The sequence below is a fragment of the Methylobacterium sp. J-043 genome, assembly GCF_022829505.1.
GTDB classification, from domain to species: domain Bacteria; phylum Pseudomonadota; class Alphaproteobacteria; order Rhizobiales; family Beijerinckiaceae; genus Methylobacterium; species Methylobacterium extorquens_A.
Genome location: NZ_JAKSYB010000032.1, coordinates 1 through 56552, shown reverse-complemented (window position 1 = coordinate 56552; position 56552 = coordinate 1). Strand labels below are relative to the sequence as shown.

Annotated in this window: 50 protein-coding genes and 1 pseudogene (1 of these 51 running past the window's edge); 18 read left to right on the top strand and 33 right to left on the bottom strand. The window is 69.5% G+C overall.

Features of this window, described 5'->3' with window-relative positions; all coding sequences use genetic code 11:
- The 3 genes in view from rfbG to MKK50_RS05785 are tightly spaced (at most 31 nt apart) and all read right to left on the bottom strand, a layout consistent with a single transcriptional unit that may run on beyond the window.
- Positions 1–146, bottom strand: partial view of a CDP-glucose 4,6-dehydratase gene (rfbG, locus tag MKK50_RS05795; RefSeq protein WP_499021039.1) — the beginning only. Its footprint begins 949 nt before the window's first position; 146 of the gene's 1095 nt are visible here — the first part of the coding sequence; its start codon is at positions 144–146; the stop codon falls past the left edge of the window.
- Positions 146–913 carry a glucose-1-phosphate cytidylyltransferase gene (rfbF, locus tag MKK50_RS05790; protein WP_499021037.1) on the bottom strand — a complete coding sequence of 256 codons (768 nt, stop codon included), beginning with the start codon at positions 911–913 and terminating at the stop codon, positions 146–148. Before rfbF ends, rfbG begins: the two co-directional genes overlap by 1 nt.
- Before the next feature lie 31 nt (positions 914–944).
- Positions 945–3122, bottom strand: a complete 2178-nt coding sequence (locus MKK50_RS05785) for a glycosyltransferase family 2 protein (protein ID WP_499021036.1) — start codon at positions 3120–3122, stop codon at positions 945–947.
- Between the two features lie 246 nt (positions 3123–3368).
- On the opposite strand from MKK50_RS05785, the gene MKK50_RS05780 reads away from it, so the two are divergent.
- The gene (locus MKK50_RS05780; RefSeq protein ID WP_499021035.1) at positions 3369–4028 is read left to right on the top strand and encodes a MarR family winged helix-turn-helix transcriptional regulator; all 660 of its coding nucleotides are present in this window, start codon (positions 3369–3371) and stop codon (positions 4026–4028) included.
- 121 nt (positions 4029–4149) lie between these two features.
- On the opposite strand, the gene MKK50_RS05775 is transcribed toward MKK50_RS05780, so the two are convergent.
- From MKK50_RS05775 to MKK50_RS05765, 3 genes and pseudogenes are all read right to left on the bottom strand, one after another.
- Complete coding sequence (locus tag MKK50_RS05775; RefSeq protein WP_253367268.1) at positions 4150–4476, bottom strand: hypothetical protein; 327 nt, start codon at positions 4474–4476, stop codon at positions 4150–4152.
- Positions 4473–4760 carry a hypothetical protein gene (locus MKK50_RS05770; protein ID WP_499021033.1) on the bottom strand — a complete coding sequence of 96 codons (288 nt, stop codon included), beginning with the start codon at positions 4758–4760 and terminating at the stop codon, positions 4473–4475. Before MKK50_RS05770 ends, MKK50_RS05775 begins: the two co-directional genes overlap by 4 nt.
- A gap of 221 nt (positions 4761–4981) precedes the next feature.
- Positions 4982–5509: pseudogene (locus MKK50_RS05765) on the bottom strand (M15 family metallopeptidase); the annotation flags it as partial.
- A gap of 259 nt (positions 5510–5768) precedes the next feature.
- On the opposite strand from MKK50_RS05765, the gene MKK50_RS05760 reads away from it, so the two are divergent.
- Entirely contained in the window at positions 5769–6638 is an 870-nt protein-coding gene (locus tag MKK50_RS05760) for an NAD-dependent epimerase/dehydratase family protein (RefSeq protein ID WP_499021031.1), read from the top strand.
- A 78-nt stretch (positions 6639–6716) separates the two neighbouring features.
- Here MKK50_RS05760 and crcB read toward each other — a convergent pair whose 3' ends face one another.
- The 4 genes from crcB to MKK50_RS05740 all read right to left on the bottom strand — a co-directional run bounded on the left by crcB (position 6717) and on the right by MKK50_RS05740 (position 11859).
- A complete protein-coding gene (crcB, locus tag MKK50_RS05755; protein WP_499021029.1) occupies positions 6717–7085 on the bottom strand; it encodes a fluoride efflux transporter CrcB in 369 nt (122 codons plus the stop codon).
- A gap of 965 nt (positions 7086–8050) precedes the next feature.
- Positions 8051–10312 (bottom strand): xanthine dehydrogenase family protein molybdopterin-binding subunit, encoded by a 2262-nt coding sequence (locus MKK50_RS05750; RefSeq protein ID WP_499021027.1) that lies wholly within the window; start codon positions 10310–10312, stop codon positions 8051–8053.
- A gap of 9 nt (positions 10313–10321) precedes the next feature.
- Entirely contained in the window at positions 10322–11338 is a 1017-nt protein-coding gene (locus MKK50_RS05745) for an FAD binding domain-containing protein (RefSeq protein WP_499021026.1), read from the bottom strand.
- A complete protein-coding gene (locus tag MKK50_RS05740) occupies positions 11335–11859 on the bottom strand; it encodes a (2Fe-2S)-binding protein (protein ID WP_003599579.1) in 525 nt (174 codons plus the stop codon). Before MKK50_RS05740 ends, MKK50_RS05745 begins: the two co-directional genes overlap by 4 nt.
- Before the next feature lie 390 nt (positions 11860–12249).
- On the opposite strand from MKK50_RS05740, the gene MKK50_RS05735 reads away from it, so the two are divergent.
- From MKK50_RS05735 to MKK50_RS05715, 5 genes are all read left to right on the top strand, one after another.
- Positions 12250–13635, top strand: a complete 1386-nt coding sequence (locus tag MKK50_RS05735) for a dipeptidase (RefSeq protein WP_499021025.1) — start codon at positions 12250–12252, stop codon at positions 13633–13635.
- A gap of 185 nt (positions 13636–13820) precedes the next feature.
- Positions 13821–14507 carry a hypothetical protein gene (locus tag MKK50_RS05730; protein WP_499021024.1) on the top strand — a complete coding sequence of 229 codons (687 nt, stop codon included), beginning with the start codon at positions 13821–13823 and terminating at the stop codon, positions 14505–14507.
- Positions 14507–16534, top strand: a complete 2028-nt coding sequence (locus tag MKK50_RS05725; protein WP_499021022.1) for a glycosyltransferase family 4 protein — start codon at positions 14507–14509, stop codon at positions 16532–16534. Before MKK50_RS05730 ends, MKK50_RS05725 begins: the two co-directional genes overlap by 1 nt.
- 3 nt (positions 16535–16537) lie before the next feature.
- Positions 16538–18613, top strand: a complete 2076-nt coding sequence (locus MKK50_RS05720) for a glycosyltransferase (RefSeq protein WP_499021020.1) — start codon at positions 16538–16540, stop codon at positions 18611–18613.
- On the top strand, positions 18610–19494 hold the full coding sequence (locus tag MKK50_RS05715; protein WP_499021018.1) for a hypothetical protein: 885 nt from the start codon (positions 18610–18612) through the stop codon (positions 19492–19494). The genes MKK50_RS05720 and MKK50_RS05715 overlap by 4 nt, the downstream gene beginning before the upstream one ends.
- A 115-nt stretch (positions 19495–19609) precedes the next feature.
- Here the strand turns inward: MKK50_RS05715 and MKK50_RS05710 are convergent, their stop codons facing one another.
- Both MKK50_RS05710 and MKK50_RS05705 read right to left on the bottom strand, forming a co-directional pair.
- A complete protein-coding gene (locus tag MKK50_RS05710) occupies positions 19610–21049 on the bottom strand; it encodes an acetamidase/formamidase family protein (RefSeq protein ID WP_499021017.1) in 1440 nt (479 codons plus the stop codon).
- A gap of 63 nt (positions 21050–21112) precedes the next feature.
- Complete coding sequence (locus MKK50_RS05705; protein ID WP_253367291.1) at positions 21113–23446, bottom strand: NADP-dependent malic enzyme; 2334 nt, start codon at positions 23444–23446, stop codon at positions 21113–21115.
- Between the two features lie 75 nt (positions 23447–23521).
- Between MKK50_RS05705 and MKK50_RS05700 the strand changes: the two genes are divergently transcribed.
- From MKK50_RS05700 to MKK50_RS05690, 3 genes are read left to right on the top strand one after another with little or no spacing between them, the layout of a single operon-like run.
- Positions 23522–24148, top strand: a complete 627-nt coding sequence (locus MKK50_RS05700; protein WP_499021240.1) for a CatB-related O-acetyltransferase — start codon at positions 23522–23524, stop codon at positions 24146–24148.
- A 33-nt stretch (positions 24149–24181) separates the two neighbouring features.
- Positions 24182–24433: a DUF3297 family protein gene (locus MKK50_RS05695; RefSeq protein WP_253367295.1), complete on the top strand. Its 252-nt coding sequence runs from the start codon at positions 24182–24184 to the stop codon at positions 24431–24433.
- 38 nt (positions 24434–24471) lie between these two features.
- Positions 24472–24753 (top strand): hypothetical protein, encoded by a 282-nt coding sequence (locus MKK50_RS05690; protein WP_499021016.1) that lies wholly within the window; start codon positions 24472–24474, stop codon positions 24751–24753.
- Between the two features lie 53 nt (positions 24754–24806).
- Here the strand turns inward: MKK50_RS05690 and ctrA are convergent, their stop codons facing one another.
- Positions 24807–25508, bottom strand: a complete 702-nt coding sequence (gene ctrA, locus MKK50_RS05685) for a response regulator transcription factor CtrA (RefSeq protein ID WP_003599593.1) — start codon at positions 25506–25508, stop codon at positions 24807–24809.
- A 438-nt stretch (positions 25509–25946) separates the two neighbouring features.
- On the opposite strand from ctrA, the gene fliI reads away from it, so the two are divergent.
- The 5 genes from fliI (at position 25947) to MKK50_RS05660 (ending at position 30393) form a co-directional block, all read left to right on the top strand.
- A complete protein-coding gene (fliI, locus tag MKK50_RS05680) occupies positions 25947–27302 on the top strand; it encodes a flagellar protein export ATPase FliI (protein ID WP_253367302.1) in 1356 nt (451 codons plus the stop codon).
- A 95-nt stretch (positions 27303–27397) separates the two neighbouring features.
- A complete protein-coding gene (gene fliJ / locus MKK50_RS05675) occupies positions 27398–27802 on the top strand; it encodes a flagellar export protein FliJ (RefSeq protein ID WP_003599595.1) in 405 nt (134 codons plus the stop codon).
- A gap of 346 nt (positions 27803–28148) precedes the next feature.
- The gene (locus MKK50_RS05670) at positions 28149–28685 is read left to right on the top strand and encodes a hypothetical protein (RefSeq protein ID WP_499021015.1); all 537 of its coding nucleotides are present in this window, start codon (positions 28149–28151) and stop codon (positions 28683–28685) included.
- A gap of 280 nt (positions 28686–28965) precedes the next feature.
- On the top strand, positions 28966–30021 hold the full coding sequence (locus MKK50_RS05665; RefSeq protein ID WP_253367304.1) for a lysylphosphatidylglycerol synthase domain-containing protein: 1056 nt from the start codon (positions 28966–28968) through the stop codon (positions 30019–30021).
- Positions 30022–30252: 231 nt separating this feature from the next.
- Positions 30253–30393, top strand: a complete 141-nt coding sequence (locus MKK50_RS05660; RefSeq protein ID WP_253367307.1) for a hypothetical protein — start codon at positions 30253–30255, stop codon at positions 30391–30393.
- A 253-nt stretch (positions 30394–30646) separates the two neighbouring features.
- Here MKK50_RS05660 and MKK50_RS05655 read toward each other — a convergent pair whose 3' ends face one another.
- Entirely contained in the window at positions 30647–32323 is a 1677-nt protein-coding gene (locus MKK50_RS05655) for a methyl-accepting chemotaxis protein (protein ID WP_499021013.1), read from the bottom strand.
- 140 nt (positions 32324–32463) lie between these two features.
- Positions 32464–34605 (bottom strand): flagellar biosynthesis protein FlhA, encoded by a 2142-nt coding sequence (gene flhA / locus MKK50_RS05650; RefSeq protein ID WP_499021012.1) that lies wholly within the window; start codon positions 34603–34605, stop codon positions 32464–32466.
- A 201-nt stretch (positions 34606–34806) separates the two neighbouring features.
- On the opposite strand from flhA, the gene MKK50_RS05645 reads away from it, so the two are divergent.
- The gene (locus MKK50_RS05645) at positions 34807–35112 is read left to right on the top strand and encodes a hypothetical protein (protein ID WP_499021010.1); all 306 of its coding nucleotides are present in this window, start codon (positions 34807–34809) and stop codon (positions 35110–35112) included.
- Positions 35113–35148: 36 nt separating this feature from the next.
- Entirely contained in the window at positions 35149–35865 is a 717-nt protein-coding gene (locus tag MKK50_RS05640; RefSeq protein ID WP_499021008.1) for a hypothetical protein, read from the top strand.
- A gap of 10 nt (positions 35866–35875) precedes the next feature.
- Here the strand turns inward: MKK50_RS05640 and MKK50_RS05635 are convergent, their stop codons facing one another.
- Together MKK50_RS05635 and MKK50_RS05630 are read right to left on the bottom strand one after the other, a co-directional pair.
- Positions 35876–37120 (bottom strand): KpsE/RkpR family capsule polysaccharide export protein, encoded by a 1245-nt coding sequence (locus tag MKK50_RS05635; protein ID WP_499021007.1) that lies wholly within the window; start codon positions 37118–37120, stop codon positions 35876–35878.
- Between the two features lie 142 nt (positions 37121–37262).
- Complete coding sequence (locus MKK50_RS05630) at positions 37263–37916, bottom strand: ABC transporter ATP-binding protein (RefSeq protein ID WP_253367319.1); 654 nt, start codon at positions 37914–37916, stop codon at positions 37263–37265.
- Positions 37917–38344: 428 nt separating this feature from the next.
- On the opposite strand from MKK50_RS05630, the gene MKK50_RS05625 reads away from it, so the two are divergent.
- Complete coding sequence (locus tag MKK50_RS05625) at positions 38345–38653, top strand: hypothetical protein (RefSeq protein WP_499021005.1); 309 nt, start codon at positions 38345–38347, stop codon at positions 38651–38653.
- On the opposite strand, the gene MKK50_RS05620 is transcribed toward MKK50_RS05625, so the two are convergent.
- The 16 genes from MKK50_RS05620 to MKK50_RS05545 all read right to left on the bottom strand — a co-directional run bounded on the left by MKK50_RS05620 (position 38640) and on the right by MKK50_RS05545 (position 55992).
- Entirely contained in the window at positions 38640–40955 is a 2316-nt protein-coding gene (locus MKK50_RS05620) for a Tex family protein (protein ID WP_499021004.1), read from the bottom strand. The two genes, MKK50_RS05625 and MKK50_RS05620, sit on opposite strands and share 14 nt — an antisense overlap.
- A gap of 389 nt (positions 40956–41344) precedes the next feature.
- Complete coding sequence (locus MKK50_RS05615; protein ID WP_499021002.1) at positions 41345–41770, bottom strand: hypothetical protein; 426 nt, start codon at positions 41768–41770, stop codon at positions 41345–41347.
- Positions 41771–41845: 75 nt separating this feature from the next.
- Positions 41846–42613 carry a hypothetical protein gene (locus tag MKK50_RS05610; protein WP_499021000.1) on the bottom strand — a complete coding sequence of 256 codons (768 nt, stop codon included), beginning with the start codon at positions 42611–42613 and terminating at the stop codon, positions 41846–41848.
- A gap of 137 nt (positions 42614–42750) precedes the next feature.
- A complete protein-coding gene (locus MKK50_RS05605; protein WP_499020998.1) occupies positions 42751–43752 on the bottom strand; it encodes a hypothetical protein in 1002 nt (333 codons plus the stop codon).
- Between the two features lie 281 nt (positions 43753–44033).
- The gene (locus tag MKK50_RS05600; protein WP_499020997.1) at positions 44034–44993 is read right to left on the bottom strand and encodes a hypothetical protein; all 960 of its coding nucleotides are present in this window, start codon (positions 44991–44993) and stop codon (positions 44034–44036) included.
- Between the two features lie 50 nt (positions 44994–45043).
- Positions 45044–45862: an OmpA family protein gene (locus tag MKK50_RS05595; RefSeq protein WP_499020995.1), complete on the bottom strand. Its 819-nt coding sequence runs from the start codon at positions 45860–45862 to the stop codon at positions 45044–45046.
- Positions 45863–46026: 164 nt separating this feature from the next.
- On the bottom strand, positions 46027–47016 hold the full coding sequence (locus MKK50_RS05590; RefSeq protein ID WP_499020994.1) for a trypsin-like serine peptidase: 990 nt from the start codon (positions 47014–47016) through the stop codon (positions 46027–46029).
- Positions 47017–47133: 117 nt separating this feature from the next.
- Entirely contained in the window at positions 47134–48309 is a 1176-nt protein-coding gene (locus tag MKK50_RS05585) for a hypothetical protein (protein WP_499020992.1), read from the bottom strand.
- Positions 48310–48343: 34 nt separating this feature from the next.
- On the bottom strand, positions 48344–48847 hold the full coding sequence (locus MKK50_RS05580) for a hypothetical protein (protein WP_499020991.1): 504 nt from the start codon (positions 48845–48847) through the stop codon (positions 48344–48346).
- Positions 48844–50235, bottom strand: coding sequence for a hypothetical protein (locus MKK50_RS05575; RefSeq protein WP_499020990.1), 1392 nt, complete (start codon positions 50233–50235; stop codon positions 48844–48846). Before MKK50_RS05575 ends, MKK50_RS05580 begins: the two co-directional genes overlap by 4 nt.
- A 208-nt stretch (positions 50236–50443) precedes the next feature.
- Positions 50444–50572, bottom strand: a complete 129-nt coding sequence (locus tag MKK50_RS05570; RefSeq protein WP_499020989.1) for a hypothetical protein — start codon at positions 50570–50572, stop codon at positions 50444–50446.
- Positions 50573–50593: 21 nt separating this feature from the next.
- Positions 50594–50746 carry a hypothetical protein gene (locus MKK50_RS05565; RefSeq protein WP_499020987.1) on the bottom strand — a complete coding sequence of 51 codons (153 nt, stop codon included), beginning with the start codon at positions 50744–50746 and terminating at the stop codon, positions 50594–50596.
- A 36-nt stretch (positions 50747–50782) separates the two neighbouring features.
- Positions 50783–51838: a DMP19 family protein gene (locus MKK50_RS05560; protein WP_499020985.1), complete on the bottom strand. Its 1056-nt coding sequence runs from the start codon at positions 51836–51838 to the stop codon at positions 50783–50785.
- A gap of 138 nt (positions 51839–51976) precedes the next feature.
- Complete coding sequence (locus tag MKK50_RS05555; protein ID WP_499020983.1) at positions 51977–53308, bottom strand: hypothetical protein; 1332 nt, start codon at positions 53306–53308, stop codon at positions 51977–51979.
- A complete protein-coding gene (locus tag MKK50_RS05550; protein ID WP_499020981.1) occupies positions 53305–55440 on the bottom strand; it encodes a caspase family protein in 2136 nt (711 codons plus the stop codon). Before MKK50_RS05550 ends, MKK50_RS05555 begins: the two co-directional genes overlap by 4 nt.
- A 291-nt stretch (positions 55441–55731) precedes the next feature.
- Positions 55732–55992 carry an acid shock protein gene (locus MKK50_RS05545; RefSeq protein WP_499020979.1) on the bottom strand — a complete coding sequence of 87 codons (261 nt, stop codon included), beginning with the start codon at positions 55990–55992 and terminating at the stop codon, positions 55732–55734.
- Between the last annotated feature and the right edge of the window lie 560 nt (positions 55993–56552).

Genomic DNA, 56552 nt, shown 5'->3' with positions numbered 1-56552 from the left:
GTCTCCGGCGCCAGGGCGAAGCCGGTGACGTGGGCGCCGAGGCGGGCGAGCCACAGGCTCAGCCACGCGCCCTTGAAGCCGGTATGCCCGGTGAGCAGCACGCGCTTGCCCGCCCAGAAGGTGGGATCGGGGTTGAGCGCCCCCATCACCACACCTTCCAGGGCGCGTCGCCGCGGGCCCAGAGTTCTTCGAGGTGCTTCTTGTCGCGCAGGGTGTCCATCGCCTGCCAGAAGCCGTGATGGTGGTAGGCGTGGAGCTGGCCGTCGCGGGCGAGGCTTTCCAGGGGGCCGCTCTCCCACACGGTGGCGTCGCCCTCGATCCGGTCGAGAACCTTCGGAGACAGCACGAAGAAGCCGCCGTTGATGGTCGCCCCGTCGCCCGCCGGCTTCTCGCGGAAGCTGCGGACCGCGTCGCCCGCGAGGTCGAGCGCGCCGAAGCGGCCGGGCGGCACCACCGCCGTCAGCGTCGCGAGGCGCCCATGCGCCCGGTGGAAGGCGGCCAATGCGGTGAGGTCGATATCGGCGACGCCGTCGCCGTAGGTCATGAAGAAATCGTCGTCGCCGAGATAGTCGCGCACCCGCTTGAGCCGCCCGCCGGTCATGGTGGCGTCGCCCGTCTCGATCAGCGAGACCTTCCAGTCCTCGGCGGCCGAGCGGTGGAACTGCACGTCGCCCCGGCCGAGATCGAGCGTCACGTCACTCAGGTGCAAGCGGTAGTTCAGGAAGAATTCCTTGATGACGTAGCCCTTGTAACCGAGGCAGATCACGAACTCGCTCACGCCGTGGGCGGCGAAAATCTGCATGATGTGCCAGAGGATCGGCCGTCCGCCGATCTCCAGCATCGGCTTGGGGCGCACCACGGTCTCCTCCGAGAGCCGCGTGCCGAGCCCGCCCGCGAGGATCACGGCCTTCACGGTTGGCCTCCGAGTGTCTGCGTCGTCGCCATCATCGCCACGCCTCTACCATGCGCTGCCATGCTGCTGGAAACCGCTCGGCGTCGAGTTCGAAAACGGGCGGGCGGATGCCGAACGGCTCCGGGTAGTGCGGATCGCGGGCGAGCGATCCGCCCCAGCGCTTGCGGAAGCGCGCCTGCTCGGCGGGATCGACGGTGGGGATGCGGTTGCGGCTCTCGTAGTGGTGCAGGCTCGCCTCAGCACAGTAGACCGTTCGCAGGCCCCGCTCGCGCAGGCGCAGGCAGAGGTCGATGTCGTTGTAGTTGATGGCGTAACCCTCGTCGAAGCCGCGAATCGCCTCGAAATCGGCTTGGGCCACCATCACGCAGGCGCCGGTCACGGCGAGAACATTGCGGTTGGCCAGAGTAGAGCCGTGATACCCGGCGTCGTCGCCGGGATATCCGCGGCGGACATGGTCCGGCAGGCCCTCGCCGAAGACCACTCCGGCATGCTGAAGGCTCCCATCCTCGAACAGGAGCTTGGGGCCGACCGCGCCGATGCCGGGGATGGCACGCAGCGCCAGCATCGCCTCGATCCAGTCCGGCGTGATGACGCTGATGTCGTCGTTGAGGAAGACCAGAACCTCGCCGCTCGCCGCCCCCGCGCCGAGATTCATCTTGGCGGCGACGTTGAAGACCGGCTTGTCCCAGGTCACGGTGCGCGCGCCGAACCGCTCGATCGCCGCGCGCGTCTGCGGGCGCAGGTCGCCGTTATCGACCGCCACGATCTCGATGGTTTCGTAGGTGCTCGTCTCGCGGATGCTGGCGAGGCAGGCGGCGAGCAGATCGATGCTGCGCCCGCCGATGAGGCTGTCGCGCCCGGCGGTCGGGATGATGACGGAGACGAGCGGGCGCGTCGCGAGGGTGCGCCGCAGGGCGAAACGCTCAGGGCCGAGCGCGCGAACGGTCTCGAGCCCGCCGGTGCGCCGGGCGCGCCCGGCGAGCGCGCGGGCGGCGGCCTCCGAGCCGGGCGTGGCGACGCGGCGATGGCAGAGCACCTGGGCGACGTGGCCGATGCGCTCGCTCCGCTCGGTCACGCGGAGCGCGAGATCGTAGTCGTGCGCGCCCTCGCTGTCCGCTGGAAAGCCGCCGACCGCCCGCACCAGGGCGGTGCGATAGAGGGCGAGACCGCCGATGTAGAAGCTGCTCTCCAGAGTCTCCGGCGACCAGTCCGGCTTGAAGTACGGATCGCAGCGGGCGCCGTCCGGCCCGATCCGGTCTTCGTCGGTGTAGAGCAGGTCGAGATCGGGCTCGCGGCCGAGCCGCCGGACGAGGGCGAGGAGGGCGTGCGGCGCGAGCCGGGTGCCGGGCTCCAACGTCGCGAGAGTGGGGCCGCGCGCCTGCGCCAGCGCCGCGTCGAGGGAGGCTGCTTTGCCGTCGGAAGGTGGGAACAGACGGATGCGGTCGTCCTCCGCCGCCAGCGCGTCGAGCGCAGCCGATGGCGCCGCCGCGAGGCACAATTCCCAATCCGGGTAGATCTGCGCCCGCAGGCTCGCGACCGTTTCCCCAAGCTGTATCGGATCGCCGCCGCCCGCCATGAGGAGGGAGATCAATGGACGCTCCGGCAGGGCTCCGAGCTGCGCGCGCATCGTCTCAATCGAGGGCAGAGCCTTGGCTTCCACCGCCTGAATCCAGGCGGCGTAGCTGGCGGGCGGACGGTGGGTCTCGGCGGCGCGTGTGAGGCGGCGCCAGATTTCGCCGGGCGGCACGCTGCGCAGGAGGCCCACGGCGCGGCGCAGGAGGCGCAGCGGCCGACGCTCCTGCGGCGGCAACCGTTCGATGATCTTTTGGGCGGACAGGAGCGCCGCCTCGATCCGGCCCGCCGGCGCGATCCGCACCGCATCGAGGCGGAAGCGTGGGCCTGCCTCGGCGGCTTCCAGGCGCAGCGCGCGTGTGCCGGGCGGCAGGCGGATCAGGTCGTCGGTGCCGTCCGCCCGCACCGTGAGCCGGTAGCGGCGCGGCTCGGCCTCGCCCCGCGCCTCGACCGCGAGCACCGGCCGCACCGAATCCGGCCGGCAGCGGACGCGGATGCGCTGGCCCGACAGGGCCGACACCGCGTCTGCGGGGCCGAGCGCGAAGACCGGATCGGGGCCGGTCGCGTTCCAAGCGTCGTCCGCACAACGGCGCAGGTCGCGTAGGGGATAGAGGCCGAGCGCCTCGCGGCGCTTCATGCGAACAGCCCGTCGTCTCGGTTCCGGTCGAAGCTCATGCGGCGCGGGAATCCACGAAATCGGCCGCGCCGTGAAGCGGTTTCTCGCAAAAGCGGTGTGTTGTCGGCCCCGTGGCGGCAAAGCGAAGGGTTTCTGTCATCGAAGTTTCATCGCCAATCGGCAGATGCTTGCCCTGCGGGCCGCCCGGAGGGCACTCTTTTCGGGCAGCGTTCAGGAGCCCGCACGTCCGTGAAGGGAAACCGGAGCATGTCGGCGGCAAACGAAGTGGTCGCCGTGGCGGCACACGATGAAGCCCCCGCTCAGCCGGGCGGTCGAAGCGCACCGAAGGACAAGGCGGGCAAGACCGTCAACAAGACCGTCAAGCGGCTGCGCCCCCCGGCGGCCAAGAGTGTCGGCTGGGCGCTCGTCCAGGCAGCGCGGCTGCACCGCGCCCGGATCGGCGACCGGCTCGCCGAACTCGACCTGTTCGCCGGCCAGGAGCAGGTGGTGCAGGCGCTGGCAGCGGCCGGCAGCATGACCATGGGTGACCTTGCCGCGACCCTGCGGGTGCGCCCGCCGACCGCCTCCAAGACGATCTCGCGGCTTGCCGCCCTCGGCTTCGTCGAGCGCCGGGCCGAGGCCGGCGACGGGCGCATCGTTCGCGTGCGCCTCACCGAGACGGGCTTTGCCAAAGCCGCCGCGATCGAGCGGATCTGGGACGAGGTCGAGGCCGAACTGCTCGAAGACTTCGACAACAAGGAGCGCCGCCGCCTGCGCAAGCTCCTGCGCCGCGTCGCTCGCAGCCTCGCGGAAGCCGCGGGCGTCACCGGCCACGAGGAGGCCGATGCCGAGATCGACGGCGAGGCCGAGGACGAGGATGAAGCTTTGCTGGAGTCGGGCACGACGAGCGTGGTGGTCCGGTCCTAAAGCGAAGCCGGCGGCGCGCGGCACCTATGGAGAGTGGCCGCCTCGCCGCTTCACAGTACGACCAGCCGCCTCCGAAACTCGACGGCCGGTTCTCGAAGCGACGTCCCCCTTGCCTGATGGTTCACGCCCGCCCGGCGGGCACCATGTCGGCGAGATCCCGATGGGCCGGGTGGGAGAGGGCGGCGGCCAGCATTGCTTCCAGCACGATGAGGTCGGTTTCCGGGTCGGGCTCCCAGCCGCAGGGGCAGTGCCCATCGGGGCCGTGCGCGGCAGCGACCTGCCGGTAGAGCGTGCCGACAGTGCGCGCCGCGGCTTCGAGCGCGGCCATGACGTGCATCGGCTCGCGCTGAAGCGCCTGCCAGAACGCGGTCGTGAGCGCCCGCTCCAACGACCCTTGCGCGTGCCGCTCGCCCGCGTCGGGCGGGGCCGTGACGAGACCGGCGCTCATGCCTGCACCTTTCCCCGAGCCCTTGCCCGAGCTTCGATCGGCACCAACCGCGGCGGTGTCGCGTCGCCCGGCTCCAGCCCGACCAAGGATTCGAGCCCGCCCCGGCTCAAGCCGAGGGAGGAGCCGTCCCACCACGCGAGGCGCACGGATTCGAGCAGTGCGTCGAGGGCCGCGAGCAAACCGGCCAAGCCGTCGGAGCCCTCGCGGACCGAGGACAGCGTATCGGCCCGCGAGGGCCACGCGCTGACGTGTGAAGCGTTCGGAAATGTCAGAAGGTGTGCCATGCGTTCATCATGGCTCTATCTGTCGATATTACGCAAGTGATCTTCAAAACATTGGAAATGCTTTAATTGAGTTCTGTTTTTGCGGCCGACACTATCGATTTAGAACAATTCAACCCGCTCCAAAAAATCGCGGCGGTATCTCGGCTTGGTGCGGGCGATCAGCGAACGGGGTGGTCGAAGGCTGTATCGGGGTAGGGCTCGCCCTTGAGGGTGAAGTGCCACTATTCCTGCGCGTAGGGAGCGAAGCCGGCGCGAATCATCGCGTCGCGCAGGCGGTGGCGGTTGTGCGCCTGGACGGGACTGACGCCGGGAAAATCCGTCGCCGAGGCCGGATCGAACAGGTCGAACGGCGTGCCCATGTCGAGTTCGGTGCCGCCGCCGAGGCGTATCAGCGTCAGGTCTACGGTCGAGCCGCGGGAATGGGAGGAGCGCTCGGCGATGTAGCCGAGGCGGAACAGATCCGCCTTGTCGGTCCGCGGGTAGTAGGCCGCCTTCATGCGCGTGTCGGCGGGGTCGCGCGCCCAGGCGGCGAAGTCGGCCACCGCCTGACGCGGGCGGTAGCAGTCGAACACCTTGAGGCCGAGTCCGTCCGGTGCGAGCGAGGCCTGCACCCGGGCCAGCGCGCGGGCGGCCTGCGGAGTCAGCAGGCAGCGCGGCGCCTTGTAGCCCGCGATGGGCCGGCCGACGAAGTTGTCGGAGCCGGCATAGCGCATGTCGAGGGCGAGCCCCGGCACGTGCCGGGCGGCATCGACGAAGGGGTTCTCTCACGAGTTGGCGGGGACTGGTCGCACGGTGGTGAGGAGTGCCATGAGCAGAACCCCGCATCGACCGGACCAAGGGGAGGTGCTCAAGGCTCCACTTCCACGAATGAGGCACACCGACTTGGTAGCGGTGCGGCTGCGGGTCTGTCGAGCGCAGGAGGGGCGGTGGAGGAAGTCCGCCGGCACCCTAGGATTATCGGGGACAAGCAGCGTGACACGGCCGTCACGCCCGATCGCGGGAGGGACCGTGCGCATCCTCGTCGTCGGCGGCACGCGGTTCATCGGTGCCCACCTCGCGCGCAGACTGCACGAGCAGGGCGAGGACGTGACGCTGCTCCACCGCGGACGGACCGACAATCCGATCCTGCCGCCGGTGCGCCGCCTGCACGATCCGGACGCGGCTTATCCCATCATCCGCTTTCCCCGCGCCGCTGCGGCGGCCGACTGGGACATCGTCATCGACATGGTGCTCATGGGCGCGGCCGATGCGCGCTGTGCCGTCGAGACCTTCGCCGGCCGCGCCTGGCGCCTCGTCATGATTTCGAGCGCCGACGTCTACCGCGCCTTCGGTCGCCTGCTGCGCAGGGAGCCGGGCCCACCCGATCCCGTTCCCCTGCAGGAGGACGCACCTCTGCGAGAGACCCGGTTCCCTTATCGTGGCCAGGAAGCGGCGCTCGGTGACTATGTCCGCGACTACGACAAGATCCTGGCCGAGCGGGTGGTCATGGAAGGCGCGGCGCTGCCCTGGACGGTGCTGCGATTGCCAAAGGTCTACGGCCCCGAGGACAACGCCGATCTCGCCACCGTCTACGGTTTCGTGGATCGGCCGAACTGGCGATGGACCCATGGCTATGCGGGGAATGTCGCGGCGGCCATCGCCCTGGCCGCGTGCCATCCGGCGGCAGCCCGTTCGATCTACAACATCGGAGAGGACCGAACGCCGACCATGGGCGAGCGCCTGGCGCACCTGACGCCGCGGAAGAACCACCCGCCGCCGCCCGATTTCGACTACGCTCAGCCCATCGTGCAGGATACGAGTCGCATCCGTTCGGAACTCGGCTACGTGGACATCGTGAACGAGACGGAGGCGATGGCAGCCCTCGCCCGCCTTGGTTGAAAGCGCCTCACCAAACGTCCGATCACCGATCTTCGCCCCTCTGGGCATCTCAGCGCAGCGGGCGTTTTGTGAGAAGCACTAAAGCACCTGCCGCATCACGATCAGCGCCAGAGCCAGCCCGCCAATGCCCGCCAGCACCGAGACGAGCACATAGGCAAGGGCCGCGACCCAATCGCCGCGCTCTATCAGGGTGAGGGCTTCGAGGGAAAAGGTCGAGAAGGTGGTAAAGCCGCCGAGGATTCCGGTAGCCACGAACAGCCGCGCCTGGGGCGGCCCGCCGCGCAGGGCGAACCAGCCGGTAACGACCCCCATCAGCACCGAGCCGACGACGTTGATGCCGAGCGTGCCCCACGGGAAGCTCGACCCGAGCCGCACGGCCCAGAAGTTGATCCCGTGGCGCATCACGCCGCCGAGGCCAGCACCGAGAAAGACGAGGAGGCTGTTCACGGCTTGGGGCTCGGCAAGGATGAGCGGGATACGGGCGGTGCTAGTTCCATGCCGAATGGAGCGCAATGGTTGGGCGGAATGCGTTTACTGGCTCTTTCTTTCTTTGAGTGTGTAAGTAACGACCGTTTCTCCGCGACAGGGCGCACCTGGGATTCGGCATTGCGCTGCCAGATTTTCCAGTTCGCTATATCGGGAAAATTTTAGAGATCGGCCGCATTCTAGTGTATCAACATTGGAGGATCTTACGGTCAATTCTGTCTTGCCAAGTGAAGAAATTCCGGAATAAGCGGATATGGATGCGCAACGATAGTATGGACCGGCAGCTCCTATGAATGCGACGATATTTTTCTTAGAAGCTGTCTGAGCACTCACAGGAAAGCGGATGATGGCTCGTGTCGAACCGCCGAACGGCCCGGCGTCCGACACTGGCTCGCTGATCTCGGGAGGTCCACTTGCGTCTTGGATGTATTCGCTGACGATGTAAATCGCTGCTTTGTTCCTGTAGTTGCTCGGAAGGTCTGGCGCACCTCCATTTGTCTTCGCAGGAACCCCGGAATGCGCGTGTGTATCTCCCGACAGACGTCCTGGTGCGGGTTCAGTCGGGGCAATTGTCGTGCAGGCGGAAAGAATAATTGTTGAAATGATTGTGCAGATACCCGTACAAATCCGTCGCATATCTATCCGATTCCAAAATGAACTCAAAAATAATTACATGCCAATATCTGCGGATACAAGCCTGAGATATATGATAAAATACCTTTACAACTCGATTGTCGATGAGTGTTGCTTGTTGGCATCGACAAAATATCAGTATTATAGTCTGTAGATATTATTTATTAATTTGCTCTGTAAGTATTGTAATTTATACGACTGGCGGATCTGGTGGGATGTGCCGGCAGCGATTTCGCAAAAAGAACCTCGCCGGCCGAGCCGGCGAGGTTCTTTCTGGTTACCTGCTAGCGGTTTTAGTCCTCGCCCAAAATCTTATCGGGCGTGATCGGCAGGTGGCGAATGCGCTTGCCGGTGGCGTGGTAGACCGCGTTCGCGATCGCGGCGGCCACGCCGACGATGCCGATCTCGCCGAGGCCCTTCACGCCGAGCGGGTTCGCCTTGTCCTCCTCGTCGACGAAGATCACGTCGATGTCGTGGATGTCGGCATGCACCGGCACGTGGTACTCGCCCAGATTGTGGTTCATGAACCGACCGATGCGGTGGTCGAGCATCGATTCCTCGTGAAGGGCCGAGCCGATGCCCATGACGACGCCGCCGAGGATCTGGCTGCGCGCCGTCTTCGGGTTGAGGATCTTGCCCGCCGCAATGGCCGAGACCACGCGGGTGCAACGCACTTGGCCCAGTTCCTCGTCGATCTTCACTTCCACGAAGATCGCCGAGTGGGTGTAGGCCTCGTATTCTTTCGCGAAGTCCTTGTCCGGGGCGGCCTCGCCGGTTGCCTCCAGCTTCTGCGTTCCGGTCGCCTTCAGCACGTCGGTGAGCGCCACGCTCTTGGAGGGATCGCCCGCCACCTCGATGCGGCCGTTCGTGAACACCACGCGCTCGAAATCGGCGTTGGCGAGCGGTGAGTTGTCCATGCCGCGGGCCAGCTTGAACGCCTGCTCGGCGATGTCGCGGCAGGCCTTCATCACGGCGGTGCCGGAGGAGGCCGCCGTCCACGAGCCGCCCGCCACGGGGGCCATCGCGAGCTTGGTGTCGCCGAGCTTGGTCGTGACGTGGTCGAGGGGCAGCCCCAGCGTGTCGGCGGCGATCTGGGTCAGGATCGTGTAGGTGCCGGTGCCGATGTCGCCCGTCTGGTTGCCGACCTCGAGCCGGCCGTCGGCGGTGAGCACGGCATGCGCGCTCGACTGCATCATCATCGATTCCCAGATGCCGGTGGCCATGCCCCAGCCGACCAGTTCCCGGCCCTCACGCATGGAGCGCGGCTCCGGGGTGCGCCGATTCCAGCCGAAGCGCTCGGCGCCCTGGCGGAAGCAGTCCTTCAGCGCCTTCGAGCCGAATGGCTTCTCCTCCGTCGGATCACTCTCGGTGTAGTTCTTCAGGCGAAGCGCGATCGGGTCCTGGCCGATGGCGTAGGCCAGCTCGTCCATCGCGGTCTCGATGGCGTAGACGCCGGTCACGGCGCCCGGCGCGCGCATGTCACCGGGCGTCGGGGTGTCGAGCTTGGCGATGCTGTAGGTGAGCGCGACGTTGTCGCAATCGTAGAGCACGCCCGACCAGTTGACGACGACCTCCTGATAATCCTCGTAGGCCGAGGTGCCCTGCACCGCGTCGTGCTTGAGCGCGGTGAGTTTGCCCGAGCGGTCGGCGCCGAGCGAGACGGTCTGGAGCGCCTCCGAACGGTAGGTGAAGGACCACATCTGGTCGCGGGTCAGCGTGACCCGCACCGAGCGGCCGAGATCCTTGGCCGCCAGCATCGCCAGGAAGAGCTGGTATTGCGGCCGAAGGCCCGAGCCGAAGCCGCCGCCGAGATAGGGGTTCAACACCCGCACCTGCTCCGGCTTCAGGCCAAAGGCGCCCGCAATGTAGTCGTGGGTGTTCGAGACGCCCTGGATCTTGTCGTAGACCGTGTAAGTGCCGTCCTTTTCCACGACGACGGTGGAAGCGTGTGGCTCCATCGGGTTGTGGTGCTCGTCGGCCATCCGGTACTGGCCGTTGACACGGATCTCGGCCGCATCGAACGCCGTCGAAGCATCGCCCCACGGCTCCGGAGGCGGCTTGATGCCGGAGCGCTTCATCGGCGGATCGTAGGCTTCGGGCGCCTGCGCTTCGAGGTCGGTGCGCGGGGCCACGACCCCGTAATCGACCCGCACCAGCGAGGCGGCGTAGCGCGCCGTCTCGAAATCCTCGGCGACGACGAGGGCCACCGGCTGGCCGGAGAACACAATGCGGTTCGTTGCCAGCGCCTGGAACGGCGCGCCGGGGGGCGCCACCGCGTCCTGATAATCCTCCGGTTTGTCGGAGGTGGCCGGGCGGTTCTCGTGGGTGATCACCTTGATGACGCCGGGCACCGCTTCGGCCGCGGAGGCGTCGATGCTGCGGATGCTGCCCTTGGCGATGGCGCTCGACACGACCACGCCGTAGGCGAGGTCGGGCGCGGCGAACTCGCCGGCATATTTGGCAAGGCCAGTGACCTTGGCCGGGCCATCGACGCGGCTGACGGCGCTGCCGACGAAACGGTCGCGGCCAGCCGCCGGGCTGATCTGAACGGTCATGGCTGCTCCTTACTGGATGCGCTTGTCGGACTGGGACTGGGGCGTGCCGGCGGCGGCCTGTTCAAGGCCGCGGACGATGGCGCGGCGCGCCAGCTCGATCTTGAAGCCGTTGGTCGTTTGCGGCTTGGCCTCGCGCAGGATGAGATCCGCCGCGGCCTTGAAGGTCTCGCGGGTGGCGGGCTTGCCCTGCAGCAGCGCCTCGGCCTCGGTGTTGCGCCAGGGCTTGTGGGCGACGCCGCCGAGCGCGAGGCGCGCGGTGCGGATGGTCTCACCGTCGAGTTCGAGCGCGGCGGCGACCGAGACCAGCGCGAAGGCGTAGGAGAGCCGATCGCGCAGCTTCAGGTAGGTGTGGTGCTTGCCCGCAAAGCCCTTGGTTGGCAGATCGATGGCGACGATGATCTCGCCGGCCGCGAGGTTGGTGTCCTTGGCGGGATTGTCGCCGGGCAGGCGGTGGAACTCGGCGAACGGGATCGCGCGGTCGCCCTGCGGCCCACTCACCTGCACCGTCGCCTCCAGGGCGGCGAGTGCCACGCACATATCGGACGGGTGGGTGGCGATGCAGTGCTCGCTGGTGCCCAGGATCGCGTGGATACGATCGACCCCGCCGATGGCCGAGCAGCCAGTGCCGGGCTCGCGCTTGTTGCAGGGCGTAGCCGTATCGTAGAAGTAGTAGCAGCGGGTGCGCTGCAACAGGTTGCCGCCGGTCGAGGCCGCGTTGCGCAGCTGCGCCGAGGCTCCGGCCAGGATCGCGTCGGCAAGCAGCGGGTAGCGCTCGCGGATGCGGGCGTCGTAGGCCAGCGTCGCGTTGGTTACGAGGGCGCCGATGCGCAGACCGCCGTCGCGCTCCTCGATCTCAGCCAGCGGCAGGCGGGTGATGTCGATGAGCTTGCCCGGCCGCTCGACATCGTACTTCATCAGATCGATGAGGTTGGTGCCGCCGGCGATGAAGCGGGCCGCCGGATCGCTGCCCAGCGCCTGCACCGCCTCCGCCACCGTGCTGGGGCGAACGTAATCGAAGCGGTTCATCGGGCGTCTCCCTGGTGCATCACCTCTTCGATCGCATCGACGATGTTGGTGTAGGCGCCGCAGCGGCAGATGTTGCCGCTCATTGCCTCACGGATCTCGTCGCGCGTCTTGGCGTGGCCCTCGTTCATCAGGCCGACCGAGGAGCAGAGCTGGCCCGGCGTGCAGTAGCCGCACTGGAAGGCGTCGTGCTCGACGAACGCCTCCTGGATCGGGTGAAGGCTGTTCTTGCCCTCGCGATGGGCGAGGCCCGCGAGCCCCTCGACGGTGGTGATCTCGGCGCCGTCCTTCATCACCGCGAGCGTGAGGCAGGAATTGATGCGGGTGCCGTTCACCAGCACGGTGCAGGCGCCGCACTGGCCGTGGTCGCAGCCCTTCTTCGTGCCGGTGAGGTCGAGGCGCTCGCGCAGGAGGTCGAGCAGCGTGGTCCAGGGCGCCACCTGAAGCGCGCGCCGCTCACCGTTGATGGTGAGCGTGATGCCGATTGTCCCGACGGCGCCGGGCGAACCGCTGTCGATGAGCATGGTTACATCCGTGATGAGGCACGGGCTCCGCACGGACGGAACGCGAGGCGAAAGGCTTCGCGAGGGGCCGGACGGGGAGCGCGTCTTGGAAGGGCGCGGGCTCGGGGCCCGCACCGGGTCGTGTCGATAACCATTCCAAGGTGGCCCTGTTCCGCTCGTCCTGTGGAGGGGCGCCGCCGCGCGATCACGGACCGGCGAGGCTTGGACGCGCTTCCCGGATGGCCGGGGTTCCGCGGGGCGAGAAGCTCGGCTAAAGCATCGTCCCGGATCCGCTATCCGGGACGATGCTTTAGCCTTTTGTTTTTGCATCATCTTTTTCCGAAAGCCGGAAGCCACCTCTCGGGATGATGCGCTAACGCTTGCCCCGCACGCCGACTTCGAGGAGCCGCCATGGCCGATGCACTCGCCCCCGTCCTCAACGACATCGACCGCGATCTGGACAACAGCCTGGAGCGGCTGTTCGCGTGGCTGCGCATCCCCTCGATCTCGACGGATTCCGCCTATGCCGGCCATTGCCGCGAGGCGGCGCAGTGGCTCGAAGGAAACCTGACGGCACTCGGCTTCGAGACCAGCGTCGAGGAGACCTCGCTGCATCCCGTCGTGCTGGCGCACCGCTCGAAGCCGGGGGCGCCGCACGTGCTGTTCTACGGCCATTACGACGTGCAGCCGGTCGATCCGCTGAACCTGTGGCGCACCTCGCCGTTCGAGCCGCGCATCGAGGAGGCGGACGGCACCAAGCGCATCGTCGCCCGCGGCGCGTCCGACGACAAGGGTCAGGTCATGACCTTCGTCGAGGCGTGCCGGGCGCATCTCGCGATGAACGGCGACCTGCCCGTCGGTGTCACCATCCTGATCGAGGGCGCCGAGGAGAACGGCTCTCAGGGGTTGCCCGAATGGGTCGAGGCCAATCGCGAGCGGCTGAAGGCGGACGTGGTGCTCGTCTGCGACACCGGCATGTGGGATCGCGAGACGCCGCAGATCACCACCTCGCTGCGCGGGCTCGCCTATTACGAAGTGAAGGTGACTTGCGCCGACCGCGACCTGCATTCCGGCTTCTTCGGCGGCGCGGCGGCGAACCCGATCCACGTGCTGTCGCGGATCCTCGCCGACCTGCACGACAGCGAGGGCCGGGTGACCCTGCCGGGCTTCTACGACGGCGTGCGCGAGCCCCCGCCCGAGCTGCTGGAGCAGTGGCGCGGCCTCGGCCTGACGCCCGAGAAGTTTCTCGGCCCGATCGGCCTCAGGGAGCCGGCGGGTGAGCGCGGGCGTCTGCCGATCGAGCTGATCCAGTCGCGCCCGGCCTGCGACGTCAACGGCATCATCGGCGGCTACACGGGGGAGGGGACGAAGACCGTCATCGCGAGCCAAGCCTCGGCAAAAGTCTCGTTCCGCCTCGTGGACGACCAGGACCCGGAGCAGCTCTCGAAGACCTTCGAGGCCTTCGTGCGCGAGCGCATCCCCGCCGACTGCTCGGTGGAGGTGATCTGCTACAAGGGCTCGCGGGCGGTGGCACTGCCCTACGACATGCCGCAACTCGCTGCGGCGCAAGCCGCGCTCTCGGCCGAGTGGGGCCGCGCGGCGGTGGCGGTAGGGGCCGGCGGCTCGATCCCGATCGTCGGCGACTTCAAGCGTCTCCTCGGCCTCGACACCCTGCTGATCGGCTTCGGCCTTGACGACGACCGCATCCACTCGCCCAACGAGAAGTACGAACTGACGAGCTTCCACAAGGGCACGCGCTCCTGGGCGCGGATCCTCTCGGCGCTGGCGCAGGCGTAAGCGGTGGCGATGCACGCGGAGATTCCCGCCTGCTTCCCTCATCCTGAGGTGCCTGCGACAGCGGGCATCGAAGGGGGCTTCAGATCCCGCGTGATCCCTGGACGTTCCTTCGAGGCCGTGCGGAACCTCGGAATGAGGCCGTGGGCGGAAGGCTCGATGGTCTCCCCGGCCGACGGCGCGACGGCATGAGCGGCGTTGCGCTGTCACAGCCGGCGAAGCCCGTTCCCGGCCGGCTCATCGAGGCCGCTCCCGGCGCCTGCGTGCTGCGCTTTCCCCTGCCGCCCTCGCTGCCGATTCCGCTGCATATCGCGGCGCCCGAGACCGTGCGACTGGTGACATGGGTCTTCTCCGGCCTCGACGCGGGCGCGCCGGACGGGCCCATCTGCCTGCTGGCGCTCGAAGCCGAGAGCGCCGCCCTGCCCGAGAGCGTGAGCGTCGCCACGCATTTTCATGATCTCTCGGTGCGGCCCGAGCGGGCCGCGAACGATGTCCTACCCCTGGCCGAGCGGACCCTGCTCGCGCGGGCGCTGCTCTCGGCGGGTACGACCGGCCTCGCGCCGCTCGGGCGCCTGTTCGGCCTCATCGAGGCGGCGGTCATCGCGCTGCCGGTCGCCGAGGATGCGCCGGACCTCGCCGACGAGGACGACGGCTGGACCCTCGGCGGCACCGCGATCCCGCACGGCCTGCTGTTTCGCGGCCGCGCCGGCTGGGGCTGTGCGCGGGTGGCCGGGGCACGATTGCGCTTCGGCAAACACCCGCGTCAGTACCTCGCGCTCGAACCCCTCTGGGGCGCGGCGCCCGAGGGCCTGCCTGAGCGCTCCTTCGCGCTCCACGCCCACGGCTTCACGGCACTGACGACATGGGCGTCGTGATGCCGTCCGACCGCGCGGACAAGCCCGCGATCCTCGTTCTCACGCCGATGCCGGCCGCGCCCGTGAGCGCCGGCAACCGGCGCCGGTTGGCGGCCACCTGCGAGGCGCTGACCCGCGGCGGCTTTGCCATCGATCTCGCCTATTACGCCCACGAGGATCAGATCTACCGCCGCTTCGGCCAGCATCCGCCGACCGACTTTTCGGCGATGGAGCAGACGTTCCGCAACGTCTTCCTGATCGAGGCGCGAACCGTGATCCCGCTCAAGACGCGCTCCAGCGCCTTTGGGATCGACGAATGGTGCCCTGACGAGGTCGGCGACTTCGTGGCGTGGTACGGTTCGACCTACCCCGAGACCGGCGCCGTGCTGGTGAACTACGTCTTCCTGTCGCGCGCCCTGGAGCGGGTGCCGCCGGGCGTGCTCCGGCTCATCGACACGCATGACCGCTTCGCCGGCCGTCAGAATCAGTACCGCCCGTTCCGCGCCGAGCCGAACTTCTTCTACACCGACGCGGCCGGCGAGGCGGCGGGTCTCGCCCGCGCCGACGTCGTGCTGGCGATCCAGGCGGCGGAAGCCGCCTCTTTCGCGGACCAGACCGACAGCCGCGTCCTGCTGCTGCCGCCGCATTTCCCGGCCCAGAAGCCGTTCGCCGTGCCGGAGCGGGTCGCGCGCATCGGCTTCCTCGGCCACGGCAACGATCCGAACCTGTTCTCGATCGGCCGCTTCATCCGGGCCTGGCGCGACGGCTGGACCCCGGATCGCCCCGAACTCGTCATCGCCGGCGAGATCTGCCGCAGCCTGCCCGGGGTCGAAGGACCCGGCGTGCGGCTGCTCGGCTATCTCGACCGGCTCGAAGACTTCTACGCTCAGGCCGATCTCGTCGTGGCGCCGATGCTGATGGGCTCCGGGCTGAAGATGAAGGTTGGCGAGGCGCTCTCTTTCGGCCGCCCGGTGATCGGCACCGAGATCGGCCTCGAAGGTTTCGAGCCGGTCGAGCCGGCCCATCGCTGCCGGGATGCAGAGGCGGTCAAGGAGGCGGTGCTGGCGGTTGCAGGCGATGCCGACGCGCTGGCGCGCCTGACGCGGGCGAGCGAGAGGTTGTTCACGCGCTACGCCGAGACCGCGCTGGCGGCGGAGGCAGAGTTGATTGATCTCTTGGAAGAGCACCAACGTGGACGCGCATCCCCCTCTCCCCGCATGCGGGGAGAGGGTCGCGACGACCCTGTCGTCGTCGCGACGAGCGGTAGCGGAGGTGAGGGGGCGGTTCAGAGTGAGCCTCGTTCGTCTACGCCCCCTCACCCTCACCCTCGCCTGCCGGCTCGCTCTGCCGACGACGAGGTCGGCAGAGCCCTCTCCCCACGCGTGGGGAGAGGGGAGGCTCACCCGGATGCGGAGTCGATTGTCGTCCGCGGCGGCGGTCTCGTCCTGACTTGTGAAACCTCCGCCCGCTCCCGGCCCGCCGCCGACCCCGATCTCGGCGTGCTGGTGGCCACCGAGCGGCGCCCCGGCCACGGCACGGCGGCTGTCTATGCGCCGCAGCGACAGCGCTGGTTCGCCCGTGCCGAGGCGTCCGCCGAGGGCAATCCACCCGATCTCGGCGCGCTGGACGTCGCCTTGTCACCCGAATGGGTGCGCGACCGAAAGCTGCCGCCCGCGACCCGCGCGGCGCTCGCCCGCGCCTTCGCCCGGATGCAGGCGGATTGGGAAACGGAGGGCCGCATCGTCGGCAGCACAGGCGATCGAATCGAGATCGAAACCCTGCTCCCCGGCGTGCTCGTCAACGGCACCCATCCGGCGGCCGTCTTCCTGATCGCGGGGGAGGGCGCTTTCGAATGGCGCCTGGAGCGGGTCACGCCCCTCCACCGGCGCAAGATCGAGACCTATGCCGACCTCACCAGCCGTCTGCCGGCACCGCTTCCCGCAAGCCTGTCGTTCCGCACGGCGGCCACGCCTCCGGCGGGCGGATGCCTCCTGTTCCTCAGCGATGACGGGATCGGCCGGATCATCCTGCCGGAGGGCGCGGCCTAACCCATGAGCGAAACCCCCGCCGTTCCCCTGCTCGACACCGTCGATCCCGGCACAGGCCGCCGCGCCGCGCTCGCCGAGGCCGCGCTGATTGTCGAGGCGATCCAGCGCAACGGCGTGTGCCTCGCCTTCGCGCCGCAGCCCGATCCGGACGTCTCCATCGTCATCGTCGCCCGCGATGCCCGCCACCTCCTGGCGCTCACTCTCTATCGCCTCTGCGCGAGCCAAGCGCTCGCGGGCGTGACCTTCGAGGTCGTGCTGGTCGACAACGCCTCTGCCCCGGAGACCCGCGCGCTCTACCCGAATCTCGACGGGGTGACGCTGATCGAGAACGCCACCAACACCGGCTTCGGGCCCGCCTGCAATGCCGGCGCGGCGCGGGCGCGGGGCCGTTTCATCCTGTTCCTCAATCCGGATGTCGACCTTCTGCCCGGCGCGCTGGCGGCGATGGTCGCGACCTTCCGCGATCACGAGGGCACCGGCATCGTCGGCGCCCGCCTCGTCTTCCCCGGCGGCGTGCTGCAGGAATCCGGTGCGGGCTTTCGCGACGACGCGCAGCTCACCCACCCGCACGGCCGCGGCAACGCCGACCCCTTCGCCCCCGAACACGCCGCGACCCGCGATGTCGGCTACGTCTCTGGCGCGGTGCTGATGATCGAGCGGGCCCTGTTCGAGGCGCTCGGCGGCTTCGACCCGCTCTTTGCCCCGGCTTATTTCGAGGACACCGACCTCTGCTTGCGCTGCCATCAGGCTGGGCGTCGCGTCATCGTGCAGCCGCGCGCCACGGCGATCCACTACGAGAACGCCACCAGCGCCCGCCGCGAGGACGTGGAGGCGCTGCTCGACCGCAACCGTGCCCGCTTCCTCGACCGCCACCGGCAGAGCCTGTTCGCGCAGGGGCCGCAGCCGCGGGGAGGTGGCCTCCTCGACCACGATCCCTGGCGCCTGCGGGTGCTTTATGTCGATGACCGGGTGCCGCATCTCGATCTCGGCGCCGGCCTGCCGCGGGCCAACGCCATTCTCAACGCCATGGCGGGGCTCGGCTACGCGGTGACGTTCTTCCCGAACTACGAGGCGGATGCGGAGGAGGCGCGGCGCTACCGCGACCTCGATGAGCGCATCGAGATTTCTTACGCCAGCGGCGACGAGGGGTTCGCCCGCCTGATCGCCGAGCGGCGCGACCATTACGACGTGCTCTGGGTCAGCCGGCCGCACAACATCCTGTTCGTCACGCAGGCGCTCCACGCCGCCGGACTCGATCCGCGCGGCTTCGTGCGATCAAAGGTGATCTTCGACTCCGAGGCCCTGTTCGCGCTGCGCGACTTCGTGACGGAGGCCGCGACCGCGGGCAGCGCGACCGCCGCCGATCTGGCGTGGCAAGCCGAGCGCGAGACGCGCCTGTTTGGGCTCGCCGACGCGGTGGTCTGCGTCTCTCCCGCCGAGGCGCGGGTGCTCGCCCGCTACAGCGCCTGCAACGCGACCGTGCTCGGCCACGCCCTAACCCGGCCCGAGGCGCCGACGCCGGGTTTTGCCGGGCGCGCGGGCCTCGTCTTCGTCGGCGCGCTCGCCCGCGAGGGGCAGCCCAACGTGGATTCCCTCGACTGGTTTTTTGCGAGCGTCTGGCCGCTCGTGCGTGCGCGGTTGAAGGCGGCGCAACTCACCATCGTCGGTGGGATCGCGCCGGAGATCCGGGATCGCTATGCGCGTGAGCCGGGTGTGCAGGTCACCGGCCGCGTGCCGCAGACCGAGCCCTATCTCGACGCCGCCCGCGTGTTCCTGGCGCCGACGCGCTTCGCCGCCGGCATTCCGCACAAGGTCCACGAGGCGGTGGCGCGCGGTCTGCCCTGCGTCGTCACGCCGATTCTCGCCGATCAGGTCGGCTGGGCGGACGGCGCCGGCTTCCTCGTGCGCGACTGGCGCGATCCGACACCCTTCGCCGAAGCCCTGGTGGCGCTGCACGAGGACGCCGTCCTGTGGGAGGGCGTCCGAGCGAAGGGCAGCGAAAAAATCGCCGAGGATTGCGACACCGAGGCCTTCACGGCCGCGATCCGGGCCCTGTGCGAGGCGCAGGTGGTGGCATGAGCGCATCCCCCGTCGCCCGCCTCGTCGGCCTTGCCAGCGGGCTCCTGCGCCGTGCCGTGATCGGCCGCGTCCCGAAGCTGTTCGATGCCGCCTATTACCGCGACCGCAATCCGGGCGTGGCGCGCAGCGGCCTCGACCCGTTCCTGCACTACGCATGGTTCGGCGCCCGCCGGGACCGGAACCCGAACGCGGATTTCGACACGGCCTTCTATCGCCGGCAGAGCGGCCGGACCCGGCTCGACCCCCTGCGCCACTACGGGCAGGTCGGCGCCGCGCAGGGCCTCGACCCGAGCCCCGGCTTCAGCACCAGCCTCTATCTCGCCCGCTATCCCGACGTGGTCGCGGCGGGGATCAACCCGCTCCTGCACTTCCGCACCGATGGCCGGGCGGAGGGGCGCGAGGCGGCGCCCTCGCCGATCGAGCCCGACCGCCTGCGGGCGCTCGACGGCGTGGCGGAGGATCACAGCGTCACTCTGCCGGCGGCCGAGAGCGGGCGCTTCGCCCTGACGCTGCTGCGCGACAGCCCACTCGACCGCGCCGCCGATTTCGCGCCGCGCTTCTGCCTCCAGCTCTGCGTCGACGGCGTCGAGTACGACGCCCTGCTCGACGCGTTCCGCGCCTTCGAGGCGGGGGCGCATGCCTCGCTCGCCCTGGAGATCGACACGGCCGCCGGCCCGCACCCGCCGATGCCGACGCAACTCCTCGCCTTCGAGCGCTGCTTCGTCTCGCGCTCCGGCGACGGCCGGGTGCTGCATCTGCGCTACGCGGAAGTGCGCGCCTGGGACCTGCGCCTCAAGCGGCCCGGCGTGGCGGCCGTGTTCCCCGGCGGCCATTTTTCCGCGCGGACGCTGGCGAAGGGGGAGGGGTGGCCGGCGGTCTGAGCCCCGCTTGGAACATCCGTTCCGAAAGGTCACAACCCGGCGACGAGGCCCCCCTTCTCCATCCGCGCACCTTAGGATGAGGGCGGTGGATGGGAGGCTCGGCCCCGCGCTGCCGTCAGACCGTCCGCTCCGAAAAGATCGCCTTCTTGACGATGGCGTGGACGCCCCAGTTGCCGTCGACCACCTGGGTGATGCCGAAATCGACCGCGACCGACATCAGCGAGATCGCCTCGTCCTCGGTCAGCCCCTTCGCCTGCATCAGGAACTGGCGCATCTTGCGGAAGGCGTCGCGCATGGCGAGGTCGAGGGAGGATTTCTGGAAGATCGCGTTCTGTGCGTCGGCCCCAAGATCTTTCAGGTAGTTCGGGTAGCTGAAGCCCGAGAGCACCCAATCGTCGGCGGTTTCGATCATCGGGAAGTCGAGGGACTCCAACGAGGTGCCGGCGAGATCGGCCCGTTTGTGCAGGACGAACTGGAAGGTGCCGGTGAGCGAGCACTCGATCGCCGTGCCGCAGAGTTCGGAATCGCCCTGGCTCGCATGGGGATCGCCCACCGAGAACAGCGCGCCCGGCACGGCGACCGGATAGTACATCGTCGCGCCCTTGCCGATGCGCCAGTTGTCGATGTTGCCGCCGGTGTAGCTCGGCGGAATCGAGTTCACCATGTCGGCTTCCGCCGGCGCCACGCCCATCGTGCCGAAATGCGGGCGGATCGGCACGCGGATGCCCTTCAAGACGTCGAAGCTGCGCTTGGTCTTCGTGTGATCGACCGGCAGGCCGGGATAGTCGATCGTCGGGTGCTCGCGGCCATCCGGGTCGGTCACGCCCGGCCAGGGGAAGCTGTAGACGGCCTTGGCCCAGTCGCGCTCGCCCGAGGCATCGACCTCGTAGATCGTGAGCACCTCGCGTTTGTTGCCCCCCAGCATGTCGTTGTAGTGGTAGCCCCACCACGCCGCCGCGTTGCTGCCGAAGGTCCGGCCCTTGAACTTCGGGTTGGCCGAGGGGCGCGGGGCAACATCGAGAATGCGCACCTCCAGCACGTCGCCGGGCTCCGCGCCGCGGATCGCAACCGGGCCGGTGCAGATATGGACGCCGAGCCCGCCGCCGGGACCGAGCTTGGAATCCTCCGGTCCGGCGCCGCGGCGCGCGACGCCCTTCTTCTCCTTGGTCCAAAGGAACACGCTCTCGGCGCCGGGATCACCCGTCACCATCCGCTCGGCGTCGTCGTTGGCGTGGTGGGTCAGGGTCTCGATGGTGACGAAGTCGCCCGACTCAATCTCGACCTGGGGTTTGAGGGTCTTCGAGAAGTAGCCCCAGTGGATGGTCTCGGCATTGGCCGGCAGGTGGTAATGGGCGGTCTGCTTCAGACGGCGCGCGCTGCTCTGGGCCAGGGCCGGGCTCACGAGCGAAAGACCGCCCGCCGCCAGGGCCGCAGCGCCTCCGGTGGCGACGAAGCTGCTCTTCAGGAAGGCACGCCGCTCCGGCTCCATGTCGCGCCGGTAGCGCAGCCGATGTTCGGCGAAGGCGGCACAGGTCGGATCATCACCAAGGCACATTGCAGACTCCGGACGCGTTCAACGCCCGGAACTGAATGCAAAATCACAGCCAAGCTCGGGGCGTTACTCCGAGATCGGTCCCACGCCGGGTTCGGCCTCCGGCGCGACCGGCAGCGGCGCCATGGCCTGCGCCTCCACCACCGCCGCGGCGGTGACATTGACGATGCCGCGGGCGGTGACCGAGGGGGTGAGGATGTGCGCCGGCTTGGCCGGGCCGATCAGCAGCGGGCCGACCGGCAGCGCGTCGGCGAGCACCTTGGCGAACTGGAAGGCGATGTTGGCCGCGTCCAGGTTCGGGAAGACGAGGATGTTGGCCGCGCCCTTCCAGTTCGAACTCGGCAGCACCCGGTCGCGCACGAGTTCGGACAGAGCCGAATCCGCCTGCATCTCGCCGTCGGCCTGAACGTCGGGCGCGCGCGCCTGGATCAGTTCGAGTGCCCGCCGCATCTTCTTCGCCGAGGCGGAATCCGATTGGCCGAAATCGGAGTGGCTCAGGAGCGCGATCTTCGGCGTCAGACCGAAGCGGCCGACATGGTTGGCGCAGGCGATGGCGACGTCGGCGATCTCCTCCGCGCTCGGATCCTGGCGGACATGGGTGTCGGCGAGGAAGAAGGCACCCTTCTTCGTCACGATCAGGCTCATGCCGGCGAAATCGAGCGAATCGGGCGAGAGCCCGATGATGTCGCGGATGACCCGCAGGCGCGTCTCGAACCGGCCCTCCAGGCCGCAGATCAGCGCGTCGGCCTCGCCGCGGCGCACCGCGAGGGCCGCGATCACCGTGGTGTTGGTGCGCACCAGCGTCCGCGCGAGATCCGGGGTGATGCCGCGCCGCCCGGCGATCTCGAGATAGCTGGCGACATAGGCCCGGTAGCGCGGATCGTCCTCGGGATCGATCAGGTCGAAATGCTCGCCCGCTTTGAGGTCGAGGCCGAAGCGCTTGATGCGGGTCTCGATCACCCGCGGGCGACCGACGAGGATCGGCCGGGCCACCTTGTCCTCGACGACCGCCTGCGCGGCGCGCAGCACGCGCTCGTCCTCGCCCTCGGCGTAGATGACACGCTTCGGATCGGCCTTCGCCTTGGAGAAGAGCGGCTTCATGATGAAGCCGGAGCGGTGCACGAAGCGGTCGAGCGACTCGGCGTAGGCTTCGATGTTCTCCACCGGTCGCCCGGCGACGCCCGAATCCATCGCCGCCTTGGCCACCGCGGGGGCGATACGCAGGATCAGGCGCGGATCGAACGGGCTCGGGATCAGCGAGCGAGGCCCGAACGGACGGGCCTCCCCGCCATAGGCGCGGGCCACCACGTCGGAAGGCGCCTCGCGGGCGAGCGCCGCGATCGCCTTCACGGCGGCCTTCTTCATCTCCTCGTTGATCTTGTGGGCGCCGACATCGAGCGCGCCACGGAAGATGTAGGGGAAGCAGAGGACGTTGTTCACCTGGTTGGGGAAGTCCGAGCGCCCCGTGCAGATCATCGCGTCCGGCCGCGCCTGCTCGGCCAAGTCCGGCATGATCTCGGGGTAGGGGTTGGCGAGCGCCATGATGAGCGGCTTCTCGGCCATCTTCTCGAGATATTCGGGCTTGAGCACCCCGCCGGCCGAGAGGCCGATGAACACGTCGGCGCCGGGGATCACCTCGGCGAGCGTCCGCGCTTCGGTCTCCTGCGCGTAGACGTCCTTCCAGCGGTCCATCAGCTCGGCGCGGCCCTTGTAGACCACGCCCTTGATGTCGGTGACGGTGATGTTTTCACGGGTCGCGCCGAGCGAGACCAAGAGGTTGAGGCAGGCCAGGGCCGCAGCACCCGCACCCGAGGTGACGATCTTGGCGTCCGAGAGCTGCTTGCCCGCGAGTTCGAGTGCGTTGAGGACGGCGGCCGCGACGATGATCGCCGTGCCGTGCTGGTCGTCGTGGAAGACCGGGATGTTCATCCGCTCCCGGCACCGCTCCTCGACCTCAAAGCATTCCGGCGCCTTGATGTCTTCGAGGTTGATGCCGCCAAAGGTCGGCTCCAGGGAGCAGACCACGTCGACGAGCTTGTCGACGTCCTTCTGGTCCACCTCGATGTCGAAGACGTCGATGCCGGCGAACTTCTTGAACAGGACCGCCTTGCCCTCCATCACCGGCTTGGAGGCCAGCGGGCCGATATCGCCGAGGCCGAGCACGGCCGTGCCGTTCGAGAGCACGGCGACGAGGTTCTGGCGGATGGTGAGGGTGGCGGCCTCCTGCGGGTCGTCGTAGATCGCCATGCAGGCGGCGGCCACGCCGGGAGAGTAGGCGAGGGCCAGATCGCGCTGGTTGCCGAGCGGCTTGGTGGCCTGGATCTCGAGCTTTCCGGGTTTCGGCAGTCGGTGGTAGACGAGCGCCCCGGACTTCAGATCCTCGGACATATTGTCGGCCATGGCGATGCCGTCCTCTTCCGCTCGTTTTTGCGCGCCCGCACCCTCTTCTCGCGGGGGGCACTGTTGAGGCATCTGTTGCAACGGCTGCGGCGGGGGCGCAACCCGCACAACGAGACGCGGCTGCATCTGGAAAAGCTGGCCCGGCGCTGGAATTTCTCAATCGGAGCATACTCTTACGGCCGACCGAAGGTGCGCTTCCCCGAATCCGGCCAGCGGCTGACGATCGGCCGGTATTGTTCCATCGCGGATCGGGTCGAGATCCTGCTCGGCGGCGACCACCGGCTCGACTGGGTTTCGACCTATCCGTTCGCCGCGATGACCGGCCTGTGGCCGGGAGCGGACGCACCACAGGATTACCATTCCTCGCGCGGCGGCGTGATCATCGGCCACGACGTCTGGCTCGGATCGGGCTGCATGATTCTGTCGGGCGTGACCGTCGGGCCTGGCGCGGTCGTCGCGGCCCATGCCGTCGTCACGCGGGATGTACCGCCCTACGCGGTCGTCGCCGGTAATCCGGCGCGGATCGTGCGCCGCCGCTTCGACGAGGCGACGACGGTTGCACTCGTCGAGGCGGCGTGGTGGGATTTTCCGCATGAGACGGTGATGCGGTGGATTCCGCTCCTCCAGAGCGGGCGGGTGGCGGAGCTGATCGATGCGGCGCGGGCCGAGCGTGCCGTTGCGGGCGCGCCGCGATTGCCGTAACCGGCCGGCACGATTTCCAGGAACGCACCATCCATGTCCGAAACGCCCCCCGACCGCCTCTCGGTCAATCCGAACAGCCCCCACTACGACGAGGCGGTCCTCGCCCGCGGCGTCGGCATCCGCTTCAAGGGGGCCGAGAAGACCAATGTCGAGGAGTACTGCGTCAGCGAAGGCTGGGTGCGGCTCTCGGCCGGCAAGGCACTCGACCGGGCCGGCAATCCGATGACGGTCAAGCTCAAGGGCGCCGTCGAGCCGTATTTCCGCGAGGAGCCGGCCGAGGCCTGATTCGGCGGTTCGTTCGCGGTCGCGGGGGAAGGGGGCGCATGCGGCGACGGGCCGTTGCCGTCTTTCTCGGCCTCGCGCCCCTGCCGGCTTTCGCCGAAGGATTCGCTGTCCGCGATCTCGGCACGCTCGCTGCCGAGGCGAAGGCCGCGCCGGGCGGTCGCTTCTCGGGGCGGGCCGAGACGGATCGGCTGACGCTTCTCTGTACCGCGTGCGAGAGCGACCTGCCGACGATCCGCTCGCTGGCGGCCGACGCTGCGACCGCCTCCCGCAACGCCCGATCCCTCGTCCAGGCCCTCGGCTCGCGGATCGCCGGACCCTGAACAAAAGAACCCCGCCGGAGCGGGGTTCGTCGGCAAGGTTCCGGCGACGGATCTCAGACCGCCATGCGGTCTTCACCCTCGACCGGCTCGCGCAGCACGTAGCCACGGCCCCACACGGTCTCGATGTAGTTCTTGCCGGCAGAAGCGTTCGCCAGCTTCTTGCGCAGCTTACAGATGAACACGTCGATGATCTTCAGCTCCGGCTCGTCCATGCCGCCGTAGAGATGGTTGAGGAACATCTCCTTCGTCAGCGTGGTGCCCTTCCGCAAGCTGAGGAGTTCCAGCATCTGGTACTCCTTGCCGGTGAGGTGGACCCGCGAGCCCGAGACCTCGACGGTCTTCTGATCGAGGTTCACGATCAGGTCGCCGGTGGTGATGACCGACTGAGCATGGCCCTTCGAGCGGCGGACGATGGCGTGGATGCGCGCCACCAGTTCGTCCTTGTGGAAGGGTTTGGTGAGGTAGTCGTCGGCGCCGAAGCCGAGGCCCTTCACCTTGTCCTCGATGCCGGCCATGCCCGACAGGATCAGGATCGGGGTCTTCACCTTGGCGACACGCAACGAGCGCAGCACCTCGTAGCCCGACATGTCGGGCAGGTTCAGATCCAAAAGGATGATGTCGTAATCGTAGAGTTTGCCGAGATCGACACCCTCTTCGCCGAGGTCGGTCGTGTAGGTGTTAAAGTTCTCGGACTTGAGCATCAATTCGATGCTCTGCGCCGTGGCGCTGTCGTCCTCGATCAGAAGTACGCGCATCGTGATCCCCACCGGACAAGCCGTTTCGGGGCGCTTGAGACAAGCCGCCGCCGGTCGTCCGCCGACGGCCACGGCGGACGCTCCCTCATTCCCACTTTCGAAACGCTATTCCTTAACCGTTAACAAAACCCGAATCCCGCTTGCAAGCACTGTCTCTTTCGAGTCCGGCAGCGATTCTCCCTATCGTTGGCGATCTGTTCTCCAGCGGTGCGCGCTCTCCCGAAGCCGAGAGTGAGCCTCCCCCGCTAACCCCTTCTTTTGCTTGAGGTTGGCCCTTCTGTTGCGGAAAGGTGACGAAGGCCATTCGTCGCCGTTCCCATTCCCGCGAGCGGCGGCATCGCCCTCCGGTCAGCCGGCCGGGAGCCTTGGCGAGCGGTCCGGCGGTGTTAAGACATCGGCCGGTTCGGTGGCGGGACGCGGTTAACGGGGTCGGAGCACATGACGCAGGAGCGCGGCTCCGGAGGGCTGGCGGCGGCGCTCGCCGCGCTCTCGACCGTCGAGACCCTGGAGACCTTCGGACGGGTGACGGCGATCCGCGGCCTTCTGGTCGAGGTGGCCGGGCCGGTCTCCGCGATGCGGCTTGGCGGCCGCATCGACGTGTTGGTGGAAGGCGCCGGGGTCGCGGCCTCGACGGTGCCGTGCGAGGTGATCGGCTTTGCCGGCGACCGGGCGCTCGCCATGCCGTTCGGCTCCCTCGAAGGCGTACGCCGCGGCTGCCCGGCCCTGGTGCGCGACGAGGCGGCCGGCGCGATCCGCCCCTCCGCCGCCTGGCTCGGCCGCACCGTCGATGCCCTCGGGCGGCCCATCGACGGCCTCGGCCCTCTCGCGCAGGGGCCCGCAATCTATCCCCTGCGGGCCGATCCGCCTCCCGCGCACGGACGACGGCGCGTTGGGCCGCCGCTCGATCTCGGGGTTCGCTGCATCAACACCTTCCTCACCATGTGCCGCGGGCAGCGCATGGGCATCTTCGCCGGCTCCGGGGTCGGCAAGTCGGTGCTGCTGTCGATGCTGGCCCGCTACACCGCCGCCGACGTGGCGGTGATCGGCCTCGTCGGCGAGCGCGGGCGCGAGGTACAGGAGTTTCTCCAGGACGATCTCGGCGCGGCGGGGCTCGCCCGTTCGGTCGTGGTGGTGGCGACCTCGGACGAGCCGGTGCTGATGCGCCGCAACGCCGCCTACGTGACCCTGGCGGTGGCCGAGTACTTTCGCGATCAGGGCGCGCAGGTTCTGTGCATGATCGATTCGATCACCCGCTTCGCCATGGCCCAGCGCGACATCGGGCTGGCCGGCGGCGAGCCGCCGACGGCCAAGGGCTACACGCCCACCGTCTTCTCCGAACTGCCGCGCCTGCTCGAACGGGCCGGGCCGGGCGTGGGTGAGGGGGCGATCTCCGGTCTGTTCACCGTGCTGGTGGAGGGCGACGACCACAACGAGCCGGTGGCGGATGCGGTGCGCGGCATCCTCGACGGGCACATCGTCATGGAGCGGCGGATCGCCGAGCAGGGGCGCTACCCGGCGATCAACGTGCTGCGCTCGGTCTCGCGCACCATGCCGCGGGCCTGCGACCCGGCCCATCTTCCCACCGTCCGCCGTGCGCGAAAGGTGCTGGCGACCTATGCCGACATGGAAGAGTTGATCCGGCTCGGGGCCTATCGCGCCGGCTCGTCGCCGGAGGTGGATGAGGCGGTCGCTCTCATGCCCGATCTGACGGCTTTTCTGGGGCAGGGTAAGGAAGAAGCAACCTCCATCGGCGAGGGTTACGACCGGTTGGCCGCCATTGTCGGCGGTGCGTGAGGCGGCTTCGAAAAGCGCGTCGGGATAACGGTCCGTGTGGACCGCCCGCGCCGATCGGGTCGCGTCCCGGCGTAGCGTGGAGTGGATGGCCCGACATGAAATCGCGTGACACGCTGATCCGGTTGCGTCGGTTCCAGGTGGATGAGAAGCGCCGCAGGGTGGCGCAGATCGAGATGATGATGGCCGACTTCAACCGCATGGCGGCCGAACTCGACCGGGAAGTCTCGCAGGAGGAAGCCCGTGCCGGTATCTCCGATCCGGCCCATTTCGCCTATCCGACCTATGCCCGCGCCGCCACCGGCCGCCGGGACAACATGCGCCAGTCGGCCGCCGCCCTCGAGGGGCAGCTCGCCGAGGCCAAGGCAGAGCTCGGCGAAGCGTTCGAGGAACTGAAGAAGGTCGAGATCCTGGAGGATCGCGAGCGCTCCGCCGAGCGTGCGGCCGAAGCCGCCCGCGAGCAGGCCGAGATGGACGCGATCGGACTTCGGGCTCGGGCCTGAGAGGCGAGATCCTCAAGCGCATTCCGACGAAGTGTGCCGGTTCGTCGAGGGAAAGCGCGTCAACAAGGACCGAGAGGCGCCGGCCTGATGCCATCGGGTCGGAGACGGCTGTCGGCAGGATTGTCGAGCGCGTCGGCGGCACGAGGCCGGTGATGCGGGCGCGTCCACGGTTCCCCGCTGTCACTCTGTCGGAACCGCATGCTTCGATCCTGCCGGGCGGGCCCGGGTGAAAGCCGGTGCCGGTCGGTCGGCTCCGGGGGGAACCCCGAATGGGAAACGAAGTTTTTACCGATGTAGTCGGCAGCGAACCGCATTCTGGCGCGCGCCGCTCCTGCATAGGTGCGACATGCTGCAGTCTGGAACCAAGGTCCTGCTCGCGGCCTGTGTCGCCGGCCTTATCCCCTGCACCGCCTTTGCGCAGCGCGTCATCCCACTGGATGGAAGAGGGTCTCGGACGCTCGCGTGGGATTTGGAGGACGCCCCATCCGTTGCGACGGCGCGAAACGCCGTCACGCCGGACGGCATCGCCTATCGGGTTGATACGCTCGGGCCGACATCCACATCGCCGGTTGTGGTCGCGCAGAACCTCGTCACTCCGAACGGGGCAGCGCCTGTCCCGAATGTGAATGACTGCACCTTCATTCGAGACCCGATCGCCCTGCGCGATTGTATCAACCTCTACGAGGGACAGCGTTTGGGACCGGGGCCTCGCACCAGCACGCGTCGCCCGGGCCTGATCACGGACGAGGAACTGCTCGACGCGGCCGGTCCGATCCCGGGGTCGATCAAGGGTCGATCCTCCGGTCGCCGCGAACGGGCGAGCCCTCCGCCCTCGAGAGGATCTAACGCGGCCTACATCGATCAGGTCACGCCTTCGCGGTAGGGTAGGGGGCAAGCCCGATCCGCACGGCTCCCCGCCGAGCCGTGCTTTCCTGCCAGATCGATCGCCGCGTTCATCAAGGGGCCATTCCCGAGCGCTTGAGCCGCACTGAATGCGATGCTCGCCAGCGCCGCCGAATCGATCAGGGCCGCATTGTTCGGCATGAAAGCGTCATGATCTGACGGCAAGAGCCGGCCCCATCGAGACGGTCGCCCAGTCCCGCTTGCGATGCGCGCGGTCGTGGCGCAGGAGAGACCGCTCCCGAGAGAGGCGGCGGACATCCATGAAAAAAATCAGTGAAGTCTTCTGGGGCTTGATCGGCCTCGCCGCGGTGGCGGTGTCCTGCTACCTGCTCTGGGGACAGTTGAAGACCCTCTCCTGGGCGAGCATCGAAGCGGCGTTTGCCGCCATCCCGCTCCATCACTTCCTGCTGGCCGCCCTCTCCACCCTCGTCGCCTACGCCGCGCTCGCTTGGTACGACCGGATTGCGCTGCTGCATCTGGGTGTGCGCCACATCTCGTGGCTATTCGTATCGCTGTGCTCGTTCACGACCTACGCCCTCTCGCACAACATCGGCGCCTCGGTCTTCTCCGGCGCCCTGGTGCGCTACCGGGCCTACACCTCGAAAGGCCTCTCGGCGGCGCAGGTCGCGGTGTTAGTGGCCCTGTGCTCCTTCACCTTCGGTCTTGGCACGATCCTGCTCGGCGGCTTCGTGCTGGTCTACGATCCGAACCTCCTTGCGCGGCTCGACAACCTGCTGCCGGCGGTGCTGACCAATCCCGCGACCTCGCGGCTGGTCGGCTTCGGTCTGCTCGGTTTCGTCGCGCTCTACGTCCTCGGCTCGGTGCTGCGCTTCCGCCCGCTAACGATCCGCAACTTCAAAATCGAGTATCCGCGGCCCGGAATCATGGTGCGCCAGCTCATCGCGGCGCCGCTGGAGCTGCTGGGTGCCGCCGGCATCATCTACTTCGCCCTGCCGGATGCCCTGAACCCCGGCTTCATCCCGGTGCTCGGGATCTTCCTCGCCTCGTTCTCCGTCGCGCTCGCCTCGCACGCGCCGGGCGGCCTCGGCGTGTTCGAGCTCGTGTTCTTCACCGCCATGCAGCTTCAGACCGATGCCGAGAAGGCGCCGGTTCTCGCCGCGGTGCTGATCTTCCGCCTGTTCTACCTGATCATCCCCTTCGCCGTGGCCATCGTCGTGGTGCTGCTGTTCGAGCGCTCCCGCCTTACGAACGCGCTCGGCAGCAAGGACGGCAAGGCCGCGCCGGAGCCACCGCTCGTCGCGCCGGGCCTCGACAACCATGTGATCGAGCGTCGGCTCGAGAAGAAGGCGGTCTGATCCACCACCTTTGAAACGCCTGCCGGCGGCCGCTCCATGGAGCGAGCCGCCGGTTGCGTTTCGGGTCACTGGCTTTGGGTTTCGAGTACATTTCGTCGCAGTGACGGCAGGATCGCCGATCCTTACCTCACACCGCTTCCGTGGATGAGTGGGACGCGCAGGGTTGCGGGCCTTTCAGGAACGGTTAAGCTTCGACGGAATGAGGAGCCGTTCCGGCTCCGGATGGGTATCATGGCTTCGATCAAGATTCGGGTCGCCGAAGACGGCACCTGTTCGATCTGCCGGGACGGCACGATCATCAGCAAAGGGCTCACCCGCTCGCAGGCCGACCAGATGGTCGCCGTCCTGCGCGCCATCGAGGGGCATGCCTGATCGGCGGCCGGCCTAGCGCATCATCCCGAAAGGTGGCTTCCGGCTTTTCAGAAAAAGATGATGTAAAACAGAAGGCTGGAGCATCGTTCTGGATCCGGTATCCTGGACGATGCTCACGGAGCCGAGGCGGTTACCTGCCCCCTGGCGATGCCGGCTCTCCGAGGGGACCGCGCGCATGAATCGAAAAACCGAGCCGACCTTATCGGGGTCGGCTCGGCTCTTTTCGTAGGGCCGTCGGCGAGCGCGTCAGGCTTCAGGCGGCCCGCACCGTCGCCAGGAAGCGCCGGACCTCGGCCCGCAGGTGATCGGATTGCTGCGACAGCTCCGAGGCGGCGCCGAGCACCTGTGCGGCGGCCGTCCCGGTCTCCTCCGAGGCGCGGGCGACGCCGGTGATGTTGTGCGTGACCTCGCTGGTGCCCGTCGCGGCCTGGGCCACGTTGCGGACGATCTCCTGGGTCGCCGCGCTCTGCTCCTCGACCGCCGCCGCGATCGAGGTGGAGACGCTGCTGATCTCGCGGATTCGCCCGGTGATGTCGCCGATCGCGCTCACGGCCGTATCGGTGGAGCGTTGGATGCGGGCGATCTGCTCTGAGATGTCCGTCGTCGCCCGCGCCGTCTGGCTTGCCAACTCCTTCACCTCCGCCGCCACCACGGCGAAGCCGCGGCCCGCTTCACCGGCGCGCGCCGCCTCGATCGTCGCGTTGAGGGCCAGCAGATTGGTCTGGCCGGCGATGTCGGAGATCATCGCCACGACGTCGCCGATGCGGGCGGCGGCCTCGCTCAGATCCTGGACGAGCTGCCCGGTCTGGCCGGCCTCGTCCACGGCGGTGCGGGAGAGGGCGGCCGACCCGTCCACCTGCCGGCCGATCTCCTGGACGGAGGTGCCGAGTTCCTCGGCGGCGGCGGCCACGGTGTTGACGTTCGTGGTCGCCTCCTCGGCGGCCGCGGCGACGGCGGTCGATTGTTCGGCCGTCTGGTTCGCGGTGCCGGCAAGGCCCTGCGCGGTCGATTGCAGCTGCGAGGCGGCCCCGCCGATGGTGGTGACGATGCCGGTGATCGTGCCCTCGAAGCCCTGGATCAGGGCGTTGAGCCGCTCCCCCCGCTCCATCTTCAGCGCCTGATCGGCATCCTGGGCGCCCTGCAGCCGTTCGCGCTCGACGGCGTTGTCGCGGAACACCGCCACGGCACGGGCCATCGCGCCCACCTCGTCGTTCCGCTCCGCCTCGGGCAGGGCGATATCGGTACGGCCCTCGGCGAGCCGGCCCATCGTCGCCTGCAGCGCGTTCATCGGGCGCACGATCGAGCGGATGATCGCCCAGGAAACCGCGCCGAGGACGAGGAGGATGCCGAGTGCGATGACGCCGAGGCGTTCGATCTGCTCCCACAGCGTCGCCTTCAGGTCGTCGATATGGACGCCGGTGCCGATGTAGAGCCCCCACGGCGCGTAGAACCGGAACACGCCGAGTTTCGGCGTCGCCTCGGCGTCCGGCGTGCGCTTCCACGTGTAGACGATGGAGGCGACCCCATCGCGCACGGCGCGCGGCAATACGTCGGCGATGAAGGCGAAGCCGGTCGTGTCCTTCAGGTCGCGGAAGCTCTGGCCGATGAGCTTCGACGTCGCATGGGCGACGACGTTGATGTCGCGGTCGTAGACGAAGAAGTAGCCGTCCTTGCCGTGCCGCATCGATGTGACGGCGGCATAGGCGGCGGTTCGGGCCGCAGCCTCCGTCATCTCGCCTTTCTCGACACGCTGGCGATGGTGGTCGATCAGGTTGACGGCCGATTCGGTCATCAGGTTGAGGCGGTTCACGCGCTGAGTGTACATCGCGTCGTATTGATAGCTCAGGGCGACCGTGCCGATCGCCACGAGACTCAGGGCCGACAGCACCACCAGGGCATAGAGCTTTCTCGGAATATCAAAGCGAAGCATCGGCACACCCCCGAACGGCCCCGAGTTCGGCTTTTCCTCGCGGGGCAACGTTGGGTTGGTAATGGACCGATGTTAACGATCCCCGAAACCTGCCTCCGCCAATGGTGACGGCGACGGAGATTGGACCGGGCGTCAGGCCGTTACACCGATCCCACCGTCCGCAGCCGCGCACGGGAATGGATCTCCGCTTGGCTCATCACCGGGGTCTCGCGGCGGAAGCGCTCGATGATCGAGCGCACGAACGGCCGGGCCTGCACGGAGGTAACGAGCACCGGCATCTCGCCCATCCGGGCCGCCTGCTCGAACCGGTCGCGCACCGTGTTGACGAATTCCGTGAGCTTCGAGGGCTGCATCGCGAGGTAGCGCTCCTCGCGCTCGCCGACGATCGATTCGAGGAAGGCCTGCTCCCAGGTGGGTGACAGGGTGATGATCGGCAGCGTCCCGTCCGGGCCCTGATACTGGGCGCAGATCTGCCGGCCGAGGCGGGCGCGGACATGCTCGACGATGTCGCGCGGGTTCTTCACATGGCCGGCGACCTCGGCGATGCCCTCGACGATGGAGCCGAGGTCGCGCACCGAGACCCGCTCGGCGAGCAGCAGTTGCAGCACGCGCTGGATGCCGGTGGTGGCGATCTGCGACGGCACCACTTCCTTGAGGAGTTCGGTGTGCTCCTTGGGCAGTTCGCGCAGCAGCTTCTGCACCTCGACGTGGTTCAGGAGTTCCGAGACGTGGGCCTTGATGAGTTCGGTCAGGTGGGTCGAGATCACGGTGGCCGCATCGACCACGGTGTAGCCCTTGAGCTGGGCCTGATCCCGCAGGCCGGCATCGACCCAGGTCGCGGGCAGGCCGAAGGTCGGCTCCAAGAGATGCTGGCCGGGCAGCTGCACCTGGCCGCCCATCGGGTCCATCGCCATGAACTGGCCGGGGAAGACCTGGCCGGTGCCGGCCTCGATCTCCTTCACCCGCACCACGTAGGTGTTGGCCTCCAGGCTCACGTTGTCGAGGATGCGCACCGAGGGCATGACGATGCCGAGTTCCGCCGCGAGCTGGCGGCGCAGGGCCTTGATCTGGTCGGTGAGCCGGTCCTGGCCCTCGCCGTTGACGAGAGCGAGGAGCGCGTAGCCCATCTCCAGCTTGAGGTCGTCGAGCTTCAAGAGATCGGTGACGGTCTCTTCCGCGGGCGCTGCGCCGGGGGCAGCGGCGCCGGGCGTGCCCTCGGCCGGCGCGGGCGGGTTTTCGCGCTGGGTTTTGGCGATGCGCCACGCCGCGTAGCCGGAGGCGCCGCCGAGCGCGAGGAAGGGCAGCATCGGCATGCCGGGCAGGAGGGCGATCAGGATCATGACGCCCGCCGACATGCCGAGGGCTTTGGGGTAGTTCGCCATCTGCTTGCCGAGCGCCTTGTCCGCCGAGCCTTTCACGCCGGCCTTCGAGACGAGGATGCCGGCCGCGGTCGAGACGATCAGCGCCGGCACCTGAGAGGCGAGCCCGTCGCCGATGGTGAGCAGGGTGTAGGTCTTGGCGGCTTCGGCGAAGCCGAGCCCGTTCTGGGCGACACCGATGATGATGCCGCCGACCACGTTGATACCGGTGATGAGGAGTGCGGCCACCGCGTCGCCGCGCACGAACTTCGAGGCACCGTCCATGGCGCCGAAGAACGAGGATTCCTCTTCGAGCGCCGAGCGGCGGGCCTTGGCCACCTTCTCGTCGATCAGCCCGGCCGAGAGGTCGGCGTCGATGGCCATCTGCTTGCCGGGCATGGCGTCGAGGGTGAAGCGCGCGGCCACCTCGGCGATACGGCCCGAGCCCTTGGTGATGACGACGAAGTTGACGATGATCAGGATCGCGAAGACGATGATCCCGATCACGAAGTTGCCGCCCATCACGAAATGCCCGAAGGCCTCGATGACGTGGCCCGCCGCCGCCGTGCCCTCGTGGCCATGGCCGAGGATCAGCCGGGTCGAGGCGAGGTTGAGCGCGAGCCGTAGCAGTGTCGCGACCAGCAGCAGCGTCGGGAAGACGGTGAATTCGAGCGGATTGTCGATGAACAGCCCCGTCATCATGATCAGCACCGAGATGATGATCGAGACCGCGAGCAGCAGGTCGAGCAGGAAGGCCGGCAGCGGGAAGATCAGCACCACGAGGATGCCCATCACCGCGGTGGCGAAGAACAGGTCCGAGCGCTTGGACAGCGCCTGGAAGCTCGCCCGGTTCGGCATGCGCAGGGAGGACAGGCCGCCGAGCCCGCCTGTTCCCGCTGGAACGGCCCTGGCCGTCTCGCTCATCGCGCCGAATCCCCGAAGACGAATCGCGCGGGCCTAACCGCAGGACCGCACCCGGCAGGATTTGCCGGGTGCAGGGTTAGCGATGCGTTAACGCCGACCCCAACAACGCCGGCCTCGAGACGGAACCTCGACCGGTGACCGCGGCTTGGTCCGGCAACCGGCCCGGTGAACGGCCGCGAGCCTGCGGACGAGCCTCAAGCCATGCGCGCCCTTCCCCTTCTCCTCCTCGCCGTGCTGGCATCGACGGCCGTCCGTGCTGCTCCGGAGCCGGAGGCGCCTGCCGTGACGCCTGCGGAGAAGGCACATGGGGCGGTGGGCGGGCGGCTCGAACCGGGCGCCAACAGCTTCACCGCCGCGCAGGTACGCGCGCGGTTTGCCGAGATGGGCTTTGCCGACGTCGCCGACCTGCACCTCGATGGACAGGGCATCTGGCGTGGGCGCGCCGAGCATGCGGGCCGCACGCTGAGCGTCGGCATGGATTTCCGGGGCAACGTCGCTGCCGAGTAGCGGCTGACCGACCCCGAAGCAGATAGAGGAACGACCATGGCAGCACGCGCCGTCACCGCCCTGTTCGACAATCAAGACGCCGCCGCCCGCGTCATCGATCGCATTGAGGCGGCGGGCGTGCCGCAATCGGATATCGGCATCGTCTCACTGAACGGCACGGATCGGCCGGCTGGCGCCTCGGCCGGTGGCTCCACGGGCGAGTCGGTGGCGCCGGGCCATGGCTCGGCAAGCGAGCATGAGAGTTCGGCGACAGAGGGGGCGGGAGCGGGAGCGACGGTCGGTACCGTCCTCGGCGGTGGCGCGGGCCTGCTCGCGAGTCTGGGGCTTCTCGCGATTCCCGGCGCCGGTCCGGTGATCGCGGCGGGCTGGCTCGTCGCCGCCCTGTCGGGGGCAGGGGTGGGAGCGGCCGCGGGCGGCCTGATCGGCGCCATGACCGGCGCGGGGCTGAGCGGCGCCGATGCCGAGACCTATGCCGAGGGCATCCGGCGCGGGGGCACCCTGGTCACCGTGCGCGCGGACGGGGAGGTCGCCGACCGAGTCATCGCTCTGATGCAGCGCGGCGGAGCGGTCGATCTCGACGAGCGCGCGGAGGGCTGGCGGGCGCAGGGTTGGACCAACGGCACCACGGGCGAGACGCGCGCCACTGGAACGCCCTCGCCGGTACACGATCCGGCCCTCGCGCCCGAGCCGGGTACGCCGGCCGATCCCACCGCCTCGCCGCCGACCCGCCGTCCGCCCGGCGAAATCGCATGATACGGCGGGTTTAACTGTAGAAATACTTCCGGATCAGGACGGCGAAGCCGAACACCACCATGGCCACCAGCGCGACGATGCTGGTGATCAGGTGCTTGCGTGGCTCGATCGCCGACGTGGGCACGACCGGGTCGACCACGGGCGTGAAGAACTCGATCTGGCGGTTGGCGACGATGCGGGCCTGCTCGCTCGCGGCCAACACCTTGTTGTGATAGAGCAGCGCGTTCTTCCGATCGTTCTCCAGCCCTTCGAATTCCGTCATCGCCTCCGATAGCAGGCGCCGCTGATCCGGATCGGTGCTGGTCATCTGCCGTTCGATCTTCTCGATGTTGTCATCGAGATCTTGGATCTGTGCCTTTAGATCCTGAATCGGACGCCGCTCCGGCGCGAGGTCGCGCAGGCTCTGGTTGAGCTGCACAGAGAGATCGATGCGCTTCTTGCGCAGTTCCGCGATGACCATGAGGTTGTTCTTGTTGGCCGATTGCGCGTCGAGAATGCCGGCGCGGTTGCGCAGGTCGCGCATGGCACGCTGTACGGTGTGCAGGCGCTCCTCGGCGTTCTTGAGTTCGCGGGTGCTCTCGGCCAGCGCGGCGTTGCGCGCCTTGAGACTGAGCTCGTTCACCATGCGCTCGCTCTCGTCCAGGAGGGCGCGGGTCAGCGTGTAGGATTCCTGCGCATCGAAGGCGGCGACCTTCAGGCTGATGATGCCGCCATTGGAATCGACCGAGGTCGTCACGCGCTTGTGCCAATAGCGCATGAACCGCTCGATCGGCTCGTCGGCGTCGAAGCGCGAGAAGAAGTCGATGCCATCCCGCGAGAACATCTCGCGCAGCGGCATCTGCCGCTCCATGGTCTCGATCATCTGCCGGCTGGCGATGTAGCTCGTCGTGATCAGCGTGTCCTGGGCGATCATCTGCTTGGACAGGGAGCTGTTGCTGCCCGTGTCCTCGCTCTGCACCTTGTCGACGTTGCCGAGCGCCGGGCGCAGGGCGAAGCGTGCCTCGGTGATGTAGCGGTCCGAGGCGACGAGGTAGAAATAGCCGGCGGCGACCATCGTCGGCAGCAGGAACAACAGCACGAAGAAGGCGGGGATCCAGGGATCGCGCCGGATATGCGTCTGATAGGCGCGAATGCCCTTCTTGTGGTCGGATTGGCGCGCGATGCGGGCGAACCGCTTGAGCGATTCCGTGACGGCCGTCGAACGGTCGGCGGTGGTGAGCGGTGCGCTGCTCGGAGTGCTGATCTCGGTGCTCATGGTCTCGGTGCTCGCACGCCTCGCGCGGTCTGCGGCGCCGCCTCGGAGGCGGCCACACATCGCACGCTTGCGTCTCTGGCCCGCCCTCGCGGCGAAAGCGTGTCCGAACCTCGAAAGGCGGCCGGCACCGTCGTGCGACCCTTCAGCTATTCAGGCGCCGGTAGGCCGTGATCGCCTCATCGACGTCGTCGTAAACCACCGCCTGCCCGTTGATCAGGATCAGAGCCTGACTGCAATAATCGCGGATCTGTTCCATGCTGTGGGAGATCAGGATCACGTCCGCGGTCTCGCGCCGCTTGTTGAACACCTCGGCGCACCGCTTCTGGAAGCGCGCGTCGCCCACCGAGAGCGTCTCGTCGATGAGGTAGGTGTCGAAGGGAATCGCCATGCTCATCCCGAAGGCGAGCCGCGAGCCCATACCGGACGAGTAGGTGTTGACCGGCATGTTGAGGTAACTGCCGAGTTCGGAAAAATCCTCGACGAATTCGAGCACGCGCCGCGGATCCTCGCCGTAGATCCGGGCAACGAAGATGACGTTGTCCCGGCCCGTCATCTTCGCGTTGAAGCCGCCCGCGAAGCCCAGCGGCCAGGAGATGCGAAGACCCCGGACGATGCGGCCCCGGGTCGGCTCCTCGACGCCGGCGATGAGCTTCATGGTGGTCGATTTGCCGGCACCGTTGATCCCCATGATGCCGTAGCTGATGCCGGGCTTCAGGGTGAAGTTCACCCGGTCGAGGATGGTGCGTCGCCGACCGTAGGTGGAATAGACCTTGGTGACGTTCTCGAAACGGATCACGGTTCGGTAGGCTCCACCGGTGAGCGATGCGGGCCGGACCGACGCAACGGATGCGCTCGCCGTACGACCGCCCCTCGCCGAAAATCAGCGAGGCACAGCGGGCGGTTGAGACCCGCGCCTTGTGCTGCGCAGGAAACCGAAGAAAACGGCGAATCTGGGGACGGCACGCCGGTCCCGGCCCGTGCGATGCCATTGCGAGCGCGAAGGCCTTCGGGCCGGCGCGTACGAGCGAATCCACCCGCTCCGCCTCACCGCGTCCAAGCCGCCTCTTGCCCTGATGAGTCCGGCGCCGGTCATGCCGACCCCTCGCCCATGAGCGGCTTTTCACCTGCCCAAGCGGTCCGGTTCAGCCGTATTGACATACCTTGAGTTGATATTGTCGACGAATTAATTTCTTCTAGGTTCGTTTTTTGGCGAGGGAGTAGGCTTTGAATCCCGATCTCATCGAGACACGCGAAGCGGCTCTGGCACTCGTGGATGCCGATCTGATCACGATTCAGGACTACCTCGTGCTGTGCCGGTTCAAGAGTTGGGATCCGACCGGGCATACGTCCGCCCTCTCGCTGACGGAGCAGGCCGGCCTACCGGCCAGTCGGAACGCGCATTCCCACCCCAAGGGGGCCGACGTGCTGGGGTGGCCGGCTCAACCGTCGGCGACGAGCCCGGAGGTTTCGCGCCGCGAAAAGCCGGCCCCCGCCCGCGGGCAGATCGTACGCTTGTCGCTCAGGAACGCTTAGGCGCCGAGACTCCGGCACGCCGGAGCGCGTCGGCCAGCGCCCCGTCCTGCGGTGTGGCCACGGGCGCCGGGCGCCGGGGCTGCGCCTCGGGGCGGGGGGCGTTTCCACGCGGCGCCGTCGCGCCCTCAAGAGGGTCGTCGAGCCGCATCGACAGCGCGATGCGCTTGCGCGGCACATCAACCGACAGCACCAGCACGCGCACCACATCGCCGGTCTTCACCACCTCGGAGGGGGAGGCGATCCGCTTGCGGGCCATCGCCGAGATGTGGACCAGCCCGTCCTGATGCACGCCGATATCGACGAAGGCACCGAAGGCCGCGACGTTGGTGACGACACCCTCCAGCTGCATCCCCGGCTTGAGGTCGCCGATCGTCTCGACGCCCTCCTGGAAGCTCGCCGTCTTGAAGGCCGGGCGCGGGTCGCGGCCGGGCTTTTCCAGTTCGGCGATGATGTCGCGCACGGTCGGCACGCCGAACCGCTCGTCGGCGAAGGCGGCGGGCGAGAGCGCGCGCAGGGCCGCTTCATTGCCGATCAGCACCCGGATGTCGCTCTTCGTCGCCTCCAGGATGCGTCGCACCACCGGATAGGCCTCGGGGTGGACACCGGAGCGGTCGAGCGGGTCCTCGCCATCGGGGATGCGCAGGAAGCCCGCCGCGAGCTCGAACGTCTTGGCGCCGAGGCCCGGCACCTTCTTCAGCCCGGCGCGCGTTCGGAACGGGCCGTTGGCGTCGCGGTGCGCGACGATTTTTTCGGCCACCGACGTGCCGAGGCCCGAGACCTGGGCGAGCAGCGGGCCCGACGCCGTGTTCACATCGACGCCGACCGCGTTCACCGCGTCCTCGACCACGGCTTCGAGCGAGCGCGACAGCTTCTGCTCGGTGACATCGTGCTGGTACTGGCCGACGCCGATGGATTTCGGGTCGATCTTCACCAGTTCCGCAAGCGGGTCCTGCAGGCGCCGGGCGATGGAGACCGCGCCGCGATGCGACACGTCGAGGTCGGGCAGCTCGCGGGTGGCGGTGGCCGAGGCCGAGTAGACCGAGGCGCCGGCCTCCGACACTGTGACCTTGGCCATCTTCAGATCTGGGTTGGCCGTCAGGATCTCGGTGGCGAGCCGGTCGGTCTCGCGCGAGGCGGTGCCGTTGCCGATGGCGATCAGCTCGACGCCGTGCTGGCGGCAGAGCCGGGAGAGCGAGGCCACCGCCTCCTTCCAGCGCCGCTGCGGCTCGTGCGGATAGGTGGTCTCGACGGCCACGACCTTGCCGGTGCGGTCCACCACCGCCGCCTTCACGCCGTTGCGGTAGCCCGGATCGAGCCCGAGCGTCGCCCGCCCGCCCGCGGGGGCAGCGAGCAGCAGATCCTTGAGGTTGCCGGCGAACACCTTCACCGCCGCTTCCTCCGCCCGCTCGAACAGGCGTGCCCGTAGATCGGCCTTGATGCCGGTGCGGATCTTGGTGCGCCAAGCGGTGCGGACGGTATCGAGCAGCCACGCATCCGCCGGCCGGCCCCGCGCGGAGACGCCGAACCGGCGGCAGACGGCGAGTTCGAACGGCCCCGGCACGCCGGGCGCGGAATCCTCGCCCTCGGCCGCGAAGGCGAGGTCGAGCACCTCCTCCCCCTCGCCGCGAAACACCGCCAGCACCCGGTGCGAGGGCATGCGCTCCAGCCGCTCGCGCCAGTCGAAATAGTCGGAGAATTTCTGGCCCGTCGTCTCCTTGCCCTTGCGCACCTTCGCCACGGCCTCGCCGCCGCGCCAGAAGTCCTCGCGCAGGCGGCCGATCAGGTCGGCGTCCTCGGCAAACCGCTCAATCAGGATCGCCCGCGCACCTTCCAGGGCCGCCTCGGCGGTCTCGATGCCCTTGGCGGCGTCCACGAAGCCCTGTGCCGCCCGCTCCGGCGCCGTCTCCGGCCGGGCCAGCAGGGTTTCGGCCAGCGGCGCGAGCCCAGCCTCGCGGGCGATCTGCGCCTTGCTCCGGCGTTTGGGCCGGAACGGCAGGTAGATGTCCTCCAGCCGCGCCTTGGTGTCGGCGCTCGCGATGGCGGCGGCGAGTTCCGGCGTCAGCTTGCCCTGGGCGCGGATGCTCTCGGTGACGCTGGCGCGCCGGTCGCGCAACTCGCGCAGATAGCCCAGTCGCTCCTCGAGGGTGCGGAGCTGGGCGTCGTCGAGCGAGCCGGTCGCCTCCTTGCGGTAGCGGGCGATGAACGGGACCGTGTAGCCGCCGTCGAGCAGGTCTACGGCCGCAGCCACCTGCCCCTCGCGCGCACCGAGTTCCTCGGCGATCAGCAGGTTCACGCTCTTCACGGGATCAGGCCTCGGTCGCGGTGGCAGGGAACGTCGCGGAGGCCGTCCTTCTCCGATCGGGCGAGGCGGCGCAAGCGGCGCCCGCCTCCTGCGCGCGGCTCAGTCGTCCGAGGAGAGGCGGCGAAGTCGGAGCGACGGAGGGGCATGGTCAGTCTCGTTTCCGCTTCGGCCCGAAGGTGGAGATGGGCATCCGGGCGAGGTGGAAAAACGCGGTGCTGCGCATCGGGCGGCACGAAGCGTCCCTTCGTCCGGCACGCGGCGTCCGGGCTGAGGCCGGGCTCGGCGACCACCGGCTGGGCGACGCGCGAATCCGCGTCGTCGTTGACGATCCGCTCTGCACCACCCGAGGTTCCTCGCCCCGGCGACACGGAGCCTTCGGCGCGCGCGGCTCATAGGGTGAAGCTCGCGACCCAGACCCGGCGCCAGCCCGGTTCGGCCGGTGCGACGACGACCTTCACCGACCGCCGCCCGTCATACGGCCTCTCGCCGCCGAAGCTTCCCTCGGGCGGCGTCGCGATCCAGCCCTCGAACGACGTGCTCAGCAAGCCGAGCCCCGGATCGGCGCCCGCTTCGAGACCGTCCGGCACGAGCCGGGCGGCGAAGGCGTCGGCCTCCGCCTCCGGCGCGTCGAGGCGCAGCAGCACCAGCCGGTCGATGCCCGCCTCGGTATAGGTTCGCAGGTCGCGGCGGCCGGGCGGCAGCGGCGTTTCGAGAAAGGCCTCGACCGCCTCCGGGGTCATCGTCGTCGGCGGGAATGAGCAGGCCGCAAGGGCTGGCCCGGCGGCGAGGGCGACGAGGAGCGCGCGCCGGATCATGTCTCGCTCCACCGCACCCGGGCGACGAGGCGGCGAAGGGCTGCCCGCGTGTGTTCCGTCATCCCCTGCGCCCCGTCACGGTTCGCGCCGGTAGACGCCACGGAAGCTGACGTTCAGGCCGCCGCAGGCGAGGTTGTCCTCCACCACGAGCCAGGGGCCGAGGCGGCGCAGCCAGACCTTGCAATCGTACGCGCCGCCCTTCTCGACCGGCAGGGTATGTTTTTCACCCATGGCGAAGCTGGCGCCGTCGCCCTTCGGCGTAACCGTGCCGGACATCTCGCCGAGATGGACGCTGCCGCGCTTGATCTGCTCAGGGCTGCCCATGCCCCAGGTCGCGTCGCCCGCGATCGAGAGCGTGCCGGGCTCGTCGCCTCGCGTCACCGCGATGCGCCCTTCCGCCTGGGTCCAGGTGCCGAGCCAGTCTTCGAGGGCGACCGGGGCCGGCGGCTCGGCCGCCACCGCCTCGGCCGGGATCCAGCCGGTCCGGGCCAGATCGCCCTTCGCGCCGCGGTAGCTCGCGCAGAAGTAGCCGTCGCGGCGCTCGCCGAGGATCACGGGGTCGCCGGTGACCAGAAAGGCCCGCTCGCGGCATTCCGGGCCGGCATCGGGGCAGCCCTGCTGCGCGAGCCCGTCCTTGACGAAGGCGGTGCGGCCCGCCGCGGTGATCCGCCCGAAGCCGAGGGCCGGCCCCTCCGAGAGTGAGGGCGTGCGCCGGCACTCGTTCCTCGCGGAGGCCTCCCGATCCTGCGCCCAGGCGCCGCCCGTGACGGCCGCAAAGATTGCCAGCAGGATCAGGCCGCGTGACCCAACGCGCGATCGGAGGATGGGATGGGGGTGGCTCACGAAAGCACTCTCGGTCTGGACGATGCAAACGGTGTGGTGGATCGCGGCAGCTCTCTGGTGCCGGCCGTTCGCGCGACGGCAGCGGGAGGGTGCCTGCCGACACTGAGGGGCAGGCTCCCCATCCGGGGCACCAGGGCTCACCGCATCGCGACCGAGGCGGCGACGCGCTCGGCGCGGGCCAGGGCCTCGGCCTGGCCCGCATCGGCGAAGCCGATCACGCGCAGATAGCGCCCGTCGTCGAACACCGTCGTCTGGGTCATGCCGAGCGCCCGTCCGGTCTTGGTGTCGGTGCCGGTGCCGCGCAGGCGCACCACGACGGCGTCGCCGCGGGTGCTGCGCGCCTCGTCGGTAATCGCCACGTCCTTCAGATCCTTCTGCGCGGCGAAGATTCGGCGGGCGTAGGCGACCTCCGCGCCCGACGGCACCGGCGCCTGACCCAGCGAGGGCGCGATGACGACCACCGGCTGCTCGCGCTCGGGATCGACGTCCTTCGGCCCCTCGGTCAGGATGAGGCCGTTGCCGGCAAGCACCCCGGTCGGGCGGAATCCGGCGGTGTCGCCGATGGTGTAGGGGAGGGCCGTGACCTGATCGGCGAGGCTCGCCTTGGGCCGGAACGCGATCGTGCGCAAAGCCGCCTCGACCGCCGGAGCCGGCACCTGCTTGGCCGCCGTCTCGGGCACCTGCACGGTGACGAGCCCGGTGCCGGAGGCGCCGCGCACCACGGCGACCCACTTGGTGTAGGTGAGGCCGTTGGCGCCGTGCGTCCCGCGCAGGACGAAGCCCTCGCCACCAGCCACGGCCAGCAGCTCGGCCCCGCTCTTCACCCGGAAGCCGGAGGGCGCCAGGGCCTCGGGCGTGAACTTCCCGTTGATCTGGTCCCAGGCTTCCGGCGGCATCTCCACGAGGACGATCGAGGCGCCGGAGCGGTGCTCGAACCCCGAAAAGCTCGCGGCCGGCTTCATGCCGGGGGGCGGCGCGAGGCCGAGTGAGCCGGCGGGCGGGAAGACCGGCTCGGCCGCGAGGACCGGCGCGGACGAGACCGTCAGCCCGGCCATTAGCCCGGCGAGCAGGCCGCTCCGGGCCCAGCGACCGGGAGCGAGGCGGGCGAGGAAGCGGCGCAGCGGATTGCGGTTCGTCATGCGGTCTCTCCAAAGGCGGCGTGCAGAAGCGCGTCGAGGGTGTCGGTGGCGGGGGAATCCGGGCCGCAGCGCCATCCGCGGATCTGGGTGGCTCCCGGCCCGAACCGGTAGAGTTCGAACCGGTCGTCGTGGATCTCGATCTCGATGGCCGGCCAGCGCCCGGCGGCGTGGGCGACGGTCCGCGCCGGGATCGCCGTCTCGGCGGCGACGCGCTCGACCCTTGCCCCGGCCTGCTCCCAGCCCTCCTATCGAGGCTGCCTCGGTCGTGTCCGGCACCGGAGTCAGCGGGTGGCGACGCGGCTGACGACGAAGGTGTTGCCGGAGAACTGGACCTGCCCCGGCGCGCTCATGTGCTCCAGCATCAGGCGCAGGTTGCGGCCGAGCCGCGCCGAGTCGGAGCGGGTCTCGTACCAGTATTCGGCGGTAGCCCCGCCGGAGCGCACCGGGCGGTGGTGCTCGTAGCAGCGGAAGGCCGCCATGTACTCCTCCGCCGCCTGCACCTCCTGGGCTGAGAACCCGCTGAGGCGCACGACATAGGCCGTCGGCAGGCCACCGCAGGATTCACCGGCCGCGGCGGGCGGGGGCTTGGCACTGGGAAGGGCATGGGCGAGCGGCGCGTTCGGGGCCGCGCCGGCATCGGCGGCGCGGCGGGGGGCGATCACGCCGTCGAGCTTGGCCGTGAGTGCGGTGGCGACGTCGGCGGCGATGCTCTTGGCCTCGGCGCCGACCCGTTCGAGCAGGCATTCCCGATCGCAGCCCTGGGGCAGGGGCGGAAGCTGAAGCCCGGCCACCTCGAAGGCGCCGAGCGATTGCCCCGTGCGGACGTTGAGGAGCCGGCCCGGGATGCGCACCTCCGGCCGCACGATGTCGGAATAGCTGGATTTCGAGGCCGAGGCGTAGACCTGGAACACCGCCACCACGTCGAGCGGCGGGTTCTGGACGGCGCGGGCGACCTCGATCAGCTCCGCGTCGCGGCGGCGGACACGGTTGGCCTGGGTGATCCCCATCGCCACCGCGGTCTCGTCATAGACGTTGTAGCCGCGCAGGTTCATCGTCTCGGAGAGTTCGGTGATGACCCGCTGGAAGATACGGTTGCCGCGGGGCACCGAATCCTCGTCGGCATCCTCGCCCATCACGACGATGTTGGGCCGGGTCTGCGCCGCCGCCGGCGCGACAAAGCCGAGGAGGGCGCTTCCGATCAGGGCGAGGGTGGCGAGCGTTCGGGCGGGTCTGCGCAGCATCGGAAGCATCCTGTCTGTCGGGTCGTGTGACGGCGGTGATGTCGCGAGGGTCATTCGGTGCAGGGCAGCGGCGTCGGCGCCGCGCCGAAATCGTCGAGGTCGAGCGGGAGGTGGCGGCGGGGATCGTCGAGCCCGCCCGCCTCGCAGCCCTCCGCCGCGGCGGGGAGGACGAAGCGCAGGGCGCCGCTTCGCGCCGGAGCGATCAGGCTCACCTCGACCCGCCGGTTGATCCGCGCGAAGGGCTGGGCCGGGTCCTTCGGCCGGGACGGCCCCCAGCCGTGGAGGCGCAGGCGTCGCGGATCGATGCCGTAGGCCTCGGCGAGATGGGCCTTCACCGCTCGGGCGCGGGCGAGCGACAGGCGGCGGTTGTAGCCGAGCCCGCCCGCCGCATCGGTGTGCCCGGCGATGAGGAAGCCGTGGGCGGCCAGATCGCGGGATTGCAGCGCCTGTCCCAGCGGTTCGAGCTGAATCCGCGCCTCCGGCGTCAGGCGGGCGCTGTCGTAGGCGAAGAACACGGTGAGATCGACCGAGCGGGCGGGATCGACCCGCAGGCTCGGGCCGCCATCGCCGGGTGAGACCGCGACCGGCGCGGCGGGACGGCCCGGATTGCCGTCGGCGAAGGGAGCGAGCGACCGGATGATCGCGTTCGCCGACGGGTTCACGGCCCCGGCCTCGGCCCGCTCGGCGGCCTCGTCACGGGCCGGCGGCGCCTCCGCCTCGGCGGCGGGCGGGCGGGTGCCCGGCACCTCGGTCAGCGGGTTGGCGCGGGCGGGCGCGAGGGCGAGGATGACGCTCGCCGCCAGCATCGGGCCGAGACGCCGACACCATGCCGGCGCGGCGCTCCCGGTGGTCCACTCGATGGCCTCCATGGCTTGTCGTCTCCGTCTCGTACCAAATCCGGTTGATCCCTTCGGGATGGCGGATTTGGGCTTCGCTCAAGCGGAGCCCGTATCGCAGGCCTTGCCGCGGCCCCGTCCCACGTATCCCTGGACCTTGCAGAGCGGCTTTTGCCGCTTGCTCACGAGAAAATCTTTCAGCGCCCGCGCAGGATCGCGTTCATGCTCGCGGGGTCGAGCGGGCCGTCCGCGGGCGGGGCGACGGGTTTGGCGGAAGGCGCGGCGCTCGCTTTGGGCGGTGTGTCTCCGGCGGGTGAGGCGGCGGCGACCGGGCGGCCCTGGCCGGCGGCGATCTCGGCGAGGATCGGGCTGCGCCCGAAAATGGCCGAGAGCCGCGTCGCCTTATTGAAGCTCGACGGGTCCTTTGGGTCGAGGCCGCCCTCCTTGTGCAGGGCAATGCCGGCGACGGAGGCGTCGAACATCAGCGAGCCGGAGGAGCCGCCGAGCGTGTCGCAGCGGTGGCGCAGATCCGGCCCCTCGGCCTGATCCTTCATGGCGAAGCAGCGGAAGCGGCTCATCACCTTTGGCCGTCCGAGGGGATGGTGGATCACCAGCATCGAGCGGTTGCCCGCCACCGCCGCGCCCGAGAGCCGGACGGTGCCGTAGGTGGCACTCGGATTTCCGGCCACACGGGCCAGCGCGTAGTCGAGTCGGGCATCGTGCTCGACGGGTTTCGGGTCGATCTCGAAGCGGCGCGATCCCTTCGCGTCCAGCGTCAGAAAATCCATCAGGATCGACGCCTTGACCGGGGTCAGGTCGCCCGATTGCGGCAGGCAATGGTGGTTGGTCAGCACGTAATCGCCGGGCAGCAGCGCCCCGGTGCAGGAGGCGCCGACCTGCTGGCCGGTGCGGGCGTTGCGCAGGACGATGTCGACGCGGCCGATCGGCCGGGCCAGCGCGGCGAGCCCGTCCTTCGGGTCGAGTTCGCTGATCGGCTCGAAGGCGCCCTTGTTCTGATCGACATAGGCCGCCGCGTCGCCGGTCGTCTGGCGAAGCGGAAGTTGCGCCCGGCCGTAATCGGCGGGGTCGAAGCCGACGCTTTGCGCCCCTGCAGGGCCGGCTGTGCAGAGGGCGAGCAGCAGGGCGGAAACCGGGATGGCCCGGCATCTCCGGCGAATCGGGGTCATCGTCTCCCTCCTCTGCGTCAGCATCTCAAAGCCTTGTCCCGAAAGGTGGCCACCGGCTTTCGGAGAAAGCCGATGCAAGGACAAAGGCCGCGAGCATCATCGGGTGTGGCTCCGCCATCAGCGCGTCAGCGCGTGGACGATCCGGCCGCCGGGCAGGGCGGTGCCCGGCTCCGGTTGAGCCTGGACCGCGTAGACGAGGTTCTGCCGGCCGCCTTCGCGCAGGAAGTAGCCTTGCGCTCCGTCCGCCAGTCGCACCGGGGGTAGGGCGGCAGCGCGCAGCTCCGGCCCGACTGCGAGCCGCAGCCCCGGTGCCGCCGCGATGGCGAGCCCGCACAGCTCCGGCACGAGCCGGGTCGCGGTGAGGCGGTCGCCGCTTTCCAGCGCGATGGGGCGGCGCTCGGGCTGCTCGGCGCCGAAGGCCACGCGGCGGCAGGACGAGCCCGGCGGCGCCCGCAATTCCTCGACGCGGATCGCAGCCGGCGTCTCGGTCGGGGGAGGGGAGGGCGGGGCGATCTCAGCCAGCGGTGCGGGCATGGCCACGGGATCGGCCGACGCGGTGCCGGCCGCCGGGTCAGCCGCACCGACAACGGGAGCCTGCCGGGGCCCGAGGGCGATGAACCCTCCGAGCGCGACGAGGCCGACAATCGCGGCGGCGCCTGCCGGAAGGGCGAGGCGGAGGACGCGCCGCCGCGGCTCCGGCGCGTTCGACGGGTTCGGCCGGGTCAGCGCCTCCACGGCCGCCGGAACATCGCGAGCCGGCAGGATGCGGGGCGCCTCGGCACGTTCGAGGGCGCGGAAGGCCGCCTCGGCCGGCTCCCGCTCCGGACCCTCCGGCAGCAGAACCGCGAGCGGCACGTCCGGCGCCTCGGCGAGCAGGGCATGGGAGCGCTCGATCTTGTCGAGGAGCGCGTAGTCGCCGGGCAGAACGGCGAGGTCGAGATCGACCGCGCCGGTGGCCCACAGGATCAGGTCGGCCTGCGCCGGCTCCGCGACGAAGCGGTGGCCGCGGGCGGCGAGGCCGTGGGCGAGACAGACCGGCACCTCCCAGGAGCGGCCGGCATCGAACGAGCCCGACAGGCGCAGTTCGTGCGGTCCGCCGGCATCGCCGCCGAGCCGGGCGACGGGACCGCCCGGTGCGCAGAGCCGGGCATAATCCGCCGACCAGGGCAGGGGGCGGTAATCGCCGTCGGCGAAGGCGGCGGGCGCCGGGAGGCCGGGCCGCGGGCTCAGAGACCGCAGGCGGAGCGGCCCCAGGGTCGTCGGGATGATGACGAGGATCGCCAGCCCGGTCATGCGGCTGCGATCCGCCGGGGCGCGGCCCGCTTCCTCACAACAGGAACACCGCGCAGGCCGGGTCGCTTAGCATGCGGCCGAGCCGGTCGGCTTCCGGCACCGACGGGTCGAGGGCGAGCAGGATCGCGCCATCGACCGGCGTGCCGAGATCGAGCCGCACCGCCTCGTCGCCGAGCCACGCCTCGATCCGTCGCGGCATTCCCTGCTCCGGTCCGCGCAGGATCAGGAGCGGCGGCGTGCCCTCTAGGATCTCCAGCTCGAACGGGCCGATCCGGCGCCGCGTCAGTGCCCCGTCCGAGGCCGCCGCGGCGAGGGGCGTGTAGGCCAGGGACTGCGCGCCGAGCAAGGTCCGGTAGCGGCGTGCGGTCTCCGGATCGGAGCGGATCTCCCGGACGACCGCAAGATCGATGGGGCCGCCGGGCTCTCGGTTGGCATAGGCCCAGAGGGCGGCGTTGCTCGGCCGGACAGCCGGAGCCTGCGCCCGCATCAGGGCGCGGGCGGCATGGATTTCGGCGAGGAGCCGGGCTTCGTCGCTCACGCCGCCGCCTCCCCGGCATAGGCCGCCGCGAAGGCGGCCGCGAAAACGGATCGGTCCGCCGCGAAGGCCGCGTCCAGCGGGCGCTGCCGGGCCAGCGCCGCGAGCGCCCGTTCGAGCCGGTCGGCTTCTTCGGTGAGGCGCAGGAGCGCGGCTTGCGCAGCGGCAAAGCCCGCGGTGAGGGCGGCGCGGTCCTCGAAGCCGGCCCGGCGCACCCGGCGCAGATCCGCTTCGGCGGCCTCCAGCGCGGCCCGCACCTCCGGGGTGAGGCCGTCGCGCTCGGCGATGCGCAGGGCCGCCGCGATGCGCAGCATCCGGGCGAGATGGGCCGCGAGCGCGCCGGCCTGCTCCTGCAAAGCCGCGTAGCTCTCGGCCTCGGCGCAGCTCGCCCGCTCGGCGACCTCGGCCCCGCCGCCGCCCCGGCGCAGGCGGTTGGCGATGCCCGATTGCACCCGGCCGAAGCTCGCCGCCCGCAGCGTCGTCAGTGGGCGGGTGCGGTGGAACGGCTCCAGGCGCAGGAAGTCGGTGAGATCCTCGCGCTCGGCCCCGGTGAGGATCTTCGGGCCCTCCGGCCAGTCGGCGAGCAGGGCCGCCAGGGTCTCGGCCGGCTCGGCGGCGGCGAGATCGCCGAGCGCGGCGTCGAGCCGCTCCTCCCAGCCCGCATGCGCGTCGAGGGAGACAGTGGCTGACAGCCCGTCCAGACCGCCGACCAGATGCGCGCCCGCCTCGAAGGTCACGAAATGCTCGGCGATGGTGCGGAAGCCCGGCCGCTCGCCCGCCTCCATCTCGGTGCGCCAGAAGGCGAGGATGTCGTCGTCGCCGAAATCCTTGCGGCCCTCGAGGAAGCCGAGGATCGCGCGGAAGCGGCGCTCCAGCGGCGCCAGCGGCAGGTGGGCGTTGCGGTAGGCCGCGAGATGGCGGGCGAGGCGCTTTGCCAGAAAAGCCGCGCTCTCCGCATCGGAGGCGGCGGCGAGGTCGTCGAGCCAGCCCGTGACGGCGGAAAACTGCGCCAGATCCTCGGCCGTCAGCACGAACTCGGCCAAAGCGAGCAGCCGCGCGAGGCCGGCCCAGCTCGTGCGCCACGCCTCGCCGAAGACCGGGCCGCGGGCGTCCGCCGGGATGGTTTCCGAGAAGCGCGCCGACACCGCCGTGCCAGTGGCGAGGCCGGGATCGAGCGCCAGGGTGACGAGGTCGCGCCCGTTCCGTGCAGCCGTTGCCTGGGCCAGGGCGGCCAGCGCGTGGGCGAGATCCCAGAGCGGCTTGTCGCGGTTCGGTCGCACGGCGCCGGTGACGACCCGGGCGAGCCAGGCGCGGTCCTCGCGGGAGAGGTCGCGGCCGTCGCAGACGGCGGCCAGGTCGGCCGCGCAGCGCTCGTCGTATCCGCCGGTCATGCGCCTCCTCGGAGCACCGGCGCGGGCCGGCGGCTGCCGGCGTCCGGGCCGATGCGATCGCGCGGCTTCCGCCACGCCCCTGCGCGCGCCACGATGACGCGGCGCGCATCGCGGTATCGATACCCCGAGCCCGAACATCCGTCACCCTCCCGCACCGCTCGGGGCGGCGCTTCCCTCATGGGACGGGCAGAGCGGAATCGGCAGGTGCTCAGATGAGCAGGAAGACGAGGCTCGCAGCGATGATCCCGAGCCGCCACCACGGGACGGTCTCTCCGACGGCCCGGCGGCGCCAGAGGGCGGCGACCTCGCTCGCGTAGAAGCTGAGGACCGGTGTCATCAGCGCTGCCGCCACGATGAGTCACCGGACGGAGGCCGGCCTCGCGGCAAGAGCGGGGCCGCGCGCCAGCCGGACGACCCAGACAAGATGCGCGATGAGCACCCCCGTGAGCAGCACGAGGGCCATGGTGAGGAGCCAGAGCGCGGCGCCCAGGGCCGCGCCGTCGATGAACATGGTGCGGGCGGCTCCGGGACTGGGGGGCGCCCGCCGCTACTTTGGCAGGATGTCGGCCGCGCGAGCGGTGGCGATCATCGCCTCGTGCATCGCCCCGTCATCCACGGCCCCCGTCAGATTTTCGAGCCGGGTATCGAAGGCCTCGTTCTGCGTTCCCATGAAGGCCCGGCGCTTCTCGGTGTCCCGGGGATAGGGCGTTGGAAACATCGCGATGCCGCGCTCGACCGCGGCGGCATGCTCGGGCAGGTTCATCGCCTTCAGGGCGGCGGCGACATCGGGCGCGAGCACGCCCGAGGAATTGAAGAAGGCTTGGTGCACCGAGCCGTTCAGCATCTCCGCCTCGAAGATGCGCACGACGATGATCCGCCCGTGCGCCTCCGGCAGGGCGGCGAGGCGGCCTGCGACCGAAGCGGGCGCGTCGTAGTGGTTCAGGCACGTCCAGAGTCCGCCGGTGAGATAGGCGAGGCGGTCGTCGTCGCCCGCGCCGGATCGCAGCGGCTCGTAGAGCGCCGCGAGATCCGGCGAACGGGCGATCCGCGCCGCCGCCGCGTCGAGGAGGGGCGGCAATGCGTGGAAGCGTTCGGACAGGCGGTCCAGGGCGGCATCGAGCGCCGGGTCGCGGATCTCGCCGTGGCCGTCGCTCCAGCGGGCGTAGCGCTGGGCCTGGGTGCCGCCGTAATCCGGGCCGAACAGGGCCGCCCCCTCGCGCAGCAGCGCCGCCTGCCCGGTCAGTCCCTCGGTATCGAGAGCTTGAAGGGCCTCTTCGAGGAAGACGCTGTCGGAGAGGACGAAGAAACCCTTCAGGCCGGCCCCTCCGCTCGTCCAATGATCGAGCGCAGCCAACATCAGCACCGGCCGCTCGACGGGCTGGAAGGTCGCCAATCCCCGTGCCAGCGCGGCCCGCAACTCGGCCGCCCCGGCCGCATCCAGGGAGAAGCGGTCGAAATCCCGGCGCTCGTCGGACTTGAAGAACAGGTCGGGCATGCGCAGCGGTACCGCCCGGTTCTCGAGCGCCTTGGTCATCGGGTAGTGCCGAAGGGCTTCGAGGTCGCAGCTCAGGGCCGGTGTGCAGACAGTGAGGAGGCAGGCCATCGCCAGCCCGAGCCACCGTCCCGAAAGGCGACCGCCGACACGTCGAAGACGGTGAGGCGGCAGTCCTGCTCTATGCCGTAGCGCCTTCGCCTTGACCGCCATGCCGGTCCTCGTCTCCCGCCGCTGCCCGAAGCCGCATCACCGCACCACGATCCGCGCGGTGGCCTCGGTCACGCCGGGCGTCGCGCGGATCTTGTCCAAGAGGTCGAGCACGTCGGGGGGCTGGAGCAGTTTCGCTTCGCCCTCCGCGCCCGGCGCCGCCGCGAGCCAGCGCTCGGCGAGTTCCGGCGGCAGGCCGCCCTCTACGCCGAAACAGGCGAACAGGTTCTCGAACGGCTCGCCCGCCACGATCTCGTCGAGGCCGTAGCCGCGCGGGTAGCGCTTCGCCTCGCCGGCCTTGAGCGGCGCGGCGGAGGAGGCGTTGCCGCGCACCGGCAGGGCGACGAAGGCGGTCTCGTCGGGAGCCACGATCCAGCAATAGAGGCTCTGCCGGGCGCGGGTCTCGATGCGCATCTCCAGCCGCTGCCCGGCCGCGAACGGCGTGGCGGTAGCCGCGACCGTGAGGCGACCGGCATCGGTGCGGGCGGTCGCCGCCAGATGGTCGAGGAAGGGTCGTGGGGTCGGATCGCAGCCGAGCCCCTCGATCCCGATGCGCCTCCGCCCGGTCGGAGCGAGCACAGCGCCGTCGCGCTGGAACTCCAGCTCTATCCAGGATTGCCGGCCCTGGTCGGTGAGGAAGCGCCCGCGCGCGGTGATCGCGCCGGAGCAGGCGGTGCCGGGCGGGCGGCGGCGCACGTCGAGCCGCGCGCCCTTCAGGATGCGGTTGGCCGAGCGCGCCTCGGCGTCGAGGGCGATGACGAGGCGATCGGTGAGCGCCCCGGCGCAGGTCGAGTGGCCGCCTTCCGCCACGAAGGGGCAGACCTCGACGGCGCTCGCATTCGGCGCGGCGCCGGCAAAGGTCTTCACCGCGCCCTCCATCACCGCGTCGATGTCGGCGACGCCGGCCCCGACGCGGATCGGCAGGATCACCGGTTCGCTCGTCGCCTTGCAGCCGGCGTTCCGGGTGATGGCCTGAAGGCGCAGGGCCGCGGTCTCGCCGGCCCGGCGCGGTTCCACCAGGAATACGCTGGCATCGCCCGAGAAGGCCGCGCGGATCTGCGCCTCGGCCTCCGCCCCCGACAGGCCGGTGGTACCCTCGCGCAGCGCCTTGATCCGCACGACGTCGGCGGCGGCGGCGAGCCGCACCCGGCTGGTGGCCTGGAGCCGGCTCTCGACCGCGAGGCGCACCTCCTCGGCCTGCTCGCGCGAGAGCGCCGTCTGGCCTGGCTCGACGCCGACCACCGCCAGCGTCAGGTCGGGCCGCCCGGCGCAGGCCGCCACCGCATCGAGGAACGGGCTGAGGGTGGCAGTGGTCGGATCGGCGCGGGCGGCCGCGGGGAGAAGCAGCAGGGCGGCGAGGAGGAGCCTCATTCCGCCTCGTTCGCCCTTGCGTACTGATCGAGGGCGCGGACGAAGACCGGGTTGAAGCGGCCGTCGAGGGCGCCTGAGTAGTAAGCCGCTTCCTTGACCGCACGCTGTACGGTGCGGATCGTCTCCGGCTTCAGCTTCTGCGCCGCCGTGTCGGTGGCCGAAACCGAGGCCGCGCCGAGTTCGCCGCGCTTGAGCGCCCGCAGCACCATGTCGGCGGAGCGCGTGCCGGGGAAGTAGCGGCCGAAACCGTTGTCGATCAGCGTCGCCATCGTCGCCATGGCGATAGGATCGCCCTTGTCGGCCGCCTGCCGGAACAGGTCGAACCCCTGGCGCAGGTCCTTCGGGAAGCCGTAGGCGCCGGTGGCATAGTGCGGCACCAGCTTCGAGATCGAGGGCACGTCGCCGCCCGCCACCGCGCGCTTGTAGAGCGCGACCGCCTCCGCCTCGTTCTTGGGGATGCCGTTGCCGTATTCGAGCATCCGCGCGGCGTTGGCGAGCGCCACCACGTTGCCGCCTTCGCCCGCCTGCCGGTAGAGCCGGAACGCCTCGGCCTGCCCGCGCTTCACCCCCTGGCCGTTCTCGTAGAGCGCAGCGAGGTTGTTCATTGCCGAGATGCTGCCGGCCTTGGCTGCCCGGTCGTAAGCGGCGAACGCCTCCTTGAAGCGGTCGGCCCGGTCATAAGCGCGGCCGAGCTGGTAGCTGAGGCGGCGCAGTTGCGGATAGACCGCCGCCGCCGCGCGGCAGGCCTCGATGGAAGCGGACGCCTCGATCCGCCCGAGCTTCACCCCCGGGACGCCGTTCGGCCGGTCGGGATCGTCGGTGCCGGCGGCGAGTTCGTCGCAGCGCTTCACACGCGGATCGGTGCTCGGATTGGCGCCGCCGAGATAGCCCTCTGCGAGGCTGCGGTAGGCGCAAGTCTCGCCGCATGAATCGAGATAGGCCTGATACTGCCGCTGGCCCCCGAACTTCGCCCAGTTCGCCTGGTCGATCGCCGCCGCGTCGCGCTTGCGGCCGGCGAGCAGCCGGTCCATCGCCTGCGGGCGATAGGCACACGTTTCGCCGCAATTTCCGACATAGGCCTCGAACGCCTCGCGGGTGCCGAGGCTCTCGGCACGTCGCCAGGCCGCCTCGTCGCGGATCGCTGCGACGCCGCCGGCCACCCCTGCGACGGGGAGCGAGGCTTTCACCACGATCGGCGCGTCGTCGATTTCCGGTATCTGCTCCCGGCCCGAGGCGCGGCGCGCTGCCTCCTCGACCTCGCGTCGCAGGTAGCCCTTCAACTCCGGCCATTGGATCAGCCCATCGCCGTTGCCGGGTCCATCCCCCGCGTCGGCAAGCCCCGAGACGCCCATCAGGAAGCGGCTCGTCAGCAGGCCGAGCTTGTTCGGCTCGTCCCAGTTCGCGGGCGTCGCGCCCGAGGTGGCCACAACGCGCACGATCCCGCTCTCTGACTTCGGCCGGGCCGGCGCGAAGCCGGGGGCCGAGACCGCGAGCAGGCTCTCGCCCTTGCGGCCCGTCTCGCCGGTGAAGCAGGCATCGACCATCACCACGAGCTGGCGCTCGGGCCCGATCTTGCGCTTCACGAGGTCGAGGTTGCGGTAGAGGGTTTCGAGCGAATAGCCGCTCTCGCCCTGGTTCGGGTTGCCGTCCTCGGGCAGCAGGAAGGGTTGCCGCGTGGTCAGGTCCGGAACGCCATGTCCGGAATAGTACACGAACACGTTCGAGCGGCCCTCGCGCGTGGTGCGCCACAGCCGGCCCGATTGCGGATTGCGCTCGGTGCCGAAGACTTGGTTGAACTCGTTGAGCGTCGCGTCCTTCAGGAGGAAGACGTTGCTGTCGCGGTAGCCCAAGCGCTCGATCAGATACGCGCGGATCGCCTCGGCGTCGTTATGAGCGTAATCGACCGGCACCGTCTGCTTGTAGCTGCGGTTACCGATCACCACCGCGACCGAGTCGGCGTTGTCGCTGAAGGGCGTCGCCTCGGGCGCGGCATGAGAGGGTGTGACATGAGAGGGTGTGGCTTGGGCCGGCGCGATTTGGGCGCTCGCCGCGAGGGCCAGGCAGGCGGCCAGGAGGCGCGCGGCTCCACGGAGAAACTGGCGCGCAGCGATAACCGGGGCCTGTCTCGGCATGCGGATCGTCCTCCTCTCGGTTCGCGGACCGAGGCTGTCATCCTTGGAGCGGGGCGCGCCCGTCCTCGGACGCCGCCCAGGGGTAACCGCTTGGTGGTTGGGAAACAATGTCGCCCCGTGGGCCCTGCCGCCCATCCGTAGCGAGGGGTCCTGCGCGTCGGATAAAGGAGCGGGCCGGCCTCGAAACACGTCCGGCATCGCGGCGCTCAGCCCCCGGGAAACAGCGTGAGGATGAGGCCGAGGGCGGCGAGGTGAAGCGGCGAGATCGCGGTCAGCATCGCGTCGCTCTCCCTACGGCAGGTAGAGGCCGCGGCCGCAGCGGCGCACGCGGCGGGCCTCGACATAGCCGGTGTAGCGGTTGAACACCTCGACGGTGCGATAGACGCAGTACCGGCCTGAATTGCGCCCGTTGTAATAGACGCCGCCATTGTCGAGATCGACGCCGAGGAATTCCTGGTTGGCGGGCTGCGGAGCGGTCTCCGCGGCGAAGGCCGAGGGGGCGGCGCCGAGAAGGCCGGCACCGACGAGCGCGAGGATCATCACCTTGTTCATGTCGCATCTCCCTGATCGGGCGGCGTCCATCCGCCCTCATTGGGGGCATGGGAGGGGCAGAGCGATTTTTGCGGAGGATCGGCTCAAACCAATCGCCAAACTCTCGTTTGCAGATGGAGGACATCGATGGGTTGGATGCGGAGCGGACCCGATCGACGCCGGCAACGAGGTGGTTCGCGGCCAACCTGAAACAGCCGCTCGCATCCCTGGCATCTTGCGGAGGGCATTGCGCGTGCGGAGTGTCCCTCCAGCTCATCCCGCGCCCCTGTGGCGGGCATTTTCGACTTTTCCGCGTTTTATCCGATTGACGCCCTGTGTTGGCGTCCTTATACCCCATTTCACCGACGGGGCGCCGCGGTCCACTGGTTGGTGGGTCGGGGGTCTTGTTGGTCTTCGGGATTGTTGGTGAGCGGAGCTGATCCGGGTGACTGGATCGGGCGATCGCTGTCCTTCTGTTCCGGTGTGTCGGTCGATCCGGGCGCTGTGGCGCTGGTTTGGGTCGGTTGACAGAACGGTTCGCCGGCTCTAGACGCCGCGGACTGCCGGCGCCGGGTTGACCC

Excerpts from the sequence above, each read along its gene's own strand:
- MKK50_RS05785 (WP_499021036.1), bottom strand. The coding sequence starts at position 3,122 with ATGAAGCGCCGCGAGGCGCTCGGCCTCTATCCCCTACGCGACCTGCGC.
- MKK50_RS05780 (WP_499021035.1), top strand. The coding sequence starts at position 3,369 with ATGTCGGCGGCAAACGAAGTGGTCGCCGTGGCGGCACACGATGAAGCC.
- MKK50_RS05775 (WP_253367268.1), bottom strand. The coding sequence starts at position 4,476 with ATGAGCGCCGGTCTCGTCACGGCCCCGCCCGACGCGGGCGAGCGGCAC.
- MKK50_RS05770 (WP_499021033.1), bottom strand. The coding sequence starts at position 4,760 with ATGGCACACCTTCTGACATTTCCGAACGCTTCACACGTCAGCGCGTGG.
- MKK50_RS05750 (WP_499021027.1), bottom strand. The coding sequence starts at position 10,312 with ATGACCGTTCAGATCAGCCCGGCGGCTGGCCGCGACCGTTTCGTCGGC.
- MKK50_RS05745 (WP_499021026.1), bottom strand. The coding sequence starts at position 11,338 with ATGAACCGCTTCGATTACGTTCGCCCCAGCACGGTGGCGGAGGCGGTG.
- MKK50_RS05740 (WP_003599579.1), bottom strand. The coding sequence starts at position 11,859 with ATGCTCATCGACAGCGGTTCGCCCGGCGCCGTCGGGACAATCGGCATC.
- MKK50_RS05735 (WP_499021025.1), top strand. The coding sequence starts at position 12,250 with ATGGCCGATGCACTCGCCCCCGTCCTCAACGACATCGACCGCGATCTG.
- MKK50_RS05730 (WP_499021024.1), top strand. The coding sequence starts at position 13,821 with ATGAGCGGCGTTGCGCTGTCACAGCCGGCGAAGCCCGTTCCCGGCCGG.
- MKK50_RS05725 (WP_499021022.1), top strand. The coding sequence starts at position 14,507 with ATGCCGTCCGACCGCGCGGACAAGCCCGCGATCCTCGTTCTCACGCCG.
- MKK50_RS05720 (WP_499021020.1), top strand. The coding sequence starts at position 16,538 with ATGAGCGAAACCCCCGCCGTTCCCCTGCTCGACACCGTCGATCCCGGC.
- MKK50_RS05715 (WP_499021018.1), top strand. The coding sequence starts at position 18,610 with ATGAGCGCATCCCCCGTCGCCCGCCTCGTCGGCCTTGCCAGCGGGCTC.
- MKK50_RS05710 (WP_499021017.1), bottom strand. The coding sequence starts at position 21,049 with ATGTGCCTTGGTGATGATCCGACCTGTGCCGCCTTCGCCGAACATCGG.
- MKK50_RS05705 (WP_253367291.1), bottom strand. The coding sequence starts at position 23,446 with ATGGCCGACAATATGTCCGAGGATCTGAAGTCCGGGGCGCTCGTCTAC.
- MKK50_RS05695 (WP_253367295.1), top strand. The coding sequence starts at position 24,182 with ATGTCCGAAACGCCCCCCGACCGCCTCTCGGTCAATCCGAACAGCCCC.
- MKK50_RS05690 (WP_499021016.1), top strand. The coding sequence starts at position 24,472 with ATGCGGCGACGGGCCGTTGCCGTCTTTCTCGGCCTCGCGCCCCTGCCG.
- ctrA (WP_003599593.1), bottom strand. The coding sequence starts at position 25,508 with ATGCGCGTACTTCTGATCGAGGACGACAGCGCCACGGCGCAGAGCATC.
- fliI (WP_253367302.1), top strand. The coding sequence starts at position 25,947 with ATGACGCAGGAGCGCGGCTCCGGAGGGCTGGCGGCGGCGCTCGCCGCG.
- fliJ (WP_003599595.1), top strand. The coding sequence starts at position 27,398 with ATGAAATCGCGTGACACGCTGATCCGGTTGCGTCGGTTCCAGGTGGAT.
- MKK50_RS05670 (WP_499021015.1), top strand. The coding sequence starts at position 28,149 with ATGCTGCAGTCTGGAACCAAGGTCCTGCTCGCGGCCTGTGTCGCCGGC.
- MKK50_RS05665 (WP_253367304.1), top strand. The coding sequence starts at position 28,966 with ATGAAAAAAATCAGTGAAGTCTTCTGGGGCTTGATCGGCCTCGCCGCG.
- MKK50_RS05660 (WP_253367307.1), top strand. The coding sequence starts at position 30,253 with ATGGCTTCGATCAAGATTCGGGTCGCCGAAGACGGCACCTGTTCGATC.
- MKK50_RS05655 (WP_499021013.1), bottom strand. The coding sequence starts at position 32,323 with ATGCTTCGCTTTGATATTCCGAGAAAGCTCTATGCCCTGGTGGTGCTG.
- flhA (WP_499021012.1), bottom strand. The coding sequence starts at position 34,605 with ATGAGCGAGACGGCCAGGGCCGTTCCAGCGGGAACAGGCGGGCTCGGC.
- MKK50_RS05645 (WP_499021010.1), top strand. The coding sequence starts at position 34,807 with ATGCGCGCCCTTCCCCTTCTCCTCCTCGCCGTGCTGGCATCGACGGCC.
- MKK50_RS05640 (WP_499021008.1), top strand. The coding sequence starts at position 35,149 with ATGGCAGCACGCGCCGTCACCGCCCTGTTCGACAATCAAGACGCCGCC.
- MKK50_RS05635 (WP_499021007.1), bottom strand. The coding sequence starts at position 37,120 with ATGAGCACCGAGATCAGCACTCCGAGCAGCGCACCGCTCACCACCGCC.
- MKK50_RS05615 (WP_499021002.1), bottom strand. The coding sequence starts at position 41,770 with ATGATCCGGCGCGCGCTCCTCGTCGCCCTCGCCGCCGGGCCAGCCCTT.
- MKK50_RS05605 (WP_499020998.1), bottom strand. The coding sequence starts at position 43,752 with ATGACGAACCGCAATCCGCTGCGCCGCTTCCTCGCCCGCCTCGCTCCC.
- MKK50_RS05600 (WP_499020997.1), bottom strand. The coding sequence starts at position 44,993 with ATGCTGCGCAGACCCGCCCGAACGCTCGCCACCCTCGCCCTGATCGGA.
- MKK50_RS05595 (WP_499020995.1), bottom strand. The coding sequence starts at position 45,862 with ATGGAGGCCATCGAGTGGACCACCGGGAGCGCCGCGCCGGCATGGTGT.
- MKK50_RS05590 (WP_499020994.1), bottom strand. The coding sequence starts at position 47,016 with ATGACCCCGATTCGCCGGAGATGCCGGGCCATCCCGGTTTCCGCCCTG.
- MKK50_RS05585 (WP_499020992.1), bottom strand. The coding sequence starts at position 48,309 with ATGACCGGGCTGGCGATCCTCGTCATCATCCCGACGACCCTGGGGCCG.
- MKK50_RS05575 (WP_499020990.1), bottom strand. The coding sequence starts at position 50,235 with ATGACCGGCGGATACGACGAGCGCTGCGCGGCCGACCTGGCCGCCGTC.
- MKK50_RS05570 (WP_499020989.1), bottom strand. The coding sequence starts at position 50,572 with ATGACACCGGTCCTCAGCTTCTACGCGAGCGAGGTCGCCGCCCTCTGG.
- MKK50_RS05565 (WP_499020987.1), bottom strand. The coding sequence starts at position 50,746 with ATGTTCATCGACGGCGCGGCCCTGGGCGCCGCGCTCTGGCTCCTCACC.
- MKK50_RS05560 (WP_499020985.1), bottom strand. The coding sequence starts at position 51,838 with ATGGCCTGCCTCCTCACTGTCTGCACACCGGCCCTGAGCTGCGACCTC.
- MKK50_RS05555 (WP_499020983.1), bottom strand. The coding sequence starts at position 53,308 with ATGAGGCTCCTCCTCGCCGCCCTGCTGCTTCTCCCCGCGGCCGCCCGC.
- MKK50_RS05550 (WP_499020981.1), bottom strand. The coding sequence starts at position 55,440 with ATGCCGAGACAGGCCCCGGTTATCGCTGCGCGCCAGTTTCTCCGTGGA.
- MKK50_RS05545 (WP_499020979.1), bottom strand. The coding sequence starts at position 55,992 with ATGAACAAGGTGATGATCCTCGCGCTCGTCGGTGCCGGCCTTCTCGGC.